The sequence below is a fragment of the Pseudomonas sp. FBCC-B1565 genome (assembly GCF_059133265.1).
Genome location: NZ_CP101438.1, coordinates 5310978 through 5368648, shown reverse-complemented (window position 1 = coordinate 5368648; position 57671 = coordinate 5310978). Strand labels below are relative to the sequence as shown.

Here is a 57671-nt window from a genome sequence, read left to right as displayed (position 1 = left end):
GCCGCCGTATTGGTCGGGCATCTGGTTGCCCATCGGCAAGTAGAGCATGCCGAGTTTTTCATCCACGGCGAACATGGACCACATGTTCGGCGAGTTGCGGGTGTAAGTCTTGCCCTCTGCCAACGGGGTGGTGTCGTCCGGGTTGCCGCTGTCCCAGTTCCACACCAGCTTGCCGGTGTGCACGTCGAACGCGCGGATCACGCCGCTTGGCTCGTCGGTGGAGACGTTGTCGGTCACGTGGCCGCCGATCACCACCAGATTCTTGGTCACGGCCGGTGGCGAGGTGGAGTAGTAACCGCCTGGGGCGAAGCTGCCGATGTTGGCACGCAGGTCGACCTGGCCTTTGTCACCGAAGTCTTCGCACATCTTGCCGGTGTCGGCGTTGAGGGCGATCAGACGGGTGTCGGCGGTCGGCACGAAGATGCGTTTCGGGCAGGTGTTCGGTGCGGCAGCCGGGCTGGCGCTGCCGGTGGGGCTCTGCTCGGAAGCGTAGGCGGCGTCATCGTGATACGACACACCACGGCAAGTCATGTGCGCCCAGCCTTTGAAGTTCTCGGCACCCTGGCTGCTGATCTTCGGATCGAAGCGCCAGATTTCCTTGCCGGTGTCCGGGTCGAGGGCAATCACCTGGCTGTGCGGGGTGCACACGTAGAGCATACCGTTGACTTTCAGCGGTGTGTTTTCCGCGGTGGTCTCGCCTGGATCATTCGGGCCAGGGATGTCACCGGTGCGGTAGGTCCACGCCGGCACCAGCTTGTGGGCGTTTTCCGGGGTGATCTGCGCCAGCGGTGAGTAGCGGTCACCGTAGGCCGAACGGCCGTAGGAGTTCCAGTCGCCATCGGCCTGGGACGGCGCAGCGCTGGCCATGCCTGGCACCGCATCGCGGTCCAGTTGGCCGGTCTTGACCATCTCACCCGGGTTGGTGAACTGGCTGGCCAGGGCGGTAGCACCCGCCAGCACCACAGCCACGCTCAGCGCGCCAGTGCCCAGCGGGGCAGGCTGGCCACGCAGCAACGGACGGCGAAACCACGGGAGCAGCATGACGATACCCAGGGCGAACAGCAGCGCCAGGCGCGGCACCAACTGCCACCAGTCCAGGCCGACTTCCCACAGGGCCCACAGGGTACTGGCGAACAGCACCAGCGCGTAAAGGCCCAGCGCAGCGCGGCGGGTGGCCAGCAGCAGGACGCCGGTGAGGGTGATGCCGATACCGGCCAGCAGGTAGTACAACGACCCGCCGAGCATCGTCAGCTTGATACCCCCGGCCAGCAAGGCCAGGCCCATGATCAGCAGCAAGACGCCTAGCAACCTGGGCAGCAGGCGGCTTGGGCTCGAAGCACCATCAGTGCTCATAGTGTGTTTCTCCGTGACGTTGGAATTATGTAACCCCGTGCTTCACTGTAGATGACGATTCGGCGCGGGCTTGGTTCAGCGTTAATTCGGTTTTTCTGGGGATAAGTGGGGTTATCCACAGGCGGGCGATTTATTCCCAGGCGCAGGCCGGGGTAAGACAGCGCTGTCTTTGCAGGTGGGAATAATCAGCAAGATGAGGTCGACCGAGGGCGTGAAACGTTTCAGTTTGTTGCGGCAAGGATAAAGGGAGCGGGCGTCGAGAGAAAGCGTAAATCGCAAGATGCATCATTTCAGATTTGGTAACAGTGACAGATAGTCGCTGCAACGTTGGCTTCATGAAACCCTGCCCTGTGGCGAGCGGGCTTGTTGTGGCGAGCGGGCTTGCCCCGCGTAGGGCTGCGAAGCAGCCCCCTGTCAATTCACCGCATTCTTTGAGAAAGACTCAGTGACTGGTTTTGGGGCTGCTGCGCAGCCCAACGCGGGGCAAGCCCGCTCGCCACAACAAGCCCGCTCGCCACAACAAGCCCGCTCGCCACAGCAGACCAACAGAGTGGCTTTGCGGGGTTTTTAGAAGGTGGTGCGTACGCCGAACTGCACGCTGCGCCCCGGTGCCGGCGCAATATCGCGCAGGATCGAGCTGGCATAGCGCACGGTCTGGTTGGTCAGGTTCTCGCCGTTCACGAACGCCAGCCACTGGCTGCCACCCATATTGAAGTGATAACCCATGCTGGCGCCGAGGGTTGTATAGCCATCGGTGCCGCTTTCGTTATCCGGCACGCGACCCTGGCCTGCCGCGTGTTCCACATCGATACGCGCCTGCCAGCGGTCCAGTTCCCATAGCAAGCCGCTGCTCAAGCGCAACGGTGCGATACGCGGGAGGGCTTCGCCGGTGTCGAGGTTGGTCGCACGGGTGTAGTCGCCCGACAGTTCCAGCGCGAACTTACCGTAGGCGCTTTCGCCAAGCTTCCAGTGATCCTGGGCTTCAAAGCCGGCGAAGCGTGCACGCACACCCGAGTACTCGTATTCCGGGATGCCTGCTGCGTCTGCTTCACCTTCGTCGTTCAACGTACGCCCTGTGCCCAGCAAGCCGATGTAGTTGGAGAAGCGGCTGTAGAACACCCCGAAGCTGCCCTTGTGGGTGCCATTGTCAAAGCGCAGCGCCAGGTCGCTGGACACGGCCTTTTCTTTCTTCAGGTTGGCATCGCCCAGCTCATAGGTGCCGGTGGCGACGTGGGCGCCGTTGGCATACAGCTCGTAGAAGGTCGGTGCGCGCTCGGTGTAGCCCAGGGTGGCGGCGACGGACCACACGGGTGTGAGGGTGTAGACCGCACCCGAAGACACGCTGCCGGCGGTGAAGTCATTGGACTTGTCGGCATTGGCAAAACGCGCATTGCCCTTGGCATCCGGGTCGACGCTGGTGTGTTCCAAGCGCCCGCCGAGGCTCAGTTTGAGGCGCTCGGTGGCCTGCATTTCTTCGAGGATAAACAGCGCGCCGGCGTTGGTGTCGGTCTGCGGCACGAAGGCTTCTTCGCCGAGGGCCGAGAACTCGTTGCGGGTCACTTGCGCGCCCACCACGCCATCGAGCGGGCCGATCGGCTGGTGGCGCGCTTCCACGCGGGCTTCATAACCCTTGTTCTTGAAGATCGTACCGGTCTGGCCGCCTTCGATTTCGCGGTGCTCGTAGTCGGTGTAGCCCGCGTCGAGTTTCACCGAGGTGAATGGGCCCTGCAGGTTGCGGATCTCCGAGGCGAAGGCGTAGTGATCCTGCTTCATGCGGATACGCACATCCTGCTCGGCAGGGGAGCCGTAGTTGGCGTCGTAGTTGCTGTAGGACAACCCGGCATAACCGTCGTCCCAGGTGTAGGAACCGCCCACGGCACCGCCGTCCTGGCGTCCGTCGCTGTTGCCCAGGCGGCCGTTCTTGCCGGGGGCGTCGTCGGTTGCCGGGGCGTGGCGGCTGCGCGCCTGGCCGGGGATTTTCAGGTCGTTGAATTCCCGCGCGTTGGCGTCCAGGTGCAAGGCGAACGTGCCGTTGCCGGCTTCCAGCTTGCCGGCGCTGCTGCGCGTGGTGTCGGCGCCGCCGTAGCGCAATTCACCGGCACCGTGGATGCCTTCGATGGCTTCGGTGGGGATGCGGTTGTCGAAGGTGTTGACCACGCCACCGATGGCGCTGCCGCCGTACAACAGCGCCGCCGGGCCGCGCACGATTTCAATGCGATCCACGTTGACCGGGTCCAGCGGCACCGCGTGGTCGTAGGACAGCGACGACGCATCCAGCGCGCCCACGCCATTGCGCAGGATACGAATGCGGTCGCCATCCTGCCCGCGAATGATCGGCCGGCTGGCGCCTGGGCCAAAGTACGACGACGACACGCCGGGCTGCTTGTTCAGGGTTTCGCCGAGGCTGCCTTTTTGTTGCAGGGTCAGGTCATCGCCTTCCAGTACGGTGGTCGGCGAGGCGAGTTGCTCGCTGCCCAGCGGGTTGCCGGTGATGACTTGGGGTTGCAGTTCAAGGGCATGGGCTTCGGAGCAGATCAGCAGGGCGGCGGCAAGCGGGGTCAAGCGCCACAGAGAAGAACGGGACATCGGACATTCCTTGGTAAAACGGCGAAATGATTAGAGATTTATAGTTACAATATAACATCTCTTTTTCGATGCAAACGGGAACTTTTTTGATCGTGCTAAAGTGCGCAGCTGTGTGATCTCTTTTTAAAGGCCTGGCATGACCGCGACAAGCAACGACCCTCTCCACGGCGTGACTCTGCAACACGTCCTCACCACCCTGGTGGAACATTACGAATGGGCAGGCCTGGCCGAACGCATTGATGTGCGCTGCTTCAAGAGCGACCCGAGCATCAAGTCGAGCCTCACGTTCTTGCGCAAAACCCCGTGGGCGCGGGAAAAAGTCGAAGGGTTGTATGTGAAACTGATGCGCACCAAACGCCCGCTGGATTGATCCCATGAAGCGGTTCGTTGCAGCGGCGGCGCTGGCCGGTTGGGTCGGGTTGGTGATTCAGCAATACCTGATTTTCTATTCGCGCTGGACGTCCGGCGCCAGCCTGCTGGGTGGGCTGGTCAACTTTTTCAGTTTCTTCACCGTGCTCACCAACACTCTCGCCGTGGTGGTGTTGAGCTATGCGCTGGTGAAGCGCGATTCACCCGCCAAGCGGTTTTTCCTCGCGCCTGGCATCAGCAGTGGGATCACCGTGAGCATCGTGGTGGTGGGCCTGGCGTACAGCCTGTTGTTGCGGCATTTGTGGCAACCCGAAGGCTTCCAGTTCATCGCCGACGAGTTGCTGCACGACGTGATGCCCGTGCTGTTTTTTATCTACTGGTGGCGGTGTGTGCCCAAGGGCAACCTGCACCTCAAGCACATCGGCGGCTGGGTGAGTTACCCGCTGGTGTACTTCGCCTATGTGCTGCTGCGGGGGGATTTGCTCGGGCAGTATCAGTACCCGTTCATTGATGTGGGCACCCTCGGTTATCCACAGGTATTCGTGAACGCGGGGGGCATTCTGGCGGGGTTTATCGCGATTGCACTGGCAGTGGTGGGGCTGGACAAGCTCATCAAGCCCCAGCCCTGATTCACTCTTCTTCGCTGCCTTCGGCGCGCCAGTAACCGACGGCCTTGAGGAACGCCTCATTGATCTGGTGCGTGTCCAGCAACACGCGGCGTACCTGGCGTGACAGCTTGGTTTCGGTCGCCACGAAGCTGTACAGCGAGCCACTGGGCAGCGTCAGTTTGCGCACGGTGTCGAGCAGGTCATCCTGGCCACGAATCACCCAGATCACCTCGACCTCGGCAGCACTTTGCAGCGCCTGCTTTTCGCCCGCGTTGGCGATCTCGATCACGGCCAGCACGCTGCGCCCGGCCGGCAACTCTTCCAGGCGACGCGCGATGGCCGGGGTGGCTGTTTCATCGCCGATCAGCAGGTAGCTGTCGAAGATATCCGGCACGATCATCGAGCCCCGTGGCCCACCGATATACAGGTGTTGGCCGACCTTGGCCTGCTCGGCCCAGGTCGACGCAGGGCCGTCGCCGTGCAGTACGAAGTCGATATCCAGTTCACCGATGTCCAGGTCGAAACGCCGCGGCGTGTAGTCGCGCATGGCCGGTTGCGGCCCGTCGCCCTTGATGGCGAACGTCGGGCTTTCCAGGGCGGCCTGTTCGGCGGCGTTCTGGGGGAACAGCAGCTTGATGTGATCGTCACTGCCCAGGCTGACAAACCCGGCCAGTTCCGGCCCGCCCAGGGTGATGCGGCGCATGCGTGGGGTGATGTCCACCACCCGCAGTACTTGCAGGCGGCGACGTTTGATTTCGTGGGTAACGCGATGGATGGTTTGTGTATTCATGGGTTTTTCCCGTCGACAATGGCTTGGGCGGTGCTATTGAGCAGCGCCGCGACACGCACGATTTCTTCCGGGCTCCAGCGCCCGTGGTGCGAATGCAAGGCATGGCGCAGGTTGTGCACCGCCTCGTGGATTTCCGGCGGGCGGTCCTGGCCGCGCAGTGCGCGCTTGCTCACGTCCATGCGCAGGCGAATACCGTCGAGGGCAACCGTCTGCTCACTTAAGAAGAGACGACCGGCGTCGGTGATTGTGTAGCGTTTTTTTCCGCCTTCGGTGTCGCCGCTGATCAGTTCGCTTTCTTCGAGAAAGGTCAGCGTGGGGTAGATCACCCCGGGACTTGGGGTGTAGGCGCCGTCGAACAGGCTTTCGATCTGGCGGATCAGGTCATAGCCATGGCATGGCTGCTCGGCGATGAGCGCCGGCAGCAGCAATTTGAGGTCCCCGGGGGCAAAGACCCGCGGGCCACGGCCACCGCGTTCGCGGCCGCCGTGTTTTTCGAAGCCTTCGTGGCGTTCGTGGCGTTCGTGGCGAGGGTGATGTTCTCTCATTTCTGTGTTCTCCTGTCTTACTAAGATACAACTTAAGATATATCTTATAAGCCGGGCAAGCACAGCAGACCAACGGTCATCCGCGGAACGTTTCTCTAAGGGATGTAACTCTATTCAGCCGCGAGGCCTGTACTCGGTATGCACAAGGTCTGGCTGCCGGGCTGCAAGTAAGGCATGAGCAACGGCGCCATGCCCTTGAGTACCTGCACCGGCAGGGCCGAAGTGAAGGTGAAATGTTCGGCGGACTGGCCGGGGACAAACGCGGTCAAGGTGCCGAAATGGTGCTCGCCCAGATAGAACACAAACGTGGCGGTGCGGTTGATCGACTTGGAACTCAGGATCCGCCCACCAGCGCCGATGGCTTCGATGCGGTTATCGCCGGTGCCGGTCTTGCCACCCATGGCCAGCGGCGTGCCGTCGGCCAGCTTGAAACTGCCGGCGACGCGTTTGGCGGTGCCGGCATCCACCACCTGGGACAAAGCGGCGCGCAGGGCTCTGGCGACCTCGACCGGGATCACCTGCTTGCCGGGGGCCGGGTCGTTGACCAGGTGCGTTTCGTACGGGGTGTCGGCAGCAAATAGCAGGCTGTCGATACGCAACACCTTGGGGCGCACGCCGTCGTTGAGGATGATCCCCATCAGCTCGGCCAGGGCTGCCGGGCGATCCCCGGAGCTGCCGATGGCGGTCGCCAGGGACGGCACCAGGTGATCGAAGGGGTAACCCAGGGCCTGCCAGCGCTGATGGATGTCGAGGAAGGCCTCGATCTCCAGCATGGTGCGAATGCGGCTGTCGCGCGCACTCTGGTGGCGGCTCTTGAACAGCCAGCTGTAGACCTCCTGGCGTTCGAACTGGCTGGCCTTGACCACCTCGCTGAATGTCGCCTCGGGGTGGTTGAGCAAGTAACCGAGCAACCACAGGTCCAGCGGATGCACCTTGGCGATGTAGCCTTGGTCGGGCAAATCGTAGGTGCCGGGGCCGTAGTCCTTGTAGAGTTTTTGCAGGCGTTCGTCGGTGAGCTTTTCGTTGCTTTTGACGCCGGTCAGGTGTGAGCGCACAAACAGGTTGAAGCTCTCCTGGCTGGCGGCGGGCAACAGGTAGCGGTGCACGGCGGCCAGGCGGATCGGCGTGGGGCGCAGGCTGTCGAGGAAGGTGTCGAGGCGGGCCTGGGTGTCTTTTTTCTGGTATTTCTTCCAGAACTTGCGCAGGAACGTGGTGCCTTCGCGGTCGGCGAACCCGGCGAGGTATTCCTGGCGGCGCGGGTCGCTGTCGTCCTTGAGCAACTCGGCGCTGTTGTTCTCGCCCGCATAGGTGACGTAGCGCACCACGTCGCGCATCAGCCGAATGAACGGCAGGTTGATCGATTCGCGCAAGGCGTCGCGCAGGGTCGGGCTGCGTCCGTTGTCCTGGCTGCGAAAGTTATGGAAGCTGTGCAAGCCGCCGCCGGTGAAGAAGCGCTCGCCGGGGCTGGCCGAGTAGGTGCGATCCAGTGCCGCGTCGAGCATCACGGCTAGGGATTTGTCCGGGGCCTGGATCAGGTAGTCGAGGGCCCAGCGACTCAGGCGGTCCTGGTCGTCGACGGTGATTTTTTTCAGCGCGGCGGGGGCTTGTGCGGCGTATTTGGCGTGCAGCTCGGCGATGATTTGCAGGTAGGTGGTGAGTACCCGCAGCTTGGCGGTGGAGCCCAGCTCCAGCTTGCTGCCTTCGTTGATATCGAAGGGTTGGTCGGTGTTGTCGGTCTGCACCCGCACCCGCGAACCGTCCGGGGTCAGTTCGAACAGGGTGAAGCTGTAGCGCACCTGGGCGGTACTGGCGGGGGTGAGCAGGCGCTCGCCGAGCAGGCCGATCTGGCGGGCATACTCGGGGTCGGCCAGGTGCCGGAGGTAATCGCTGACCTGGCTTTGCAACTGCGCGTGCAGGGTGCTGGTGGCCGAGAGGTCAAGGCGATCGAGGTCGTACAGCGGTCGGTCGAGCAGGGCGGCCAGACGGCCACGGGCGACGCTGATACCTTTGTTGGTCTCGATGGGTTGCACCGTGGGTTGTTGCAGCCAGTCGCGGTAGGTAACTTTTGCGCTGAGCGCCGCCTGCAACAACGCCGGTTCGATCACACCGTTCTGGGCCAGGAGGCGCAGGTGGCTGTCGGTGAGTTGTGCCAGTTCTTCACGGCCCTTGGCCAGGTAATGCGACGGGCGCCGCTGGGCGATGATCAGTGACAACACCTCACGCAGGGCCAGGCCTTGCTGGGCGCTGACGGGGCCGACCAGCGCCTGGTTGACCTGGTTGAAATCCGCGCCGTACCACACCCGCAACCCCTCGGCCATGCCGTGCACTTCACCGTGCCCCGGCACCGCCGACAGCGGCACGCTGTTGAGGTAGTCACGCACAATGTCCTGCCGCGCCGGCAAGGTCTCAGGCCCGTCGTGGTAAGCGCGTACGGCGGCGGAAAACATCTGCCGCAGTTTCTCCCCGCCGGACAGGGTCAGACCATCCGGCGAGTGGCGATATTTCTCCAGTTGAGTGGCCAAAGTACTGCCGCCGGCGCTCTGGCCGGGCAGGTGCAACAGCTTGGCGACTTGCGACCAGGCCGCCTTGGCGAAACGCGGCCAGTCCACGGCGGGGTTGGCCTGGGGTTGGGCGGGGTCGAGCAGCTCGCGGTTTTCGATGAACAGCAGGCTGTTCACGATCAGTGGCGGGATGGCGGTGAAGCTGGAGTACAACTGTTGCGGGTAGTCGTATTGGTACAGCGGCACGGCGCGGCAATCGGTGATGGACAACCCGGCCTGGATTTTCTCGGCGTAGGGCACAAACAGGCCCTTGGCGCTGTAATCCATCAATGCCGGGGAAAAACGCGCCTGGGCCTCGATCACATACCCGCGCTTGAGCAAGCGCGGCAAAAAGGTGTCGAGGTCACTGTAGCCCAGGCGCCGATCGAACGGGCCGGCACCGGGATAGACGATTGCATCGCTGGGGCCGGACTTGACCTCGTAGGTCAGGTCGCGGGCCAGGCGGCTCAGTTCCTGGGCCTGCAAGCGCGCGGTGCGCATCTCCCTGGCGGCGGCAAACCCCAGGGCGATCAACGCCATCAATACGATCAACCCGAACAGGCGACGCCCATGGCGTGGCCTGGGTTTATTTTCGGGTAAAGGCGCTGTGTCCGAACTGCCTTGTACTTTCGCAGCCTTGGTCGATTCGGTTTGCCACAGTGCGCCCATAGTCGATTGATCCATTCACGCAGATTGATCGGACTTGCTTGAAGCGTAGTCGCTGGGCGCTGTTTGTGAGGGAAATGTGATTTTCGAGTAAGAATCCTCTGATGCTTGCGTAGTACGCTGCCCGACGCGACGTTTTGTCGCTCAATGCAGGTCAGATGCTCCTGTTAAATTGCAATCCGGCGGGCACTTCCACTAAATTGCCTCGCTTTTATAGTGAAAGACCCTGCTCCTGGCTTTTTATACTGCACGCCCCGCTGATCTTGCCTGGCAAGAAGGGCCCGTCCATGAGGCGGCCCCGGTCTCGGCAAGGACACAGGCTTACCGGCCCGCGTCCTGGAGACTCGACGGACAATCCAATAACAAAATGAGGTTGTACCCCTATGCCAGTCGGCAACCCACTGCCCCATGGCGAGACCGCTCAAGGCGGCCCGCTCAAACGCGAACTCGGTGAACGGCATATCCGTCTGATGGCGCTGGGCGCCTGTATCGGTGTCGGCCTGTTCCTCGGCTCGGCCAAGGCCATCGAAATGGCCGGCCCGGCGATCATGCTGTCGTACATCATCGGTGGCCTGGCGATCCTGGTGATCATGCGCGCCCTCGGCGAGATGGCCGTGCACAACCCGGTCGCCGGTTCGTTCAGCCGTTATGCCCAAGACTATCTCGGCCCATTGGCAGGGTTTCTCACCGGTTGGAACTACTGGTTTTTGTGGCTGGTGACGTGCGTCGCGGAAATTACCGCCGTGGCGGTGTACATGGGCGTCTGGTTCCCGGATACGCCGCGCTGGATCTGGGCCTTGGCTGCACTGATCAGCATGGGCACCATCAACCTGATTGCGGTCAAGGCGTTCGGTGAGTTCGAATTCTGGTTCGCCCTGATCAAGATCGTCACCATCATTGCCATGGTCATCGGCGGCGTCGGCATCATCGCCTTCGGCTTCGGCAATGACGGCGTGGCCCTGGGGATTTCCAACCTGTGGGCCCACGGCGGCTTCATGCCCAATGGCGTGCAGGGCGTGTTGATGTCGTTGCAGATGGTGATGTTCGCCTACCTGGGCGTGGAGATGATCGGCCTCACCGCCGGTGAGGCGAAGAACCCGCAGAAGACCATTCCCAGCGCCATCGGCTCGGTGTTCTGGCGCATCCTGTTGTTCTACGTGGGCGCGCTGTTCGTGATCCTGTCGATATACCCGTGGAACGAGATCGGCACCCAGGGCAGCCCGTTCGTGATGACCTTTGAACGCCTGGGCATCAAGACCGCCGCCGGCATCATCAACTTCGTGGTGATCACCGCGGCGCTGTCGTCATGCAACGGCGGCATCTTCAGCACCGGGCGCATGCTCTACAGCCTGGCGCAGAATGGCCAGGCGCCGGCCACGTTCGGGCAGACCTCCAGCAACGGTGTGCCGCGCAAGGCGCTGCTGCTGTCGATTTTCGCCTTGCTGTTGGGCGTGTTGCTCAACTACCTGGTGCCGGAAAAAGTCTTTGTGTGGGTCACCTCCATCGCCACGTTCGGCGCGATCTGGACCTGGCTGATGATCCTGCTGGCCCAGCTCAAATTCCGCAAAGGCCTGAGCCCCGCCGAACGGGCAGGGCTCAAGTACCGCATGTGGTTGTACCCGGTCAGTTCCTACCTGGCCCTGGCGTTCCTGGTGCTGGTGGTGGGCCTGATGGCGTACTTCCCGGATACCCGCGTGGCGCTGTATGTGGGCCCGGCGTTCCTGGTGTTGCTGACCGTGTTGTTCTACGTGTTCAAGTTGCAGCCGTTGAACACTGCCCAGGGCGCCACGCGCTCGGCGTGATGCTCAATTGACCTGCTGTTGTGCCAGTTGCGCCGCTTCGGTCAACTGGCGCACCAGGCGATTGCGTTCGGCAATCTCCAGATCCACCAGGGATTGCCGACGTTCCAGATAGGCCTCCGAGCGCTTGTCCGCGATCTCCTGGTTCAGGCTGTTCAATTGGTGACTGACCACGTTCTCAATGGTCGAGAAGGGCTCCGGGTAACTGCGGGCCAGGTACTCGATCCAGAATTCCTCCATCAATAATGAGTTCTGCGCCGCCTGGGTGTTGCTCAGGGCCTCCAGGGTACGACGGGCAGCAGCGATGTCGTGTTCATCGACCCATTCCTCCACCGCATACAGCATTTCTTCACGACGGATCGGCAGTTGGAATTGCGCGCGAAAACGCAGCCGGTAGTACAGCTTCACTTCCGCATCGTCCGGTTCCACCCCTGCTTCGCGCAGAGTCTGGATGTGTCTCTCGGCCAATTGGTCCACCTGGCGCAGGTAGAACAGCTGCCTGGCCAACTTCAGCAGTTCACGGTCGGCCTGGTTGCTGCCGGCGTGGGACCGGGCCTGGTGGACGAGGTGTTCGATCTCCATATTGATAAAAGCCAGGATGGCGCCGTCGCCGCAGGTGCCGTCGAGGTAGGTGTTGAGAAACACCCGCTCGCGCAGCTCGGTGGATTGCCCCATGGCATCGAGCAGGTGCCAGACCCGTTCGGTCAGGGCCTGCTGGCTGGCCGGGCTGTGGGTGTAGGCATACGACTGGGGCAGGTCGCGCAGCACCCGGAACGTGTCATCCGGGCTGGCACCCTCGTTGTTGCGCAACTGCTCCCACAAGGTCTGTCGTGCAGCGTGCTGCTCGACAGGCACGCCGGCCAGCCAGCGGCTGAAGTCAATCGACATGGCCTGCTGGTGCAAGATGCCCGGTAACGTTCCACCGATGACAATCCCGGTGCGATGGCGATAGTCGCGGATCCTCGCCAGGGTGGTCTCGCTCAAGGGATTGTCATGCAGGACTGTGTTGCGGTTGGTCGGCCCCATGCGCACATCGGAAAATACGGCGTCGGGAATCGTGGTCAAGCGGTTTTCCTGCAATAGCAGGTGGCGCAGGCTGCTGCGGCTTTCGGCGCCGATGGGCCAGTGTTCAATGTTGGTCTGGCGCAGCGCCAGTACTCGCAGGCGGCTCATGCGCGAGACATCCGGCGTCAGCCCCAGGGGGTTGCCATCCAGATGGAGTTCGTTCAGTCGGGTCATGTTGGCCAATCGCTGACGCGACTCGCCTGTCAGTACGATCGCGTTGTCACGCAAGTCCAGGTGCTCAAGCTGGGTCATCTGAGTCAGGCTGGTGGGCAGCTCACTGAGCATGCAGTCGATCTTCAAGTGGGTCAGGCCGGTGAATTTACCGAGGAACGCGTTGCCTGTCGGCGGGAAGGTATCGCCGTCGATCCGCAGGTATTCAATGTGTTCGAAGCCCTGGGTGCTCAAGATGAAGTCAGGGTCGGGCAGGCTGTTGCCGTTCAGGCGCAGTTGCAGTTGATGCGTGTCGAACAAGCCTGAGTCATTGTCATAGGCAACACGGCTTTCCTGGCGCCAGGCGCGCAGGATGCGGTCGGCGAGTTGGCGGCGTACACCGTAGTTCCAACCCACCGGGTCGGTGGCTGGGTCGTCGACGGCCTGGGGTGTTTCGATCCAGCGCTGCAATTCGAATTGCAGGGACTGATATTCGGCCTTGCGCCGTTGCAACTCGATCAACGCCGCCGGCTCGCTCATGTCCAGGCCGTCAATCAGTTCCCGGGCGCGGAACTGGCTGAAGCTGGGATAGAGTTCGCGCACCTTGCCCACCAGGTCCACAGGTTGATTCCCACTGAACGGCCAGAGCCCCCGCAGCGAGAACGGATAGGCGATGAATGAACTGTCGACCCGCATCGGCGGTTGCAGCCAATACGGGATATGGGGCAGGCCGAGCAGTTCCTTGATGGCGATGCGCTGGTTCAGCGCCAGTTCGGCGATGGTGTGTTGCACCGGGGACAGGTCGCCGCCATCGACGATCCCCAATGCCTTGCACTCGGCGTCTGACAGCAACAGGCTGATGGCGTTGAGCAAGTCGCTGCCGACCTCGGCAGGCTCATTGAGCAAGCGGCCCTGCTTGTCGTAGGCGTGGAACCCACCGTTGAACCGGGCGAGTGTGCGCCGGTCGATGCCAGCAGGCTGGCCCGCGCTTTCCAGCAGGCGACCGTTGGCGTTGCCGTCGTGGATGTCCAGGCGCAGTTGCGGCGGCCAGCCGGGCAGATCCTTGAGCAGGTGCAAGGTGATTTTTTCGCTGTCGGGGTTGGCCAGGGTCTTGAGGTAGAGGCCCTCGAAGGCGCGGTTCAGGCGCACGTCATGGGCGGTGAGCCGAGCCTGTTCGGCCAGGCGCAGGCCGACTTGGCTGTGATCCTGCAGTTGCTTGAGCTCCTGTGGGCTGGCCTGTTCGAGGATGGCCGTGACCGCACTGCGGGGCATGTGTGGAAAACGCGATTTGAAGCGCTGTTCGAGCACGTTGCCGCCTTGCTCGCTTTGGGCATACAGGTTGTCGAACAATTGCGCGCGTTCATGGTAGGCATGCTCGGCAATTTTCTTCGCCAGTTTGAACAGACGCTCCTCCTCGGAGGCCGGCAGTTCACTGAGCAGTGCGCGGATCAGCGCATCGTTGCGTACCAGCTTTTTCAATGGTTCGCGGCTGCGGCTTTCGGCCTCGGTGAGGCGTATGGTATCGGCCGAAGGGTTGCGCGTTGCGGGGTATTGGCGAATCACCGTGCCTTCGCTGTCGACGATCTCCAGGCGGTGGCTGCCAGGCCAATTGGGCAGGCGGCTGGCGAGCAGCAACTGCAGGGAAGGCCGGGCATTCTGTGTGGCGGAGTAGGTGCTCATGGCCTCGATAAAGTGCAGGATGTCGCGCTCGATGCGAAAGCGTTTGCACGTGTCTTCCAGTAACGGCGGCGGTGCCCGGTGGGTGCTGTGCACCTCGCGCAGCGCGCGAGCAGGCGTACCCGTGATTCTGAGGATGCGCGCGGCGGTGCGCTCGTCGACGTTGTAGTCCTGGGCGCCCAGGCGATAGAGCAGGCGATGGTCGCTCCAGGCCATCGGGTTTTCGCTGGACAGGCGCCACGCGCCACGCCCGTTGTGTTCCAGCAGGGGCGTATCGACGCCGACCTTGCTGGGATGCTTGAGTCGCCACTTCAACACGCGGGTGTCAAACTCGATCGGGTACAGCGAGCCGTAGAGCGGCAGCAGGTGTTGCCCGTCCAGATCGTAGAGACCCTTGGCGTTGGGCTGCGCCCCCGTTGGCAGTACCCCATCGTATTCGTACTGGCGCAGCGAAAGGTCGAGCAGGCTGACATAGCCGCGCGGGCTGCGTTGGGCACTCATCAGATTGCCGAGTGTATTTCGCAACCCCTGTGCATCAGAGGCTGATTGCATGCCCAGCTTCAGCCGCTCGTGGGGTTGCAGCACCGAGCCGATCGCCAGGTAGAAACTGTCGACGGCCGGCGACACCGGGATCGGCCCGCCGTTGCGCATGTCGTAGGCTTCATAGCGGCCCTCGCCGTAATGCAGCAGCTCGACCGTGGTGTCGTCGGGGCCCGTGGATACATAGCGTGGGGTGGCCTTGCTGGTGGCAAGCTCGGTGACGACGAACTGTCGATCCAGGACTTCGCGCAGCAGGCTGGTGGCAAACTCCCGGGCCCATTGATCGTTGTCGGCATGGAACACGCGCGGGTGGTACAGGCTGTCGAGGGCCACATCGATGCGCAGCGCGGCGCGGTGGTGGTCCAAGTGGTCACGTACCGACTGCGGCAACGTACCACTTTGCAGGAACGTGGCCTGCTGGCTCGCGTTCAAGGGCACGTCTTCCAGCAGCTGTGCCAGGTTGGCCGGGGTCAATGGCGCAAACCTGTCGCGCAGTTTGCGCAGCACGGGCGTGATGGGCACCAGCGGTGGGGCGACCTTCAACGGGATAAACGCGCGCGCGGTGTCCGCGGCGGGCAGTTCGTGCCGGGCATGTCCGGCATACCGGTACAAGGCGCTGAACAGTGCCAGCCGGTGAGCCTGGGCCAACTCGCTGATTTGCAGCCGCACACGCGCAATGCGTTGGGCCGGCGTCAAGTTCGGGCTGCCTTCCCTGCCCAGTAGCGAATTTGCAGGCTGTTGGTCGATGATCAGCTCGAACAGTTGCTCCTGGGAGGTGACCGTCGTGTCGGCGCCGTCGAGGGCGATGTAGGTGCCATCGTCGCGGCGTTTGAGCTTGGTGATGCTGCCTGTGGCCGCTGGAGTGTCCGTGGCGGCATAGGTTTCGATGAGCGCGCCTTGGGCGTCATACACCTGGATGGATACCTCGCTGGGCCACCCAGGCACTTGCGTCAACAGGCACAGCACGGCGCCATCGGCATGGGGCGGCATGTAGCCGCGTCGGTGGAAGTCGCTGATCAACTGGTCGATCACCCGGTCGACCTGCAAGCGCCTGACCCCTTCGATCAGGTTGATGGGCGCCAGTTCTCCGGCCCATACGCTGTCCAGGGTGCTGCGGCTGGGCGCGATGCTGCGCAGCATGTGGTCCATGTCCACCCTGGGCACCGGGCTTGAACCATTGGGCAGCATGCGCTCGATCAGTTGGATGTCCGACAGGGCGTGGGCGTTCTTCAGGTCCAGGGTCCAGGCTTGCAGGGCCGGGTTGAACACGATTGGTGGGGCGGCATTGCTGCCGTTTTCCTGTTTGAGCACAAACCCCAGGGCCTTCGGGTCATGGTCGACTTCAACGACCCGTTGCTGTTCGCCATGTTTCAACCACGCGTATTGCCTGCCATTGATCTGGTAGACGCCCTGCGCGTTCGGCGTCTGCCCGTTGAGCAGGTTTTGATCAAGGATCGCGTACGTACCGATGTCGGGTTTCCAGAGGACAGCGGTGCCGTCGCTGCGGGTCAGCTTCTGCGGATTGCCCAAGCGTTGCAACAAACCCTGGATGCGCTGCTGGTGCACCCGGCCGGCCGTGGAGATCAGCAGGCCGTTGATCGCCAGGTCCGCTACATCCGCCATGGCGGCAGCAAAATCACTGGCCTGGCCTCTGGCAACTTCGTTGAAACCGATGATGACGCTGTAGGTGAGGCTGCCAAATACCACCGCCTGCATCACCCGGTTCAAACCGGTGACGCCGCCGGGCATGGGTGTCAGCAATAGTTGCAGGATTTCGTCGGCGATCGCCGCAGCACCTGCCATGACCGCTTGCAGGTCACGGGTCGAGCGACGGGTTGCCAACGTCGCGAGATTCGCCTGGTAGTGCTGGATGTGACGGTAGGTGAGGGCTTGCGCCAGGCTTTCGGTGCGCCCGTGTTTCGGGTCTGGCGTGAAGCGCAGGCCGTCCAGGGTCTTGGCCGGGAACAGGCGGTGGAAGGTGTCGTACAGGAAGCCCGCGGCGGCACTCAGGTTTTCCGGGCGCTGCTCACTGGCGTCCAGGCGTTTGAACCCCTGCATTTCGGTCATCGGCAGTTGCCGTGAAAACCAGCCCAGGTCGTGCCTGCGATGGCCGTCCTTGAGTTGTTGCATGAAGTGGGCGTTGGCGGCGTTGGCGTCCGCGTGATAGTGCATCGCGCCGCCGGGACGGAACGGGAAATAAGACACCACCCCGAGGCTGCCCACGCGAATCAGCAGCAGGGGCACCGGGATGGTCTCGCCGGACGGCACGAACGGCACCGCCGGCAGCAGCGTGACGCCGGTGCTCATCCCGAGTGTTTCAAATTCCAGTGCCGGGCCACTGCCATCAATGGCTTGGGTCAGGCGGTCGTAGAGTTCCCGGGTGAGCCCGGTGACGGCACGGTTTCGGTAGGCTTCCAAGGCTTCGAACCTGAGGTTTGCGAGTGTGCTCTCGTGCAGCAGCCGTTGCAGTTTTCCGTCCTTGCCCAAGGTCGCCCTGAGGGTGGTATCCAGTTGCCCACCGAGGTCCAGGTCGCGGGCGATGTCGACAAAGGCTTTGACGGTCAGCCTGGGGTTTTCATTGCCCGTCAGGTAGGCGGCATCGATGAAGGTGGTCCCCGAGCGCTGCGGTGTGCTGGTGGCGAAGTCGAAATTCAGGCAGGCCGCCTCCCACAACGACAGGCTGGACACGTGCGAGCGATATTTCCATTCGTCGTAGGCGCGGCGAAAGCGCCGCAGGTTCGGCGAGAGACTGGTGGTGCTGGTGCGCGGTTCCCAGGGCAGTGGCGCCTGCACTTCCTCCAGATAGCGGGTGTGCAGGAACACTTGCAGAGGGTCCTGATTGCCGATGCGCTCGCGCAATCGGGCCAGCCCCTGGGTCTTGAACGTGTTGATCAGGTTGTGGTTTTCGGACTCCACTGCGGTAAGCGCCTGGAGCGCTTCGCGTTGCAGCCGTACATAAGTGCGCTGTTGGTCCGGGGTGAGGCTGTCGAGTGTAAGTGTGAGCGTGCGCTGGATCTGTTCCAGGGCTTGTTGTTGGCCCCAGGCGTCACTCGATTGCAGGTTGCCCGACAGACCGTTGAGCAGTTGATGGGTTGGCATGGACCATTTCCTTTCACCGTTGAAGTGGAAGGAAATGGAATCACCCTGCCGGTTTTACCGGGCGCTACCTATGTAGCGCGGGCTTGGCGACCGCGTCCAGGCGCTTGAGCATGTCCAGCCAGACGGCGAGGCCCACCATCAACAGCGCACCGGCCACGGCGGTGGTCAGTTGCATGGCCACTGCATCGTTGGCCAAGGCGTTGAGCATGTCTGCCAAGGGCGCCAGCACCACCCCCAGGCAGAACACTTCCAGGGAATAGCGGCCCATGCGGCATACCTCAGTGGCAACACGGTTCTGCGTCCAGCCGTGGTGGGGCAACAGCTTCGCCGTGACGTAGGCCAGGGCGAGGAAATGCAAGAGCCGCACCGGTGACAAATCGGTCTTGCTGATCGGGTACAGCCCGTCACTGAGCCACGCCGGCATCCACGCGTCGTGCACTTCGGGCCAGCGCCACGACAGGGTGATCACCGCTGCCAGCAACACATACAGGGCGCACGCGACAAACAGCGGCTGGCGCGACAAGGGGCGTACCTGCGCCGTTTTCGGCCGCTGGCTGTACACTGCCGCCGCGCCGCCGAGCACGAACAGCAACTGCCAGGTGACCGGGTTGAAGTACCACACGCCGTCGGCAATCGCGCGCAGGTTCCAGCCCATCCAAGGCGCCATCAAGTAGATCGCCAGCGACACGGCCACCACGGCCTCTACCTTGCGCATCATCATCGGCAGCACCAGCGGCAGGCCGCCCAACAGCACGATATACAGCGGCAGCGGGTCCATCAGGTTGGGCTTGAAGCGCAGCAGCAGTTCGTCGGTCAGCGCCTGCTGCGGGTGGGTGACGAAGTGTGTCAGGCCCATTTCCTCGACCAGGTCGCGGGTTTCCACATGGCTGTTGGCAAAGAACACGATGCCCATCAGCAGCGCCAGCAAAAAGATATGCACCACGTACAGCACCCAGGTGCGTCGCAGGATTTTCAAACTGGCCAGCCAGTAGCCGTCGCGCCGCAGGATCTTGCCGTAGGCGAGCACGGCGGCAAAGCCGGCGAGGAACACGAACACCTCCGCAGCGTCGCTGAAACCGACGTTGCGCAAGGTGATCTGGCCGAGAGGGTTGTGGGGGACGTGATCCCAGAAAATGAAGATCAACGCCAGGCCCCGAAAAAAATCGATGCGTGGGTCGCGTCCGTCAGGCATGGCTACGGGCTCTTGAATATCAGGTTTAACAAGGACAGGTGAGCGTGGGCGTTGTCGTACGCCGCACGTCGGGCGGGCGCAGGTTGGCGGTATTTGTAAGCAATTGCAAAGGTTGGGTATTACTGAATGTCTCTAGACATCAATGATGACACGCGTGCCATGGCGGCCGCCGAGCAAGGCGTGAGCGATACCCGCTTCCACCCGGCCCAGCTGCGTCGATCTCCAACTGTCCGGCAGTTGCTCGGCGATGGCAGCGAAGTCTAGTAACGGCATGTGAATCTCCTTGTTTCAACGATGCCGTCGATGGTCCGGTTCAGCGGTGAAGGTCGTTATCTTGATGTCACGCGGCGCTGGCTTCGTGGGGTTCAAAGCTGTCCGCCCGCGCCATCTGCCACATCCGCGAATAAAACTCTCCGTTCACTTCCCCTGTGAGCAGTTCGCCAGGCTTGAGGAACACATGCAACTGCGAGAACAACTTGATCTCGGTCGCCGACATACGCCGCACCAAATGCTTGGCCGACAGTTGCGATGGATGCTCCAGGCCCGCCGCCGCGAGCATTTCCGCCAGGGCCTTGAGGGTGTTGCGGTGGAAGTTGAACACGCGCTGGGCCTTGTCCGGCACCACCAGGGCGCGCTGGCGCAGCGGGTCTTGAGTCGCCACGCCGGTCGGGCATTTGTTGGTGTGGCAGCTTTGCGACTGAATGCAGCCGATGGCAAACATGAAGCCGCGTGCCGAGTTGGCCCAGTCGGCGCCGATGGCCAGTACGCTGGCGATATCGAAGGCGCTAACGATCTTGCCGCTGGCGCCGAGCTTGATCTTGTCGCGCAGGTTCAGCCCCACCAGGGTGTTATGCACGAACAGCAGGCCTTCGCGCAGCGGCACGCCGATGTGGTCGGTGAACTCCACCGGCGCGGCGCCGGTGCCGCCCTCCTTGCCGTCGACCACGATAAAGTCCGGGAGGATGCCGGTTTCGAGCATGGCCTTGGCGATGCCCATGAATTCCCACGGGTGGCCCAGACAGAACTTGAAGCCCACCGGTTTGCCGCCGGACAGTTCACGCAGTTGGGCGATGAACTGCATCAGTTCGATCGGTGTGGAGAACGCGCTGTGACGCGACGGCGAGATGCAGTCTTCGCCCATCAGGATGCCGCGGGTGTCGGCGATTTCCTGGGTGACCTTGTGCTTGGGCAGGATCCCGCCGTGGCCGGGTTTGGCGCCCTGGCTCATCTTGATTTCGATCATGCGCACTTGCGGGTTCTGCGCCTGTACGGCGAAGCGCTCCGGGTCGAAACGGCCATCGCTGGTGCGACAGCCGAAATAACCGCTGCCCAGTTCCCAGGTCAGGTCGCCACCGTTTTCGCGGTGGTAGGGGCTGATGCTGCCTTCGCCGGTGTCGTGGGCGAAGTTGCCAAGCTTGGCGCCCTGGTTCAGCGCGCGAATCGCGTTGGCGCTCAATGAACCAAAGCTCATCGCCGAGATATTGAACACCGATGCCGAGTACGGCTGCGTGCACTGCGGGCCGCCGACCATTACGCGAAATGCGCTGGGGTCGCTGAGCGGTGCCGGGCGCATGGAGTGGCCGATGAATTCGAAGCCCGACTGGTACACGTCGATCAGGGTGCCGAAGGGTTTGTCGGCGCTTTCGTTCTTCGCCCGCGAGTAGACCAGCGAGCGCTGGGCGCGGGAGAAGGGCAGGGCATCGCTGTCGGATTCGAGCAGGTACTGGCGGATTTCCGGGCGGATGGCTTCCACCAGGTAACGGATATTGCCCAGGATCGGGTAATTGCGGCGCACGGCGTGGGGGCTTTGCAGCAGATCGAAGAGGCCGATCAGGCTCAACACGCCGGTGACCACCGTGATGGGCCACAGCCATTCGTGTTCGATAAAGGGGAGGCTGGCGAGGGTGAAGATGACGCACACGGCAAAGAAGGCGTAACGGCTTAGCAAGGACAGGCTCATACGGTTTCCTTGGGTTCAGACTCTTTTGGTCGGTCCGGCATTCTGCGCCTGTAAGGAAACCCTAGACAACCTGTGGGAATGTTCAATTTGACCTGCTGGATGAGACGGACTGGCCTGATATAGAGAGCTTGCGGCTATCAGTGACTTCGAAGTGGGCCTGGTTGTCGGTGGTTGAATCACCCCCAACGAACAGGGTGAAGGTGCCGGCTTCCACCCTTGACTCAAAATCCGCATCCAGCACTGCAAAGTCATTAGCATCGAGGGTGAAAACCACCTCCTGCGTTTGGCCGGGTCTTAAATGCACTTTGCGAAAGCCGCGTAACTGGCGCACAGGGCGGGTGACGCTGGCGACAGTGTCACGCAGGTACAACTGAACAATTTCATCGCCTGCGCGTGAGCCGGTATTGGTGACGTTGGTCCGTACAGTCAAGGTTTGGCTGGAGCTGAGGCGCGTGCTGCTCAATTGAGGCATGCCATAGCTGAACGTGGTGTAACTCAGACCGAAACCGAAAGGGTATAACGGGGTCGAGGGTTGATCGATGTAACGCGATCTCCAACTGTCGTCCTCGCCTACAATCGGGCGTCCGGTGTTTTTGTGCGCATAGTAGATGGGAACCTGCCCCACGCTGCGGGGGAAGGTCATGGGCAGTTTGCCGCTTGGGTTTGTGTCGCCGAACAGTACATCGGCCACGGCGTTACCTGCTTCAGTACCCAGAAACCAGGATTCGATGATCGCCGGTGCTCGCTCAACGGTGCCGGTCAATGCCAATGGGCGCCCATTCATCAGGATAACGACCACGGGCTTCCCGGTTTTCAAGAGAGCCCGCAAGAGGGAATTCTGGGCGCCGGGCAGATCCAGGCTGGCGCGGCTGTTGGCTTCGCCGCTCATGTCTGAGGTTTCACCCAATACCGCGACGATCACATCGGCCTCTTGGGCAGCGTTTTGTGCCGCTGCAATACCCTGGGTGTCCTGGCTTGACGGTGAAGCGCCGGGCACATAGATCACTCGACTGGCGGGGGAGGCGGCGTTCTGTATGCCTTGCAGAATTGAGACCGCCCCAATGGGTTGCTCCACAGCCATACAGTTTTTCAGGCTGGCAGCGACATCCGTTGCGAGGCTGCCGACGACCAGAATCTTTTGAAGATCTTTCGACAAGGGCAGCAATGAATCGGCATTTTTCAGCAGCACGATGGACTTTTGTGCGGCTTCTCGGGCAAGTGCGCGGGCTTGCGGGGTTTGAGACAGCAAGCGTTGCCGGGTTACATCACTGTAGCGATAGGGATCATCGAACAGGCCCAGCCGCTGCTTGGCCTTGAGTACGCGGCGTACGGCGTTGTCCACGGTCGCCATGGGCACTTGGCCGCTCCTCACCAGATAGGGGAGGTTCTGCCTGAAAAACTGGTTGGCCATTTCTATATCCAGGCCAGCTTCTATCGCTTGACGTGACGCGTCCAAGGGCGTCGCTGCAACGCCATGGGTGATCAATTCAGACAGTGCGTCATGGTCCGAGACGATCATTCCCGAAAACCCCCATCGCCGACGCAGCACACCGTCAAGCAGTGCCTGGTTGCTGACCATCGGCAGCCCCTCAAGTTCGTTGAAAGCCGGCATGATGGCATCGACGCTTGCCTGAACGGCGGCCTGAAAGGGTGGCAGGTAGACTTCCCACAGCATGCGTTGCGACAGGTTTACGGTGTTGTAGTCGCGTCCTGCTTCGGCAGCGCCGTACGCCACGAAATGTTTCGCGGTGGCCAACATGAACGCCGTACTGGTCGGCCCGTCCCCATGAAAACCCATTATTCGCGCCCTTGTCATAGCCGCGCCCAAAAACGGGTCTTCTCCCGAGCCCTCCACCACGCGTCCCCAGCGTGGGTCGCGAGTGATATCGATCATCGGCGCGAACGTCCAATGCACGCCACTGGCCGTCGCCTCCACTGCGGCGGCATGCGCGGTGCGCTGGGTGAGATCAGGCTCCCAGGCACTGGCTTCGGCAAGGGGTACCGGGAACATCGTGCAAAAACCGTGAATGACGTCTAGAGAAAACAGCAAAGGAATATGCAGTCGCGAGCCTTCCACCACCAGACGCTGCAATTGACGGGTTTTTTCTGCACCGCTGGCGCCTATCACTGCGCCAACATCAGTCATCGCCAGGTGTTTCTGGCTTTGCAGATCAATGATGGCCCCGTCAGGGGTGTCCACTATGTGCAACATCGTCAGTTGGCCCACCTTTTCTTCAAGGGTCATCTGCGCCAGTAGGTGCTCGACCCCATCATCCTGTGCCATCGCCACCAACGGCAGGTAAGACAGCAGCAGGATCAGCAGTCGACGCTCCATGCGTGCGTTCCGAGGCAGTGGGCTTACGTGGAGTGTCTGGCTAGCAGCTAACAACGTCTACTGTGAGTTCTGACAGGTCTATGCTTATTGCAATCGGTTCTCGTTTGGCTGCATTATTTGTGTTACTGTATAACGCTAGTTTCGCACTCAGACGCCCCGGAGGCCTTATGAAAGCTGGTATCCATCCTGACTACCGCACCGTGCTGTTCCACGACACCGCCGCCGATGTGTTCTTCCTGATCGGCTCCACGGCCGACAGCGACCGCACCCATAAACACAGCGACGGCAACACCTACCCGTACATCCCGTTGGACGTGTCCAGCGCCTCGCACCCGATCTACACCGGACAACAGCGCAAGACCCAGGCCGAAGGGCGGATCGCCGGGTTCAACAAGCGTTTCGCGTCGTTTGGTTCGAGCCCGAAAAAAGCCGAGGCGTGAGCACATTACGGCGGCGTGTCCTACGCCGCCGTCTGCCGGATCGGCAACACCACCCGAAACGTCGTACCTTTGCCCAGTTCGCTGCTGACGGAAATATCGCCTCGGTGTTTTTTGACGATGCCGTAGGAAAGCGATAACCCTAACCCCGTGCCTTCACCCACCGGCTTGGTGGTGAAGAACGGATCGAAGATTTTCTGCACAGTCTCAGGCGCAATCCCACAGCCGTTGTCGGCCACTTCCAGCCACACATGCTCGCCTTCCACACCATTGCTGATGGTAATGGTGCCGCGCTCTGGCCCCATGGCCTGCGCGGCATTGATTACCAGGTTCATCACCACCTGGTTGAGCTGAGACGCCAGGCACTCGATTTCCGGTAAGGGGCCATAGCGCTTGACCACATCGGCCTTGTATTTGAGTTCGCTGGCAACAATGTTCAGCGTCGAATCGATGCCCTGCAGCAAGTTGGCGAATTGCCAGGTCTGGTCATTGTCCACCCGCGAGAAGTTCTTCAGGTCCTTGACGATCTGTATCACCCGGCCGATACCTTCCTTGGATTCACTGATCAGGATCGGAATATCTTCCTTGAGAAAATCCAGTTCCATGTCTTCACGCATTGCCTTGAGTTGATCGCGCTGCTCTGCGGGTACAAGGGCGTCTTCGGCCTGTCGGTAGGCATCCAGCATCTGTTGCAACTGCTTGAAGTAGCCGTCCAGGGTGCTGAGGTTGGAGGAGATGAAACCCACCGGGTTGTTGATTTCATGGGCCACACCAGCCGCCAGTTGCCCCAGGGATGCGAGCTTTTCCGACTGCACCAGTTGGCTTTCCAGGTGCTTGCGCTCGTCGATCTCCAGTTGTAGGGCTTGGGTGCGTTGTTCCACCAGCTGTTCCAGGTGTGCGGTTTGCAGGGAGGCGCGCCGGGCCATGTCCCATTTGTTGGCCAGGGTGTTGGCCATTTGCTGCACTTCAATATTGTCGAAGGGCTTTTTCAGGATCAGCAGGCGATCATGGGCGTGCAGGCGTTCCAGCAGATCTTCCCAGGAATAGTCCGAGTACGCGGTACACACCACCACCTGCAGGTCTGGGGCGACTTTCCACAGTTCCTCTATGGTTTTTGCGCCGTCCCAGCCCTGGGGCATGCGCATGTCGACGAAGGCCAGGGCGTAGGGTTGTTTGTTCGCCATGGCCGTGACGAGTAGTTGCAGGCCTTCCTCTCCACCGTATGCCGAATGCAACTCGAACACCTGGGCCTGGGCTTTGGCCGTGTCGCCGAACAGGGCCGACTCCATGTCATCCAGCGCCTGGTTGGATTCAACGGCAGGCATCAGGATTTTGCGAAAGTCGTCATGAATCGACGGCGTGTCGTCGATCAACAAAATGCGCCGGTTGGGCGGTTGGTTCATGGGGAGTTTCCGACAAGTGTGAGAGGAATCGTCAAGGTAAACACCGCACCCAGGCCTGGCCCATCGCTGTGGGCGCTGAGCTGGCCGTTCATTTCCACGGCAGCCAGGGCGCAGCTGTGCAAGCCAAAGCCGTGGCCGTCCTTGCGGGTGGTGAAGCCGTGGGTGAAGATCCGTGTCATGTTTTCCGCCGGAATACCTTCACCCTCGTCTTTCACGCTGATCTGCAAGGTGTCATCGGCACCCGGCTGCACGACCAGGGTCATTTGTCGTGGTCGGTCGGTGAGGTTGGACATGGCGTACTTGGCGTTGCTGATCAGGTTGACCATGATCAGCAACAACCGGTGTTTATCCCCGAGGATTTCCGGCACTTGCGCGTACTCCTTGACCACCGTGACGTGGTGGCGGCTCAAGGCACCTGCGTTCATGCGCAAGGCATCTTCCATCAAGGCACCGATGTTGACCGGCTCCAGTAGCGTGGACACACCGGCGTAGGATTGTTGGGTGGCGACGATGTCCTTGATGTGGTCGACGCTTTTGCTCAGTTGCGCCAGCTCATCGGTCATACCCTGTTGTTCGACAGCGATGGCGTCCACCAACTGATTCAAGTAGCCGGGCAGCAATTTGCCTTTTTCATCTTCGGTGAGAAACGTGCCCAGGTCAGCCTGGCGTTCGTTGATCAACTGCATGGCTTTGCCCAGGCCCAGCGCCTTGCTGCTGCGCAATTTGCGGCTGACCAGATCGGCGGAGATGTTCACGCTGTTGAGTACGTTGCCGACGTTGTGCAGCACGTTGGTGGCGATCTCGGCCATGCCGGCCTGGCGGGCGCTGTCCATCAGTTCGCTCTGGGCATCCTTGAGTTGCTGGGTGCGCCGCTCCACCCGTTGCTCCAGGGTTTCATTGGCCGCCTGCAAGGCGCGGTTGACCCGGTTGATCTCCGTGAAACTGCGCAACAGGCGTACGGCAAGGTAGAGCAACAGCAACACCAGCAAGGTGGAGAAAATCAGCAAGTAGCGATGGTATTGACGGTCGATCAGGTCGGCCGTCTGCTGGTCCTGGTTGAGGTGGGTGGTCAGGTCATCCAGGCGTTCGGCCACGGGCACCGCCGCGATCCGTTCGAGCAGGCTGTTAACCAATGGCTGCTCGCGCAGGATCAGCGAAATGTGATTGCTGAGAATATCGACAGGCGCCTGGAACTGACTGGGCAGCAGTTCCTTGTTGACGGCCAGCTTGCCCAGGCCGACGAGGATGTCGGCGGCTCGATCATCACTGGTGACCTGGGCGAACTCGAGGCTGCTGAGCAGCAGGTCGTAGGTGTCGGTGGCCACGCTTTGCAGTTGCTGCTTACCCTCATCGTCAACCTGATTGAACTGCGCCTGGATATCGTCTTCGGCCGTCGGCAGGAAGGCCAGCGAGTTGCGCAGCACCGCGTTGTGGGATTTGAACTGGTCCACCAACCGGGCTTTTTCTTGGATAGCCGCTTCATAGGCCTGCTGATCGGCCTGCCATTGCGGCAGGTCGATGGCCTCATGGTGGGAGCCGCGGCTTTTCAGCTCGGACCACAGCCGGGTCATTTCCAGCAGGGGAGCGACCAGGGGGTCGTAGTTGTGGGTAATCGAAATCCGGGCCTTGAGCACCTCACTGTCCCATTGCGCATTGAGCTGCTGGAGTTGCCGGATCAGGTCCCGCGACTGGGTGTAGGTGGCGGTCTGGTCACGGGCTGACTTGAGGTACAGAAAGACCAGCGTCGAGGCCAGCAGCACGGTGATCAGGCCGAGCAGGAGCTGGCTGGTGCGGCGGGTGGACAGGGTCATAGCGGTTTACCTGCCCATTCGCCCGTCAGGGTCTTGAGAAATTGAATGATCAGGTCTTTGTCTTCCTGGGATGGGTTGCGCCCCAGTTGATACTTGAACATCACATCAACTGCTTCCTCCAGGGTCTTGGCGCTAGCGTCGTGGAAATACGGCGCGGTGACGGCCACATTGCGCAGGCTGGGCACCTTGAACACATGGCGATCCTCTTCATCCTTGGTCAGCAGGTAGCGGCCAAGGTCCGATTCCACCGGATTGCCACGGGCCTTGAAGTAATCGCCCATCACGCCGAACTTCTGGAACATGTTGCCGCCGATATTGACCCCCTGGTGGCAGGCAATGCAGCCATAGTCCTTGAAGCGCTGGTAGCCGTACTTTTCCTGGAGCGTAAGGATCTCGGTGTTGCCCAGCAGGTACTGGTCGAATCGTGAGTTGGGCGTTAGCAGGGTGCGTTCATAGGTCGCCAGGGCGTTTTGCACATTGGCGGCGGTGACGCCATCGGGGTAGGCCTGGCTGAACGCGGCCTGGTAGGCGGGCATGGCGGACAGGTTCTGCACCACGGTTTTCCAGTCACTGCCCATTTCCACGGGGCTGATCACCACCTGTTCGACCTGGGCTTCCAGGGTATCCACCCGGCCATTCCAGAACTGCTTGAAGTTCAGGCTGGCGTTGAATACCGACGGCGTGTTGATCGCGACCGGCTTGCCGTCGAAGCCAAGGGAAAACGGCTTGTCGTCGGCACCGCCGGACGCCAGTCGATGGCAGCTGGCGCAGGACAGCGTGTTGTTGACCGACAGACGCGGTTCGTTGAACAACTGGCGACCCAGCTCGACCTTGGCCGGGTCCAGCGCCGCAACCGCAGGCAGCGGCTTGAGTGCCTCATCCAGTGGTGCTGCCATCAATCGCGTCGACAGGCACAGGATGAGCATCAGGCCAAGACGGTAAGTTGAGACATCGCTCAAGCGAGCACTCCTTGCAAGCATAGGGCTATGGGACGGGCATCAATGTTGCGCAGCCCACTTGCAGCAACTGGGCGAAGTCCTTCGCGGGCACGGCCTTGCTGAATAAAAAGCCTTGGCCCTCTTCACACAACTGGGTTCGCAGGAAATTCAGTTGATCGAGGGTTTCTACCCCTTCGGCGATGATACTCAGCTCCAGGCTCTTGCCCATACCGATGATAGCGCTGATCAGTTGCTCGTCCTGGTTATTTACGTTCACGCCGCGCACGAAGGACTGGTCGATCTTCAACACGTCGATAGGAAAGCGTCGCAGGTAGCTTAGGCTGGAGTAACCGGTGCCGAAGTCGTCCAGCGCCAGGCGCACACCCATGGCCTTGATGGTGTGCAGGGTTTTGACGGTTTCGTCGACATTTTGCATCAGCACGCTTTCGGTGATTTCCAGCTCAAGCAAATGCGGCGGCACGCCGGTTTGTTTCAGCACGGCGACGAGGTTGTCGACAAAGTCGCGTTGGCGAAAGTCGATGGCCGAGATGTTCACCGAGATGCACAGCGGCGGCAGGCCCATCGCACGCCAGGCCTGCACTTGCTCGCAGGCTTGGCGCAGCACCCATTGGGTCAGGCGCACAATCAACCCGCTGTCTTCGGCCACGGGGATGAAATCGCCTGGGCTGACCCAGCCCGAGTGTGGCTGGAACCAGCGGATCAACGCTTCGGCGCCGACGATCTTGCCGGATTTCAGGTCCAGCTTCGGCTGGTAGTGCAGCACAAACTCTTGGCGGTCCAGCGCCTGGCGAATCGCGCTTTCCAGGTTTTGCTGGTGTCGGGCGCGCCGGTTCATGTCTTCGGTGTAAAAGCTGAAACCATCCGGGCCCAGTTCCTTGCGGGTGCGCATGGCTGTCTCGGCGTGTTTGATCAGTTCCACGGCATTGCCGCTGTCATCGGGGTAGATGGCGATGCCCAGGCTGGCGGTGACGCTCAGGTCGTGCCCTGCGACATGTCGGGTGGCACTCACGGTCGTGAGTATTTTTTGCGCAATATGCTGGGTTTGCAGGGGATGCTGCACATCGTTGAGCACCACCACAAACTCGTCCGCGCCGTAGCGAAACACCGAATCCGATGCACGCACGGCCGCCACCAGGCTGTGGCTGACCTGTTGCAGCACCTCATCGCCCACCGGATAGCCCAAGGCATTGTTGATGCGCTTGAAGCGGTCCAGCCCGATAAACATCACCGCCAGTTGCGTGTCATGCCGGTGGCCCAACGCAATCGCCTGCGTCAGCCGGTCGCCCAGCAGCGTGCTGTTGGGGAGCCCGGTGAGGACGTCGTATTGCAGCAAGTGGGAAACCTTGAGCAGTTCCTGCACACGTTCTTCGATGGTGCGCTCCAGGCCAACGACTTTCAGCGCCATGTCCTGTGCAAGCTGCCACTTCCAGGTCAGGGCACTGGCCATCTGGCGGATTTCCAGGTGATCGAAGGGTTTTTTCAGGATCAGCAACTGGTCGTTGTACTTCAACCGGGCCTCGATGGCTTCAAAGGAGTAGTCGGAATAAGCCGTGCACAGGGCGATCTGCAGGTTGGGGTCGACGTTCCACAGCTGTTCGATGGTCTGCAGGCCATCCCAGCCCGGCGGCATGCGCATGTCGATGAACGCCATGGCGTAGGGCGCGTTGGCGGTCAGGGCCCGGTTGACCAGGTCCAGGGCTTCCTCACCCTGGTAGGCGGAGTCCAGTTCGAAGGTCTGGCGCGCTTTAGGGGCGGTGCCGAACAGCGTTTCCTCAAGGTTCTCCAATGAAGCCTCGCCATTGGCATCGGCGCAGAGAATCTTGCGGAAGTCCTGGTGGATCGAAGCCGTGTCATCGACGATCAGAATGCGCCGGTTGGCCCTTATGGAGTCAGCAGTCATGGCGTGCTCCGTGACCACAAAAGGATTGACTGCATAACGATTCCTTCCCTGATTTAGCTTCGGAGCGGGGCGCCAACCTGTTCTGTCAGCATAGTCGAGGTCCCTTGATATCGACGGCCAGTTGGCGTCAAATCAACCCCGCGCCTCAGGCGAAGGAAGCTGGCCGGGCACAAGGGTTCAATTTAGCTCAATTTTGTTTGATTTGAAGGCGCGGTCACCATGGATGAAAAAACCACTGTTTTGCTGGTCGATGATGAAGAGTCGATTCTCAATAGCCTGCGCCGGCTGTTGCGCAGTCAAGCCTTCGATGTGGTGCTGGCCGGCAGCGGCGCCCAGGCCCTGGAGATCATGGCGGCACAGCCCATCGACCTGATCATGAGCGATGCGCGCATGCCCGGCATGGATGGGGCCCAGTTACTGGCCGAAGTCCACCGGCTGTACCCGGCCACCAGTCGTATCCTGCTGACCGGCTACGCTGACGTGCCGACCATCATCAAGGCGATCAACGAAGGGCAGATCCACCGTTATATCGCCAAGCCGTGGAATGACGATGAACTCAAGCTGATCCTGCAGCAGGCGCTTGAACATCAGCAGCTTGAACGGCTGACCCAGGTGCAGAACGACCAGCTCAAGGCGCTCAATGCCACCCTGGAAAAGCGCGTCGCGTCGCGCACCGCCGAGTTGCAGCAAACGGCCGACATGCTCGACCTGGCCTACGAAGAACTCAAGCGCAGCTACGTGACCGGCACCGAAGTGTTTTCGCTGTTGGCCAACCTGCGCCTGCCCAGGGACAAACAGACCAACCGCGCGCTGATCGAACTGATCCGCGTGTACTGCGCCGCACAGGCCATGGATGAAGCCAGCACGCGCGACCTGACCATGGCTGCGGCGTTGTACAACATCGGCAAACTGAGCTGGAGCGATAGCATGCTGGTGGAGCCGGCCGACAAGTTGCACAGCACCGACCGCGAACGTTACCGAGGCTACCCCGGCCAGAGCGAATCACTGTTGATGACCCTGGAGCCGATGAAGGATGCGGCGCGGATCATTCGCCATCACCAGGAACGCTGGGACGGTACGGGGTTCCCCGACCATCTCAAGGGCGAGGCGATTCCTTTCGGTTCTCGCCTGCTCAAGCTGGCGGTGGATTTCATCGAATTGCAAAAGGGCCTGATCCTTGAGCGGCAGATGAACAGCGATGAAGCGCTGCTGTACATCCGCAAGTACGCCGGGCGTCTCTATGATCCGGAGCTGGTTGAAGATTTTGTGCTGGCCTGCGCGGCGTTTCTCAGTGACGTGACGCTGGGCGATCCAACGGTCAAGGTGTTCACCACCCGCGAGCTGGAGGCCGGCATGGTCCTGGCCCGCAACCTCAACGCCGACAACGGCATGCTGCTGCTCAACGCCGGCAAGGTGCTGAACCTGCCGCTGGTGGACAAGCTGATCGCGTTCGAGGCGATGGAAGGGGCCAAGTACAGCGTGTTTATCAAGGTTCCCGATGGTGCGCCGTTATTGACGTAGCGTCTTCTAAACGCCCCAGACTCTTCGCCGGCTGGCGTGATAGTCATAGATGCCTTTGAGCAGATAGACATCTCTCTCGCCTTCCTTGCCGGTTTTCTCAAACGCTACGCGCCATGAACCGCGGCCCGAGCCTGGTTCCAGCTGGGGTAAGTCGACATAGGTATTGGCACCAATTTTTTTCCGACTGATACGGCCGCCCTGGATATCCTGGATGATCTCCTCAAGTTTGTTTTTGGCATTGGTGGGTAACAGGGGTAGCTGCGTTTCTGCCAGTTCGTCCAGCTTGACGATGTTGGTGGCCGCCTCGCTGGGTGGTACGGGGGCAGGCGGTCGGGAAATGTCGGGTCGCCCCGATGGCTTTTCAACTTTGTGCGTGCGTGGGCGTGCCGGGGTCAGTTCCAAGGGGGTTGAAAACTTCGGAATGGTTTTTTCAAATTCAGCGACAGTGACACTGTCGATTACTTTTAAGCCGGAGGCTGTGCCGGTGCGTTCGCCGTAAGACAATGCAATGTAAGGAACCCCATATTTCTTGAAGTCATCGGAAATGGAGTCGACGCCGAGTTTGTTGAGGAGTTCGTGACGTTTTTCGATCCTGAACGCTTCCAGCGCTTGTTTACTTTCGGGAGTGGACAGTAATTGTTGCAGTGCATCATTGAAGGTGATTTTGTGATTGGCGGCTATATTCTCGACGATTTCAGTTCGTCCTTTTTCACTTAGAAAAGCCTTGATAGTGTCGTTGTTCCACGTGGACAGTTGGTACTTTTTGTCAAATTTATCAAGGTTTTTAAACTGTTTGTAGGTGAACGCGTACCCCACGAGCTTAGCGCCGGTTTCGTGGTCAGCAATACTAATTGACGCTCTGATTTGTTTTGCGAAGTCATCATTTTTTCCGATGAGTCTTTTTATTTTTAAAAAAAGATTCTCCAGTTCGATAGGTGAGAGCGTCAGGTATTCGGATAAAAAGTGGGTTGTTTTATTCAGGTGCTCATAAAGGTGCGCGTCGAATTCAATCGTTAACAATGCCTGGCGTAGTTGGGGCGGGCGTGCTGACCCCTGCTGCCCCCAGACGATGCGCCGAAAGGTGCTTTCATCGACATTCAACTGTTGCAGTGCGTTATCCCAAAGCCGACGTTTCTGAAGGACAGTCAGTTCCTTGAGCAGCGCTTCGCCGTGCTCGGCGGGTGAAAACATGCGCAATGCGGCGAGCAAGTCATCATCCACTTGCTGTTCAGGCGTACGCGTTCTCAGCACACCCAACACAGACCCACCGCCCCGTGTGGTTCGTTCAAAACGTGGCTTCCAGCTTTTCGCGTCTCCCGGAACCACCATGAAGTCTGCCTTGTTCCCCGCAGGGTCTTTGACATACCGGGCGCCGTCTTCCACGTAGGACGCATACAGATGGTAGCGACCGTCGTCAGCCCGCATGGCGATAACGTGTTGGTTGCGACCGTCAATGAAGCTGGGCGCGCCCAATGTGCGCGACAGCCTGTACTGATTGGCCTGGGCAAATTCGTCGACGTCGAAGAGCGCATCGATCTGTTTTGGCAGTCGGTAGCTCGCCACATCGACCCAGGCCGGGTCCAGCGGTCGGATCGAGGGCTTGGCGATGTCAATGTAGGGTGTTTTGTCTTGACCGATTTTCCGGATCAGCCCCGGGATTTTTCGGCCCAATTTCTGTGCGTTGTTCACCCCTCTGACGATGTAGCGATGGGCCACGCGCCGTATAGTCTTGAACAGCGACAGTCCCAGCAGGAAGTCGGCGACTTCGACGGAAAACAGAAAACCATTCACGGCTGATTCAAGGGCAATTTCCGCGTTGGTCCGTGAACGGTAGTCGGCATGGGCGAGCTGAAAGCCCAGCTGCGCCGAATACAGGTACGCATGCAGATCACCGGTAATTGGCGTCACGGCATAGCGGTGCGCGCTACGGGTATCGCTGAAAATCCGCGCCAGTTCCCGTGCATCGCCAGTGGCCATGCGCTGAGTGAAATAGGCGCGCCATTCAGGTTTGGCCTTCAGTGCGTCGAGTTCCACCAGCCCCAGCACCAGTTCCCGGAAAGGCGCGTTGTCGGGAGCCTGCGGGGTGTAAAGGACACAGACGCCGCCCGGCTTGGTGCCTTTGCGCTGGATGACCAGTACGCCATTGATGACCTGGCCGCCCTGGCCACCTTCCAATCCGCCCCCCATGACCAGTGTGTTGACCTCGATATCGGATCGGCCGACAGGCGGGCGGGTGGTCGATTCGGGAGACTCGGTGATCGCTTTTATCCAGTCCATTCCACCGCCGGGCGTCTTGAAGCTGAACAATTCGTAGACCGCCGGGTTCAATCGGCTCTCCAGCGCATCCTTGCGCAATGCCGCCGCGCTCGCCCGCTGCCAGGCGCTGGCAAAGGCGCGTCCCTCGCCATGGGGCAAGAAGGCCGACCTGAGGTACGCCTCGTACTGTTTGCCAACATCCGCCTGCCGGGCGAGTGCACGTAAATCGGCATCCTCGAGCCTGCCGCGTTTTTGCCCTGAGGCGTCGACAATGTCGGCGCTGGCGCTGATCGTCCGGTGCAGCTCATGGGCGGACCACGGGTCGATATTGCGCCGGGCATAACTGCCGAGTGTGCGCAGGTCCACCACGACTTTTGCGTTCCAGGTGCCGAAGGTCAGCGTGCGCTCTGGCAGCACCTGCGGGATGTCGATTTGCGGGTCTTCGCTGATATACACGACGTCGGAGGTCGCATCGCGATAGCCCGTGACCTTGACCTCCATCGAGGCGCTCACGCGCAGCCTGACCAGGCTTTTGTAGGGCGCCAGGTCGACAGCGGCATATTCCGGTTTTTGCAGTTTCAGCACCTTGCCGGTTTCCTGTTCGGCAAACACGGCAAATGGCGCGATGTTCTCCAGCAGGGGGGCGAGCACTTCATGGCTGTCAATCAGGGCGGTTTCGAGTTGCTGGTACTGTTGCCGGTCGGCCGGGCTGGCCGCTGTCAGCCAGTCGGGGTCACGCGGCGCCACCAGGCGCAGGTTGCGGCTCGCCAGGACCGCGGATACATCCAGTTGGGGCGCCAGGTCGGCGGCCCTGTCGAGGTCGCCGGCCAGTGGCAATGGATCCTTGCGCAGGGTCGCTTGGGTATTGAAGTACTGCCGCACACGCAGTGAGTGGACCTGGTCTGCAATCACATCCGCCTCGATCAGCGGCGGGTTGGTGGTCAGGATGGGCAGGCTGCCAACGGTGGCCTGATCGGCCAATGACAGGCTTGCGACCAGCTTCTGGCCAGCCGCTTCGCCGACACGCACGCGTGCCACCACGGTTTCATTCAACTGCCCCAAGTGCTCAAATTCCTCGAACCCTTCGCTTGGGCTATAGAGCATCACTCGCCCCAGTGGCGGTGTGCCGCCCGTGGCATTGAGGATGAGCGCGCCGGCGAAGGCGCTGCCATTCTCCAGTGCCAGCCTGTAGGCGTCGGGTCGCTGGCCGGCGGGGAACAGCGTTTCCCGTGCCGCCGCCGTCGGGTATTTCAAGACGCTGTCCGCCAGCGACCGTGCCTGCGCGGATAAGGTGCCGTCCGCCGTGCGCAAGGCCAATTGATGGGCCAGTACCTGGCGACGCAAGGCGACCAACTGTGCCTCGGTGGTGGGTTGATCGCTTTCGCGGAATGTCCAGAACTCATTGAGCTTGATCGTCAAGGCTATTTCCAGCACGCCGGCCAGTGTCGCGGTCGGGCTGGCGGGGGACAGGCGTTTGTCTTCCTCCACCGTATCGCTTTCCCGGTAGAAGGCCCCGCTTTCTTGTGCCAGATAGGCGTCTGCGTCGGGGCTTCTTAATCGGGTCAGGAGTGAGCCAAGGGACTCGCTGCCCAGCAGTTGTTTTTGGCCGTCGGCGTCTTCGCGGTAGCGGTTGTAGAAAATCCGATCTGGATGGATGGGCCGAGGCAAGTCGGGAAACACCGCGGCCAATTGCTGCTGATACACCGTCTCCAGGCTCGGCTGCTCCTGGAGCAGCGCGTCGGTCTGGGCATTGAGCCTGGCGAGGGCCTGGATGAGCTGCGTCTGCTGTTGGTCGATGGGTTGATGGGCCGCTGGCACCACCGGCATGGTCACGGGTTGCAAGGGGTCGACAGGTGCGCTGTCGGGAGGGGAGGGGGGTAATGAACTGTGCATGTGTGAACTCGTATGAAGGGCGCGTGCGGCGCACGGCTGAATCTGAGTTCGGAGTCTAGGGTTGGCGCTCAAGGGCGTTGCGGTGCATGTGTGTCGGTGCGGCGGCGACCGGGAGCGATCAATTGCCTGGTGCGCAGGCGCGTGTAATGCTTGCCGGCTTTTCTCCTCAGGTGTTTATTCCATGCCCATGACTATCCGCATCGCCGCTGCCCTCCTGATCGGCAGCGACGGCCAGACCCTGCTGGTGCGCAAGCGCGGCACCCAGGCGTTCATGCAGCCCGGCGGCAAGATCGACGCGGGCGAACAACCCGCGCAAGCCTTGGCCCGTGAGCTTCACGAAGAACTGAACCTGCGCATTGAGCCCAGTGTCGCGCAGTACCTCGGCCAGTTCTCGGCACCGGCGGTCAACGAACCAGGCTTTACCGTGCAGGCCGAGTTGTTCCAGGTACATATCGACGTGCCGGTGACTCCCGCCGCGGAAATCGAAGAAGTCCGCTGGATCGATCCGATGGGAGATGGCGGCCTGCACCTGGCACCGCTGACACGCGACGTTATCCTGCCGTTTTACCGAGAATTGAAAACCCGGTGATCTCCGTTCAGCGCACCGCACTGACCCCATCCAGGGTGGAGAATGAGGTGTCCTTGGCCGTCAGCAGGAAGTCGCGCATGTACGGCGCATCCAGCATGTCGGCGCGAATGCCGGCGTACAGCGTCGCAAACAGACCCTTTTCGCCCAGGCGCTTGGCCTTCACGTAGCCGCGCGAACTGTACTCATGCAATGCCCAATGGGGCATGCCGCACACGCCACGGCCGCTGGCCACCAATTGCATCATCATCACCGTCAGTTCCGAGGTGCGCACCTGGGCGGGTTCCACATCCGCTGGCTCCAGGAAGCGGGTGAAGATGTCCAGGCGGTCGCGCTCCACCGGGTAGGTGATGAGGGTTTCGGTCAGCAGGTCCTGCGGCACGATGTACGCCTTGTTCGCCAGCGGGTGTTGGTTGGCCACCGCGAGCATGGCTTCATAGGTGAACAGCGGCACATAGGTGATGCCGGGCAACTCAAGCGGGTCGGAGGTCACCACCAGGTCCAGGTCACCACGGGCCAGGGCCGGCAGTGGGGCGAAGGCGAAGCCTGAGGCCAGGTCCAGCTCGACTTCCGGCCACGCGTCGCGGAACTGGTCGATGGTCGGCATCAACCACTGGAAGCAACTGTGGCACTCGATCGCCATGTGCAAGCGCCCGGCGGTGCCACCGGCCAAGCGCGCGATGTCGCGTTCGGCGCCGCGCAGCAGCGGCAGGGTGGCGTCGGCCAGTTGCAGCAGGCGCAGGCCGGCGCTGGTGAAGCGCAACGGTTTGGTCTTGCGCACGAACAGCGGCATGCCCAGGCGTTCTTCCAGCTCTTTGAACTGGTGGGACAGCGCCGACTGCGTCAGGTGCAGGCGTTCGGCGGCTTCCACCAGGCTGTCGGCTTCGCGCAGGGCGTGCAGGGTCTTGAGGTGGCGGATCTCGAGCACGGGTTCTCCATGAACATAATTTGTGACGAATCGGAATGGCGTGAGTTTGTCTCATGTTGCAGGCCGTGTCGACCATGACCGTTGAGCACTCTTCATCAAACTGTCACGCAACTGTGGCAGCGCGCTTGAACAAACTTCATCAGACTCGCGCTCTACTGGGGTTCTGCGTTTCGGTGTTTTTCATGCGCGTGTTGTTTTTACTGGCCGCCTTAGTGTTCGGCCTGCCGTCTTTTGCGGCTTCTCGATGTGATGTCAATGTCCCGACCCAAACGGTCGACCTGGCTCAGGTGAGCATCGCCTACCAGAGTATCGGCCGTGCGTCCGACCCTGCCTTGCTGCTGGTGATGGGCCTGGGTGGGCAGTTGATCCACTGGCCCGACGAGGTGGTTGTTGCCTTGTGCCAGCAAGGTTTCCGGGTGATTCGCTATGACAATCGAGACGTCGGTCTGTCCACTTGGCGCCAGGCCCCGGCCAACGCCAACCTGACCTTCGAAGTGCTGCGCTATAAGCTCGGCCTGCCGGTGTCGGCGCCTTACACGCTGACCGACATGGCCGATGACGCCATCGGCCTGATGGACGCGTTGCAGATCCAGCAATTCCACGTGCTGGGCGCGAGCATGGGCGGGATGATCGCCCAGCACCTGGCCGCCATGGCGCCGCAACGGGTGGAGAGCCTCACGCTGATCATGACCAGTTCCGGCGCCGAAGGCCTGCCCGCACCGAATGCCGCGCTGGTGCAACTGTTGTCGCGACGCAGCGCGCCGAATCGTGAAGTGGCGCTGGAGCAGCAGGCCGATTTGCTCGCCGCACTGGGCAGCCCGAACGTCAAGGATGATCGCCAGGCGCTGTTGCACCAGGCGGCGCTGTCCTACGACCGCGCCTTCAACCCGGACGGCGTGAAGCGCCAGATCATGGCGATACTCGCCGAACCGAGCCGCGTGCCGTTGCTCAACCAACTGCGCGTGCCGACCCTGGTGGTGCACGGCACTGCCGACCCGTTGCTGCCGGTGATGCACGGCGTGCACCTGGCGGCGCATATCCAGGGCAGCCAGTTGAAGCTGATTCCCGGCATGGCCCATCGGTTCCAGGAGGCGTTCAAGGCGCCACTGTTGACGGCCGTGTTGCCGTACCTGCAAGCCCATCGCGAAGATGCGGCGCACTGGGCGCAGATTGACCTGGGCGAGCCTTCGAAGGTGTTGTGACATTGGTGTATCGTGCAACCTTTACGGCGCATTACTGCCAGCGAGGTTGCCTGCCATGAGTACTCCCCTGAAAATCGATTTCGTCAGCGATGTGTCCTGCCCCTGGTGCATTATCGGCCTGCGCGGCCTGACCGAAGCCCTCGACCAGCTTGGCGCCGACGTGCAAGCCGAGATCCACTTCCAACCGTTCGAACTGAACCCGAACATGCCCGCCGAAGGGCAAAACATCGTCGAGCACATCACCGAGAAATATGGCTCCACCGCCGAACAATCCCAGGCCAACCGCGAACGCATCCGCGACATGGGCGCCGGGTTGGGCTTTGCGTTCCGCACCGACGGCCAGAGCCGCATCTACAATACCTTCGACGCGCACCGCCTGTTGCATTGGGCCGGGCTGGAAGGCTTGCAGTACAACCTCAAGGAAGCGCTGTTCAAGGCGTACTTCTCCGATGGGCAGGACCCGTCCGACCACGCGACGCTGGCGATCATTGCCGAGAGCGTCGGGCTGGATATCCAGCGTGCGGCCGAGATTCTGGCCAGCGACGAGTACGCCGCCGAAGTCCGCGAACAGGAACAACTGTGGATCTCCCGTGGCGTGACCTCGGTGCCGACCATCGTGTTCAACGATCAGTACGCCGTGAGTGGTGGGCAGCCGGCGGAAGCCTTTGTGGGCGCGATCCGGCAGATCATCAGCGAATCCAAGAACTAACGCCGAACGCAGGTCAAAATGTGGGAGGGGGCAAGCCCCCTCCCACATTGTTCTCCATTGGTCTTGAGACAGGTGCTGGCCCGTCCCTTGCATTGACCCTTTAAAGCCTTAAGGGACACTGCCTTGAACATTCTTGACCTCGACCACAGCCTCACCGGCCAGGCACCGATTGCCCGGCGCCTGGCCAGTGGCCGCGCCCACCGTATCGACCTGCTGGACCTGGGCCCCAAGCTGCGCCTGTGGTCCACTGAAAAAACCTGGAAGCGCTTCGCCGAACGCCTGGCCCAACGGCCCCGGCCCATCGACGCACGGCCGGAAATCCTGTTTGTCGGCTCCGGCGATTATCACCACCTCACGCCGGCATTCCTGGCTGATTTAAAAGAGCCCATCAGCCTGATCCACTTCGACAACCACCCCGACTGGGTGCGCTTTGCGCCCAAGCGCCACTGTGGTTCGTGGGTCAACCGTGCGCTGAAGATGCCGGCGATCAAACGCATCGTCACCCTCGGCCCGTGCAGCGACGACCTGCACAACCCGCAACTGCGCGGCGGCAACCTCGGGGCGCTCAAGCGCGGGCAATTGCAGTTGTTTCCCTGGCAGCATGCGCCCTCCAAAGTCTGGGGGCGGGTAGGGGACGGTGCCGGCCACCAGCAGCAGGAAAACCACCTGCATTGGCGCAATCTGGCCGAGTTGGACTGGGTGGCATTCCTGGAGCAGATGATCGGTAGCCTGCCCACCGAGGCGATCTGGATCACCATCGACAAAGACGTACTCGCCAGCGAAGACGCCGCCACCAACTGGGACCAGGGCGGCATGCGCCTGACTCACCTGCTGCAAGCCTTGCGCGCGTTGGCGGCGCGCAAGCGCATCATCGGTATCGACGTGTGCGGCGAGTTCGCCACGCCGGCGTTCAGCAACGCCTTCAAGCGTTGGGAAGCCAAGTCCGACCAGCCGCCGCCCGAGCGCTGGAGTGCGCAAGACTTGCAGCGCAATGCCGCGACCAATGAAGCCCTGATCGATCTCTTTGAGGAGCTGTTCCCGTGACCTTGACCGTGGTGTTGCTGGTGGCGTTTTCCATCGTGCTCGATGTGATTGGCCAGCTGTGTTTCAAGATCGGCCTGGACCGTTTGCCGGAGTTGGACGGTGGTTTTCGCCTGAATGCGTTCTGGGGCCAGGTGTTCAATGCGCCATTGCTGTGGGCGGGGATCGGCGCCTATGCCATCGAGTTTTTCGTGTGGCTCGAAGCCCTCTCGCGCGCGCCGTTGAGCCTGCTGTTTCCGGCGGCCGCGCTGGCGTATTGCGGGGTGGTGCTGGCGGGCAAGGTGGTGCTGGGCGAAACCGTCAGCCGGCGCCGTTGGCTCGGCACGCTGGTGATTACCTTGGGTGTGATGTTGGTGGCGATTGCAGGGAGTCAGGCATGAGTACGCAAACGATGAATAGCGGATGGTTGCATGGGCGTTTGGGCACGGTGGTGCTGTGGGCCTTGCTGATCTGCACGGAAAGCGCCGGCCAGTTGTTTACCAAAGTGGCTGGCGACCAGTTGGGGCAGATGGATTTCAACTGGCAGTGGCTGGGTGAGGTGGCGCGCAACCCTGGGATCCTGGCGGCGATTGCCAGTTACATCGGCGCGTTTTTCGTGTGGATGCTGATCCTGCGGCGCAGCAGCCTGTCCCTGGCGTTTCCGCTGAGTTCACTGGTGTTCGTGGTGGTGTTGCTGGGTTCGTGGCTGGGGCTGGGGGAACATATCAGCCCGCTGCACTGGGTGGGGGTGGCGGTGATTATTGGTGGTATCGCCCTCCTGGCAGAGGGCGAAGAAAACTGAGTGCCTAGGGTTTGCGGTGTGCCACCAAAAACCCTAGACCATGGGACACCGGAAGTGTTTTGACCCCGGCCTCCCGCTGCTGCTCGGCAATCTCCCGATGAAACGCCTTCACTTTGGTCCAGTGCATCTTCGGCCGGTAGTGGTGCTCGGCGTGGTAGCCGTTGTTCATCCAGATCAGGTTGTACAGCACGCTGTAGGAACTCACGCCCCAGGCGATCGGCAGGTCCGGGTTGCCACCGAAGTGCTCGTAGTAACCATTGAGCGATGACAGGCATTGGCCCAGGTACCAGAACGGCAGCAGCCACAGCACTGCCTGCCAGTTGTAGAACGCCAGCGCGATGTAGAACGCCACGGTCACGCCGATCTCGACCTTGACCCAGCGCGCATCGGCCGGGCGTTTGCGCTTCATCTCGTCATAGAAGGGCTTGGGGTCGTCGCGGAAAAAACTCAGGAAGGTATAGGCCCACGGGTTTTCCGGCTGGCCATCGTGACCACGCTGGTAGATCGACAGCGGGTCGATGGTCTTGCCATCCGGCCCCGGCAGGTCGGCGTTGCCACGGTGGTGGCGGTTGTGGATGTCGCGGTAGAGCGTCTGGGAGAAACCGATGGTCACCGACAGCAGCAGGTCGAAGGCCCGGTTCATGGCGCGATGGGTGAAGTAGGCGTTGTGGATCTGGTTGTGGGAGATGCTGTTGATGCTCCACGACAGGCTCACCGCGTAGAGCAGCGCCAGCGGCACCAGGGCCCACCAGCTAAGGTGATGGAACGCGGCAACCAGCCAGACGACAAACGCGAAATGTGCCAGGCCCAGGGCGATGGGCACCAGGTCCCAGAGCGAGTGGTGCAGCAGGCGGTAAGCGGGGCGAGCCATGAAAAGTGTCCTGGGAAAATGGATTCCAGGCCTTCATTGCAAACCCCAGACCAACCTAATCGAACGTGTAGCTGATCGCTGTTTGCACCTGGCCCTGGTTCACGTCGCCGGTCTGCCGGACGATGCTGCTGTCCGCTGCCGAACCCACCAGATGTACCCAGCTCGCGCTGGTCAACAACGACCATTTGGCAGCCAGGGGAAACTCGAAGCTCTGCGTCAGCGTCACGTTCTGGAAGCCGCCGCTGGCGTTATAGGGACGAAAACCGGTGGCGGCGGCCTCGTTGTCATCCACGCCAAAAAACGTGTTGGTCTGGCGTGCATCGGCAAAATGCGCCACCAGCCCGCTGCTGCCGATGATCCCGCCACCCAGCGGGTAGCCCAGTTCGCCGCCCAGTTTGCCGAGGGCGCCACTCTGCGAATGCCCACCGCCCACGGCTTGCCCCAATTGCGCGTAGACCCGCCAGAAATCAGCTGGGGCGTACTGGACGAAGCCACCTACCTCCGCCATGTCCGACACATTGCGCAGGCCCTGCAGATCGCCATTGGACGTGCGCCCCGACAGGTAATTGATATAGGGGCCGGCGGTAAGGCCGTTGGTGTTGAGCGCACTCCAGGTCAAACCGTCATCGGTGCTCAGGCTGACGCTGCCCCAGTCCAGATCCAGGTAGGGCACGGGTCGGGTTTCGTAGCGGCTGGCGGTGGGGTCATGGGGCTGGTAACTGAGGCCTGCACCCACTTCACCGGTGATGCCTTCGGCCAGTGCAGCGTTTGAAAAGCTCCACAGGCCAAGCAAACCGGCGAATGCAGCGCATGTGATCCTGTACATGGTCACGGTTCCTTGATTGATTACGTGCGCATGAACGCGCGAAGGGCCAGCTTCACGCAAGCACTCATCTTGTTTGTAGCAAGCTACAAAAATTGTAGCTTGGAAGACACATTTTGCCTTCGATACGCGCCAAAGCCCCGGCCCTGCTGGGTGATGGCCAGTTGGCACAGTCCCTGCTCTACCTCTGGTGCAAGCGCACACAGCGCGCTCCTCCAAGGTAAACAACGATGATCCAGTGGCATATCGTGTGTGACTTCGACGGGACCATTACCCCCACCGATGTCATCGACAACGTCCTCCAACGCTTCGCCGGCCCCGAATGGGAAACCATCGAACAGGAATGGCTGGATGGGCATATCGGTTCACGCGAATGCCTGAGCCGCCAACTGGCGCTGATCAAGGCCACACCTTCCGAATTGCTCGCGTACTTCGACAGCGTCGAGATCGACCCGGACTTCCCCGACTTCGTCGACCACGTCATGGGCCTGGGCGCGAGCATCGAAGTGGTCAGCGACGGTATCGAGCAGGGCATCGCCCGCATCCTGTCGCGCAACTACGTGACCTTGCTGCCGATCCTGGCCAACCGCCTGCGTCAGGTCGACCAGAACAGCTGGCGCATCGACTTCCCGTATTCCAGCGACGCCTGCCGCGCCGCTTCCGGCAACTGCAAGTGCAAGTCCACCCCGCGCAACAAGCGGGTGCTGGTGATCGGCGACGGCAAGTCCGACATGTGCGTGGCCTCCACCGCTGACTTCGTGTTCGCCAAGGGCAGCCTCGCCAAGTACTGCGAAGCCAACAACATTCCTCACGCACGCTTCGACACCTTTGCCGAGCTGCCTGCATTGCTGGCCCGACTGCCTCAGGGCATCGCCGCCAACGCCACCACCTTTACTGCTGCTGACAACCAGGAACTCTTCCACCATGTCTGATATCCGTATCGCTACCGCCGAAGACCAGATCCTTCTGGACAAAGAAGCCAAGTATTGCTCCTACGGCGACACCGTTCACTACATCGAGCCGCCGCGTATTTTCAGCCGTTGCGAAGGCTCCTACGTGTGGGACACCGAAGACCAGGCCTACCTCGACCTGCAAATGTGGTACTCGGCGGTCAACTTCGGCTATGCCAACCCGCGCCTGAACAATGCGTTGAAACAGCAGATTGATACGCTGCCGCAAATCGCCAGCCAGTACCTGCACAAGGGCAAGATCGAGCTGTCGGAAATGATCGCGGTCGACGCCAAGAAGAAATTCGGCCTCGACGGTCGCGTGCACTTCAACGTGGGCGGTTCGCAGTCCATCGAAGACTCCCTGAAAGTGGTGCGTAACGCCACCAACGGCAAGAGCCTGATGTTCGCCTTCGAGGGCGGCTACCACGGGCGAACCCTGGGTGCTTCGTCGATCACCTCCAGCTACCGCTACCGTCGTCGCTACGGCCACTTCGGCGAGCGCGCGCAGTTCATCCCGTTCCCGTACCACTTCCGTGGCCCTAAAGGCATGACCAAGGAAGAATACGGCAGCCACTGCGTGCAGCAATTCGCCCGCCTGTTCGAGACTGAATACAACGGCGTGTGGGACCCGAAAGTCGGCTCCAGCGAATACGCTGCGTTCTACGTCGAGCCGATCCAGGGCACCGGCGGCTACGTGATCCCGCCGATGAACTTCTATCGCGAATTGAAGCACGTGCTGGATCAGCACGGCATCCTGATGGTCTCCGACGAGATCCAGATGGGCTTCTACCGCACCGGCAAACTGTGGTCGATCGAACACTTCGACGTACAGCCGGACGTGATCGTGTTCGGCAAGGCGCTGACCAACGGCCTCAACCCCCTGGGCGGCATCTGGGCCCGTGAAGAGTTGATCAACCCGAAGATCTTCCCGCCAGGTTCGACCCACTCCACCTTCGCCTCCAACCCATTGGGTACGGCGGTGGGCCTGGAAATGTTCAAGATGACCAACGAAGTCGACTACGGCGCGATGGTCATGGCCAAGGGCAAGTTCTTCCTCGAAGGCCTGCAGGACCTGCAGAAGCGTTTCCCGATCATCGGCGACGTCGACGGCCTGGGCCTGGCCCTGCGCTGCGAAATCTGCGGCCCGGATGGTTTCACTCCGGACAAGGCGACCCTGGACTACATGGTCGAAGAAGGCATGAAGGGTGACATGGTGGTGGACGGCCAGAAACTCGGCCTGATCCTCGACGTGGGCGGTTACTACAAGAACGTGATCACCCTGGCACCGTCCCTGGAGATCAGCTACCCGGAAATCGAGCTGGGCCTGAAGCTGCTGGAGCAACTGCTGGTGCGGGCGACCAACCGGTGAACAGCGTCGGGATCGACCTCGGTGAAGGTGATGCCGGTTTCGTTCTCGGTGACGGTCCGGTCGGGATCCTGTTGATCCACGGCCTGACCGGCACCCCGACGGAGTTGCGCCAGGTCGCCAAGGGCCTGGCCAAGGTGGGCAATTGCACGGTGTACGTGCCCACCCTGGCCGGGCACTGCGGTGACAACAGCGACCTGCAGGCCACGGGCTGGATGGACTGGTACGAAGGCGTGCGCAAGACCTTCGTGCAGGTCCGCCAGCGTCACGAGCAGGTGTTTGTCGGTGGCTTGTCGATGGGCGCGGTGATGTCGATGTATGTCGCCGCCGAACACCCGGGGCAAGTCGCCGGGCTGCTGATGTATTCCACCACCTTGAAGTACGACGGCTGGAGCATCAACAAGCTGGCGTTCCTCACGCCGTTGCTGATGAAAATCCCGTTCGGCGTGCATATCTGCCGCTTCGAAGAGAAGCCGCCGTACGGCATCAAGAACGAACGCCTGCGCGGCATCGTCGAGCGGCAGATGAAGGAAGGCGAGAGCAGCGAGGCGGGCTTGCTGACCATGGAGGGCATCACTGTGCGCGAACTGCACCGGATGAACGCCGTGGTCAAGAAACGCATGCCGAAGATCAACGTGCCGGCGCTGGTGTTGCACTCCATCGAGGACGACATCACCAGCCGCTGGAACGCGGACTATGTGGAACGCCACCTGGGCGGGCCGGTGACCAAGATCCTGCTGGACAACTGCTACCACATGATCACCGTCGACCTGCAATACCGGCGGGTGATCGAGTTGAGTGCGGAGTTCGTCGAGCAGCATGCCCAGGCCATCCCGGCCCCTCAAGATTATCGACAGCGGGCATAAGCCTTAAGGACACGATGTGATCACCGCCCAGGCTTTCCCGACCATCCGGGCTATCCAGCGCAGTGCCTGGAACGACTGTTTCCCGGGTGCGCTGGAGGATTGGGACTATTACGTCGCCGTGGAAAACGCCGCCATTGATGATTTCCAGTGGCGTTATCTCGCGGTTTATCAAGATGGAACGCTGGTGGCCGTGGCTGCCGCGTTCATCACACATTATCGCCTCGACACCACGGTGTCGGGCGCCGGCAAGCGCTTGACCGAGCGTGTCGAGCGGCTGTGGCCGGGGCTTTTGCAACTGGGGCTGTATGCCCTCGGATCACCGGTGGCCGAACGCTGCGACGTGGGTTTCGCCAGCAGCGTGCCGGATGCGCAGCGTCCGCTGTTGCTCAAGCACTTGCTGGAGGCTGCACGCCAGGATGCCGATGACTTTGGCATCGGCCTGGTGGCGGTCAAGGATGCGCCGAGCAAAGATCCGCACTGGCTCCAGAGCTGCCGCGCGGCGGGCTTCCAGAGCATGCCGAGCTTGCCCACGGGTGTGTTGCCGCTGCCGTACGGCTCGGTGGATGCCTACCTGGGGTCGCTGGGCAAATCCACGCGCAAGGACCTGCGTCGCAAGCTGCGTGCGCCAGGGCCGCGGGTGGAGTGGCGGCGCAATATCGACGACGTGCTGCCCGAGGTCATGCGCCTGTACGAAGCCACGCTCACGCGCGCCGAGTTGCAGTTCGAACGGCTGCCCGCCGGTTACTTCACCGGCGTACTCGAACGCCTGGATGAGCGCGCGGTCTGTGTTCTTTACTGGGTGGACGAGCAACTGGTGGCGTTCAACCTGATCCTGGTCGACGAACACCGGCTGGTGGACAAGTTTTTCGGGCATGACGTGGCGTTCACCCGCGACTACAACCTGTACTTTCGCAGCTGGCTGACCAATGTCGACTACTGTATTCAACACAATATTGCGTTGTATGAGTGCGGGCAGGCCGGGTATGCCAGTAAGCTGCGCCTGGGCTGCGAGTTCCAGGGCAACAGTGTGTTTTTCCGCCACCGCAACCGGCTGGTCAATGGCCTGCTCAAGCTTGTAAAACTGTTTATTCGACCGGACCGTTCCGACCCTGCCATGGCTGCTGCGATAAGCGAAACCTGATGATCACCAAGACCCGCCAGAAAGCCCGCCCCTTTGCCATTTCGCGCTGGAGCGTCCAGCGCAAGCTGGTGCTGGCGTTCTGGTTGGTCAGCGTGATCCCTACCATGATCGCGGCCGAGCTGGCCGCGACCACGCTGTCGCAGATCTTCGACAGCAACGTGCGCATCTGGCTGCAGGAGTCGACCAAGATCGTCAAGGACGAGATCGGCGACATCCTTCACGACAACGCGCGCATGGCCAAGCTGTTCCTGCGCTACACCAGCCCACCGTCAAGCCGGCGAGCCGCCAAGCACGACAGGCTGACCGCCGACATTGCCGACGCGACCGACATCGACGTGGTGGCGCTGATTCGCACCAGCGACCACAAAGTGGAATTCAGCACCGCCGCCGATGACATCGTCAAACAGATCAACCTGACCAGCAATGCGGTGTTGCAGACCGTGCAGGTGGCCGGGGTGAGTACCGGCCTGGTGGTGTCGACCTTCGAGACCAGCCGTGACGGTGTCGACTACATTCTGCTGGTCGCCACCTACCTGGACAGCAGTTTCCTCACCAGCGTGGCCGATGTGCATTCCCTCGACCTGCGCCTATACCTGGCCAACCCCGACGGTTTCTCCGAGATCTTCTCGACCCAGCGTTTTGTGGATCATCCCTCGCGCATCCCCAAGAGCGTCGAAACGGCGATGCGCAGTACCCGCCAGCCCAGCGAGCAGTTCACCAATAACTACAGCGGGCTGTACTGGCCGATCTTCAATGATGCGGGGGATTTGCAGGGCGTGATTTTCAGCGGCCTGTTGCGCCATACCAGCCTGGTCGGGTTGGTCAACCAGAGTAATTTGTTCGTGTTGATCTTCCTGCTCAGTTCTGCATTGTCACTGGCGGCGGGGGTGCTGGTGTCGCGGCGCCTGACCAAACCGTTGCGCGACCTGTCCCAAGGCGTGGACGCAGTGATTTCAGGTGACTACGAACACCGTGTGCTGGTCAGTGGCGGCGATGAGCTGGCGCAGTTGAGCAGCACCTTCAACCACATGACCGAACGCCTGGGCGAGCTGCATCACCTTGAGGCCCAGTTGCGCCGACGCGATCGCCTGCACGCCCTGGGCGAAGTCGCCATGGGCCTGGCCCATGAGATCCGCAACCCGCTGGGCATCATCAAGACGGCCACGCAACTGTTGCATCGGCGTGCCGACCTGGCGGAAACCGACAAGCGCCATTTGGAGTACGTGGTCAGTGAGGTCAGCCGCATCAACGACCTGATCACCGAGTTCCTCGACTTCGCCAAGCCCAACCCGCCGTTGCGCGTGCTGCAACCGGCGCGCGCGCTGGTGGACGAGATCCTCGGCTTTTGCGCGCCGGAACTCGCCACCCACGCGATCGATGCCCATGTCGATGACCAGGCGCCAGGAGCGACGATCTATGCCGACGCCAAGCAGCTCAAGCAGGCTTGCCTCAACCTGATTCTCAACGCCATCGACGCCATGCCCGAAGGCGGGCGCCTGACCCTGGGCATTCGCACGGTGGACAACAATACGGTGATCAGCATCGCCGACACCGGCCAGGGTATCCCGGCGGACATGATCGAACGGATCTTCACCCCGTTCGTTACCACCAAGGCCTCGGGCACCGGCCTGGGCCTGGCCAAAGTCTATTCGATCATGGAAAGTCACGACGGCAGCATCGAATGCGCCAGTGAGAAAGATGCCGGCGCCACCTTCAGCCTGTACATTCCGGCGATTGGCGAAGACGACGAGGACAGTCATGACGCATAACATTCTGGTAGTCGACGACGAACCCAAGCTCTGCGACCTGCTGGCGTCGGCCCTGGGCCAGAACGGCGTGCAGGTGTTCATCGCCGGTAACGGCCTGCACGCGCTCAAGGTGCTGGAGCAGGAAGACATCGACCTAGTGATCAGCGACTGGCGCATGCCGGGCATGGACGGCCCGGCGCTGCTGGCCGAGATCAAGGTGCGCTACCCCCACGTGCCGGTGATCGTGATGACTGCCTACAGCACCGTGAAAAACGCCGTGCAGTCGATGCGCAACGGCGCTTACGACTACATCGCCAAGCCGTTCGACATCGACGAGCTGGACATCACCGTGGCCAAGGCCCTGCAGTTTCGCGACATCATGCGCGACAACGCGCGCCTGCGTGCCGAACTGGATGAGCACGCACAGTTCGACAGCCTGGTGGGCGACAGCCCGGCGTTTCGCAAAGTGCTGCAAGCGGTGGACTCGGTGCGCGACAGCAGCGCCACCATCCTGCTCACCGGCGAAAGCGGCACCGGCAAGGAAATGGTCGCCCGCGCCATCCACAAACACGGCAGCCGTGCCGACCAACCGTTCGTGGCGGTCAACTGTGCGGCGATCCCGGAAGGCTTGCTGGAAAGCGAAATGTTCGGCCATCGCAAAGGCGCGTTTACCGGTGCCGTAGCCGACCGGGTAGGGCGCTTCCAGCAGGCTGACAAGGGCACGTTGTTTCTCGACGAAGTGGGCGACATGCCGTTGGCGTTGCAGGCGAAGATCCTGCGCGCATTGCAGGAGCGCGTGATCGAACCGGTGGGCGACCCCCGCGAGCGCAAGGTGGACGTGCGGGTGATTGCCGCCACCAACAAGAATCTGCTGGATGCGGTGGCCAACAAAGAGTTTCGCGAAGACCTGTATTACCGCCTCAACGTGTTCCCGATCCCGTTGCCGGCCTTGCGTGAGCGGGTGGAAGACATCGCGCCGTTGGCCCACCACTTTGCCCAGACCCTGAGCGCCACCGCCGGCAAACGTATCACTGGCTTCAGCCCGGAGGCCTTGCAGGCCATGGCGGCGTATCACTGGCCGGGTAATATCCGTGAACTGCAGAACTGCGTGGAACGCGCGACCATCGTAGCGGCCTCACCGGTAATCGAGGATATCGACCTGCCCGGTTACCTGTTTGCGTCCAAGCCGAGCGGGGGCGGTGTGACCGCCATCCTCAGCGACGGGCCGGGCATTCCCCAGGACCTGGATGCGGCGCTGGCGGAGGTGGAGAAGGCCTATATCCTGGCGGCGTTGCAGGAGAGCAATGGGGTGCAGGCGGCGGCAGCGGCGAAGATCGGGATTTCCGAGCGCAGCTTCTGGTATCGCCTGAAGAAGCTGGGTATTCAGGTCGACAAGATCGTCCGCTGACACACCGAGGTTCAAATGTGGGAGGGGGCTTGCCCCCGATTGCAGTGGGTCAGACAGCTTTTCTGTCTCTGATACACCGCCATCGGGGGCAAGCCCCCTCCCACAGTTTTGACCGTGTTGGGTCAGGTGTGAACGCGGACCCAGATGCTGACCAGTATCGTCGCGGCCATCAACCACGCCACCGCCGCCACGGCCAGTGACGCCTCCAACCGCATCCGATCCACCATCACATACAAGGTCGCCAGGTACACGAAGTACGGAATGACCGACCACATCCCGAACAGGATCGTGGTCTTCAAATCGTCCACCGAGCGCCCCTTGCCGACGATGTAGTGGGCGATCAACGCAAAGGTCGGAAACAGCGGCACCAGGCCTGCGATGTAATAGTTTTTGGTCTTGGCCAGCGCCGCCAGGATCAGCACCACCGCCGCGCCGAGGGCGGCCTTCAACAGTAAGTCCATCAGTGGCTCAACCCGTATTTCTTGACCTTGTCGAACAGCGTGGTCTTGGCCATTCCCAGTTCCTGGCTGGCCTGGGTCAGGTTGCCGCCGCTGCGTTGCAGTGCATCGTTGAGCAGGTTGCGTTCGAAGGCTTCCACCGCTTCGGTGAAGGCCAGGCCTTGGCCGCCGCTGCTGGCGCCGCTTTTCTTGAAGGCGGGCAGGCCGAGGGCGAAACGTTCGGCGACGTTGCGCAGTTCACGCACGTTGCCCGGCCAGTCGTGGCTCATCAGGCTGGACAGGGTCTGGTTGTCCAGCTCCGGCGCGGTGCGGTCGAAGCGCAGGGATGACTGCTGCAGGAAGTGTTCGAACAGTTGCAGGATGTCTTCGCGTCGCTCGCGCAGGGGCGGCAGTTCCAGGGTCACCACGTTGAGGCGGTAGTACAGGTCGCTGCGGAATTGGTTGGCGCGGCTCAGTTCGTCGAGGTCGGACTTGGTGGCGGCGATCACCCGGCAATCCACCGCGACGCTCTGGTTCGACCCCAGGCGTTCCAGGGTGCGTTCCTGCAATACCCGCAACAACTTGATCTGCAGGTTGATCGGCATGCTTTCCACTTCATCGAGGAACAGCGTGCCTTCGTGGGCGTGCTCGATCTTGCCGATGCGGCGCTTGCCGGCACCGGTGAAGGCGTTGGCTTCGTGGCCGAAAATCTCGCTTTCGAAGAGGTTCTCCGGCAGGCCGCCGCAGTTCAGGGCGACGAACTGGTGGGCGTGACGCCGGCTGAAATCATGCAGGCAACGCGCGACCAATTCCTTGCCGGTGCCGGTCTCGCCTTCGATCAGCACGTTGGCCGAGGTATCAGCGACGTTGGCGATCAACTCGCGCAGGTTCTGCATGGCCGGCGAACGGCCGATGATGCGACCTTCCAACGAATCGCGCTCGGCCAATTGCCGACGCAGCGACCAGACTTCCCGTGCCAGCCCGCGCTGCTCCAGGGCGCGGCGCGCCACGTCGACCAGGCGTTCGGGGGAGAAGGGTTTTTCCATGAAGTCATAGGCGCCGTTGCGCATCGCGCCGACCGCCATGGAAATATCGCCGTGCCCGGTGATCAGCACCACTGGCAGGCTTTTATCCAGGGCCTTGAGACGGGTGAGCAGCTCCAGGCCGTCGATGCCAGGCAAACGAATATCGCTGATCACGATGCCGGCGAAGTTTTCGCCGATGCGCTTCAACGCCTCTTCGGCACTGCCTACGCCGACGCTGGGAATATCTTCCAGGGCCAGGGCTTGCTGGCAGCCGAGCAGCACGTGAGGGTCGTCCTCGACGATCAACACGGTGAGGTCTTCTTTAAGGGCTGTAGCGTCTGTATTCATGTCGACTCAGCTTGTTGAGTGCCCGCCAGCGGCAGGCACAAGACAAAGGCCGTTCCACCACTGGCCGGGTGTTCCACGGCGAGGGTGCCACCGGTGGCTGCCGCCAGGCTGGCGGACAGCGTCAGGCCCAGGCCCAGGCCTTGCTCGCCGGGCTTGGTGGTGAAGAACGGTTCGAACAAATGCTTGCGCGCCTCGGGGTCGATGCCGTGGCCATTGTCGCGCACTTGCAGGCGGTATTTGCCCTCGCTGCTGCTGCCTTCCAGCCACAACTGCGGGGCCGGTTGGGCTTGCATGGCGTCAAGGGCATTGCCGATCAGGTTGACCAGGATCTGTTCCAGGCGTGTCTGGTCGATTTGCAGTTGGGCGTGGGAAAAGTCGCGGTGCAGCGTCAGCGGCAGACTGTCCAGGCGTGCGCCGAGCACCTGGAACGCGGCGTCTACCGCTTTGGCCAGGCTGGCTTCGCCCTGATCGTCTCCGCGTCGGGCGAAGGAGCGTAGGCTGGCGGTGATGCGGCCCATGCGGTCGATCAGTTCATTGATGGTCTTGAGATTGGCGCTGGCGGTGTCCAGCGCACCGCGCTCCAGGAAGCGCACAGTATTGCCGGACAAGGTGCGCAGCGCGGCCAGGGGCTGATTCAATTCGTGGGCGATGCTGGTGGACATCTGGCCGATGGCCGCCAGTTTGCCGGCCTGCACCAGTTCATCCTGGGCACGGCGCAGGGTTTCTTCGGCCTGGCGCCGTTCGCGGATCTGGCCCTTGAGCCGTTCGTTGCTGGCGCGCAGGTCGGCGGTGCGCTCGGCAATCCGTCGTTCCAACTGGCTGTTGGCTTCCTGCAAGGCTTCCCGTGCCGCGAGGCGGGTGGCGATGACTTTGCGTCGCTCGTTCCAGGCAATCAGCAAAAACGCCACCAGGCCAAACGCAACGGCCACCAGGATGCCCTGGTTGATCGCGGCGCGGCGCAGGTCGTTGAGCGGGGTGAGCAGGGTGAAATTCCACGGCGTGTCATTGAGCGGGCGGGTTTGCGCCAGGTAGCTGACTTCGTGGGCGTCGTTGACCACTTCGCTGTTGGCCGGGAAGGTCAGTTTTTCGGTGCCTTCGTTGAGGTGCTCGCGGGCCAGGGGTTCCAACTCGTTCAGTGTCGCCCAGTAATATTGCAGGCTGTGGGCCAGGCGGTCCTTGGTGTCATCGCTCAGCGGGCGCACGGCCTTGAGGCGGCGGGCCGGGTCGCTGGAGAGGATGATGATACCGTTCTCATCGCTCACGAACGCTTCGAGGCGTGCGCGCTGCCAGCGCTCTTCGAGGGCTTCGAGGCGCACCTTGACCACCGCGACGCCGATGATCTTGCCATGCTCTTCCAGGCCGTGTGCCAGGTAGTAGCCGGGTTCGCCGTTGGTGCTGCCGATGCCGTAGAAACGACCCGGCTGGCCCCGCACGGCGTTCTGGAAATAGGCGCGGAAGGACAGGTCTTCACCCTGGTAACTGTCGGCATCGCGCCAGTTACTGGTGGCCAGCACGCGGCCGGTGGTGTCCATCACGTAGATGGCCCGACTACGACTGCGTCGGTTCAGGCCTTCGAGGTAATCGTTGACGGTCTTGCGGGTTTCCTGGTTCGGGTCGGCCAGCAGCGTGGAAACGCTGGACTCCAGCTCCAGCAGGCTGGGCAGGTAGGTGTACTTGCTCAGTTCGCTTTCGACGGTGCGGGCATGCAACTCCAACTGGCGTTCGCCGGTGTCGCTGAGGGTGCGGATACCGTAGTACTCACTGACCCAGAAGCCGATGAAACCCAGGCCGATCATCAGGGCGATGATCAGGGGCGGCAGGAACAGTTGGCGGATCAGGCGTGGTTTCACGGCAAGTGATGGCGGTGCGGCGCGAAATTGGTTGGGGTCGCATTTCATCACAGATGCCTTGGGTCAACCAGAGCTGCCAGCCTGTGCGGGCCAATGTGGGAGGCGGCAAGCCCCCTGCCACATTGGCCCGGTTTCCACAGTCGGCGCTATGTAGTGCTTAGTGCTGCAGGATTTTCTCAAGGAAGTGCTGCGCGCGTTCGGAGCGGGCGCTGATGTCGCCGAAGAACTCTTCTTTCGGGCAGTCTTCGATGATCTTGCCGGCGTCCATGAAGATCACGCGGTCGGCCACTTTGCGGGCGAAGCCCATTTCGTGGGTCACGCACATCATGGTCATGCCTTCGTGGGCCAGTTGCACCATCACGTCGAGCACTTCGTTGACCATTTCCGGGTCCAGCGCCGAGGTCGGTTCGTCGAACAGCATGACGATCGGGTCCATGGCCAGGGCGCGGGCAATCGCCACACGTTGTTGCTGGCCGCCGGAGAGCTGGCCCGGGTGCTTGTGGGCATGCGCCGACAGGCCGACGCGCTCGAGCAGTTGCAGGCCTTTCTTGGTGGCTTCTTCCTTGCTGCGGCCGAGCACCTTGATCTGCGCGATGGTCAGGTTTTCGGTGATGGTCAGGTGCGGGAACAGCTCGAAGTGCTGGAACACCATGCCGACGCGCGAGCGCAGTTGCGGCAGGTTGGTCTTAGGGTCGGCGATGGAGGTGCCGTCGACCACGATGTCGCCCTTCTGGAACGGTTCCAGCGCGTTGACGCACTTGATCAGGGTGGACTTACCCGAGCCGGACGGCCCGCACACCACGATCACTTCGCCTTTTTTAACCTCGGTGCTGCAATCGGTCAGCACCTGGAAGTCGCCATACCACTTGTTGATGTTCTTGATAGAGATCATACGGCAAACCTTTTTTGCAGACGCTTGACCAGCAGCGAGGCGGAAAAGCTGATGATGAAGTAGACGACACCGGCGAAGATCAGGAACTCATTGGAGCGGCCGATGATGTCGCCGTTGGAGCGGGCGGAGTTGAGGAAGTCCACCAGGCCCACGGTGTAGACCAGCGAGGTGTCCTGGAACAGGATGATCGACTGTTGCAGCAGCAACGGGGTCATCTTGCGGAACGCCTGGGGCAGGATGATCAGGCGCATGGTCTGGCCGTAGGTCATGCCCATGGCCTGTGCCGCCGCCATCTGGCCCTTGGGGATCGACTGCACGCCGGCCCGCACGATTTCACAGAAGTACGCGGCTTCGAACATCATGAAGGCCACGACACAGGAGGTGAACGCACCGATCGGGGTATCTTCGCCGGTGATCCAGCGCAATACGAACGGCACCGCCAGGTAGAACCAGGTGATCACCAGCAGCAGCGGGATCGAGCGGAAGTAGTTCACATAAGCGCCGGCAACGCGCGACAGCAGTTTGCTGGACGACAGGCGCATCAGCGCCAGGACCGTACCCAGCGCGATACCGCCGACCACGCCCATGACCATCAACTGCAGGGTCATGACCATGCCGTTCCACAGGCCCGGGATGGCGGGGATGATGCCGCTGAAATCGAAGTCCATTATTTACCCCCCACGGAGATCAGGCCGGGCACTGCGACTTTCTTCTCGACCACGCGCATCAGCAACATCAGGCTCATGTTCAGGGTGAAGTAGATCAGCGTAGCCAGGGTGAAGGCTTCAAACAGGTTGGCCGAGAACTCGGCGGTCTGTTTGGTTTGCGCCAGCAGTTCCATCAGGCCGATCAAGGACGCCACGGAGGAGTTCTTGAAGACGTTGAGGAATTCCGAGGTAAGCGGCGGAATGATGATCCGGTAGGCCTGGGGCAGCAGCACGTTCCAGTAGATCTGCGGCAGCTTGAAGCCCATGGCGCGTGCAGCGGATTCCTGGCCACGTGGCAGCGCCTGGATGCCGGTACGCACTTGTTCGCACACACGAGCAGCGGTGAAGAGGCCCAGGCACACGACAACGCTCAGGTAGGCCGAGGTGGTCGGGTTGAGGTCCTGTTTGTACCAGTCCTGCAGGTTCTGCGGCAGCATGTCGGGTACCAGGAAGTACCAGATGAACAGCTGAACCAGCAGCGGCACGTTACGAAACAGTTCCACGTAGCAGGTCGCGATGCCCGATACGATGCGGTTTGGCACGGTGCGCATGACGCCCAGAATGGACCCCAGCAGCAAGGCGATAATCCATGCCACGACAGCGATGGCGATGGTCCAGCCCAAGCCGGCGATGTACCAGTCGAGATAAGTCTCGCTGCCCACGCCAGTGGACTTGAAGAACACGCCCCAGTCCCAGTTGTAATTCATTAGGGTCTCCCCTCGAAATCGATCGATGTACAAGCACCCGCTTGGGGAAGATCCTTTCCCGCCCGGCGGTGAACGCCAGGCACACGCGATCGGCTCGAAAACCGCCAGGTCGAGTGTTCCACAATAAAGCCAGCAGGTAGTAACAGACGCCTGAGGGAGGTTGGCTCCCTCAGGAGATAAGCTTAGTCAGGTATCAGATTTTTACGTCAGGGGCTGGTTTGTCGCTTGGGTTAGCGATCAGCTCCTTCACCTTGTCGCTCATCGGGAAGTTCAGGTTCAGGCCTTTTGGTGGGATCGGGCTCTCGAACCATTTGCTGTAGATCTTGTTGATTTCGCCGGATTTGTACAGGGCAACGATGGCGTCATCGACAGCTTTCTTGAAGTCAGGATCGCCTTTGCGAACCATGCACGCGTAGGCCTCGAAGGACTGTGGAGTACCGGTGATGACCCAGTCGTCCGGCTTCTTGGCCTTGGCTTCTTCACCGGCCAGCAGGGCGTCGTCCATCATGAATGCGACGGCACGGCCGCTTTCCAGCATCTGGAAGGATTCGCCGTGGTCTTTGGCGGAGATGACGTTCATGCCCATCTGCTTGTCGGCGTTCATCGCCTTGATGATGCGCTCGGACGTGGTGCCAGCGGTGGTCACGACGTTCTTGCCTTTCAGGTCGGCGAAGTCAGCGTAGGACGGCTTGCCATCCTTGTCTTTCTTGACCAGCAGGCGGGTGCCGATTTCGAAGATGTTGACGGTGAAATCAACTTGCTGGGCGCGTTCGGCGTTGTTGGTGGTGGAGCCGCACTCGAGGTCCGCGGTGCCGTTCTGGATCAGCGGAATACGAGTTTGCGAAGTCACCAGGTTGTACTTGGCCTTCAGGTCGGGCTTGTTCAGGTCTTTTTTCAGGGCTTCAACGATAGCCAGCTGAATGTCGTGGGAGTAGCCCACAGGTTTGCCCGAACCATCCGCGATGTAGGAAAACGGAATGGAGCTGTCGCGGTGAGCGAGGGTGATGGTGCCGGAGTCGTTGATTTTCTTCAGTGTGCCGGTGAGTTCGGCGGCGAAAACTGGAGTGCTGATCAGAGCAGCAGCGATAGCTGCGCCCAGGATATGGGGAACGATGCGCATCAATACTTCCTCGACATTTGTTTTTTTTATGAAGCCGGCTAAACGGCTCTCTTGTACAGCGAATGCCCGTGACGGCTCCTGAGGCGTCTCAGGCAATCGTCAGAGAGTGTAGAGCATGAGTCGTGCCATACCTCGAATAAAAGGTTATCTATTTGATTTATAAAGGTATTAAATTTTTCTTTCGAAGAATTTGTCACGCCGTGATCCGGCAATCCGAATAGGCTGCGGTATGGCGTTCGGAAAACCGAATAGGGGGTGTGGGATTTATCTTGTCTAGTCCTGAAATAGGTTTACACCTGTTTCACCCCAACGCCCGATGCACTGCATCGGGCGTTTTGTATTTTAAGGACAAGTGCGGGCGCTCCTGGTTGTAGATCAAGATCGCCTCCCGCACCATTTGCTCCGCTTGAACCAAGTCTGTCGGCCGGTGAAGCAAGAGTTCCGCCTTCAAGATTCCGTTGACCCGTTCTGCCAAGGCGTTTTGGTAGCAATCGTAGCCATCAGTCATCGAGCATGTGATGCCATGCTTGGCATGGATTTTTTGATAGAGCACTGAGCAGTACTGCACGCCGCGATCCGAGTGATGAACCAGTTTCTGGCCCGTTCGACGTGCCTTCAACGCCATGCGTAAGGCTTGGGCTACCGAATCGGCATGTAGACTGCCATGCACGTGATAACCAACTATTTTCCTCGAGAAGGCATCCGTCACCA

The 57671-nt window shown here is 61.3% G+C and carries 41 protein-coding genes and 4 pseudogenes (2 of these 45 cut by a window edge); 17 read left to right on the top strand and 28 right to left on the bottom strand.

What is annotated here, in order from left to right; genetic code table 11:
- Together NL123_RS24850 and NL123_RS24845 are read right to left on the bottom strand one after the other, a co-directional pair.
- Nucleotides 1-1353, bottom strand: partial view of a glucose/quinate/shikimate family membrane-bound PQQ-dependent dehydrogenase gene (locus tag NL123_RS24850; protein ID WP_494356556.1) — the 5' portion only. It extends 1065 nt beyond the left edge of the window; only the first 1353 of its 2418 coding nucleotides appear in the window; its start codon is at nt 1351-1353; the stop codon falls past the left edge of the window.
- A 567-nt stretch (nt 1354-1920) separates the two neighbouring features.
- The gene (locus NL123_RS24845; RefSeq protein ID WP_494356555.1) at nt 1921-3939 is read right to left on the bottom strand and encodes a TonB-dependent receptor; all 2019 of its coding nucleotides are present in this window, start codon (nt 3937-3939) and stop codon (nt 1921-1923) included.
- Nucleotides 3940-4075: 136 nt separating this feature from the next.
- Here NL123_RS24845 and NL123_RS24840 point away from each other — a divergent pair, with 136 nt between their 5' ends.
- On the top strand, nt 4076-4309 hold the full coding sequence (locus tag NL123_RS24840) for a VF530 family protein (RefSeq protein WP_048720273.1): 234 nt from the start codon (nt 4076-4078) through the stop codon (nt 4307-4309).
- Nucleotides 4310-4313: 4 nt separating this feature from the next.
- Complete coding sequence (locus tag NL123_RS24835) at nt 4314-4937, top strand: Pr6Pr family membrane protein (protein WP_494356554.1); 624 nt, start codon at nt 4314-4316, stop codon at nt 4935-4937.
- A 1-nt stretch (nt 4938) separates the two neighbouring features.
- Here the strand turns inward: NL123_RS24835 and NL123_RS24830 are convergent, their stop codons facing one another.
- The 3 genes from NL123_RS24830 to NL123_RS24820 all read right to left on the bottom strand — a co-directional run bounded on the left by NL123_RS24830 (nt 4939) and on the right by NL123_RS24820 (nt 9460).
- Nucleotides 4939-5706, bottom strand: coding sequence for a siderophore-interacting protein (locus NL123_RS24830; RefSeq protein ID WP_494356553.1), 768 nt, complete (start codon nt 5704-5706; stop codon nt 4939-4941).
- Nucleotides 5703-6251 carry a PadR family transcriptional regulator gene (locus tag NL123_RS24825; protein ID WP_494356552.1) on the bottom strand — a complete coding sequence of 183 codons (549 nt, stop codon included), beginning with the start codon at nt 6249-6251 and terminating at the stop codon, nt 5703-5705. Before NL123_RS24825 ends, NL123_RS24830 begins: the two co-directional genes overlap by 4 nt.
- Nucleotides 6252-6361: 110 nt before the next feature.
- Nucleotides 6362-9460, bottom strand: a complete 3099-nt coding sequence (locus tag NL123_RS24820) for a transglycosylase domain-containing protein (protein WP_494356551.1) — start codon at nt 9458-9460, stop codon at nt 6362-6364.
- A 380-nt stretch (nt 9461-9840) separates the two neighbouring features.
- On the opposite strand from NL123_RS24820, the gene NL123_RS24815 reads away from it, so the two are divergent.
- Complete coding sequence (locus NL123_RS24815) at nt 9841-11259, top strand: amino acid permease (RefSeq protein ID WP_092241013.1); 1419 nt, start codon at nt 9841-9843, stop codon at nt 11257-11259.
- Between the two features lie 3 nt (nt 11260-11262).
- On the opposite strand, the gene NL123_RS24810 is transcribed toward NL123_RS24815, so the two are convergent.
- The 5 genes from NL123_RS24810 to bglX form a co-directional block, all read right to left on the bottom strand.
- Nucleotides 11263-17787 carry an NEL-type E3 ubiquitin ligase domain-containing protein gene (locus NL123_RS24810; protein WP_494356550.1) on the bottom strand — a complete coding sequence of 2175 codons (6525 nt, stop codon included), beginning with the start codon at nt 17785-17787 and terminating at the stop codon, nt 11263-11265.
- Between the two features lie 64 nt (nt 17788-17851).
- Nucleotides 17852-18979: an OpgC family protein gene (locus tag NL123_RS24805; RefSeq protein WP_494356549.1), complete on the bottom strand. Its 1128-nt coding sequence runs from the start codon at nt 18977-18979 to the stop codon at nt 17852-17854.
- Between the two features lie 132 nt (nt 18980-19111).
- A complete protein-coding gene (locus NL123_RS24800; RefSeq protein ID WP_494356548.1) occupies nt 19112-19252 on the bottom strand; it encodes a hypothetical protein in 141 nt (46 codons plus the stop codon).
- A 67-nt stretch (nt 19253-19319) separates the two neighbouring features.
- The gene (locus tag NL123_RS24795) at nt 19320-20939 is read right to left on the bottom strand and encodes an FMN-binding glutamate synthase family protein (RefSeq protein WP_179029479.1); all 1620 of its coding nucleotides are present in this window, start codon (nt 20937-20939) and stop codon (nt 19320-19322) included.
- Between the two features lie 82 nt (nt 20940-21021).
- A complete protein-coding gene (gene bglX, locus NL123_RS24790) occupies nt 21022-23274 on the bottom strand; it encodes a beta-glucosidase BglX (protein WP_248486471.1) in 2253 nt (750 codons plus the stop codon).
- A 167-nt stretch (nt 23275-23441) separates the two neighbouring features.
- On the opposite strand from bglX, the gene NL123_RS24785 reads away from it, so the two are divergent.
- Nucleotides 23442-23714: a type B 50S ribosomal protein L31 gene (locus NL123_RS24785; RefSeq protein ID WP_071488679.1), complete on the top strand. Its 273-nt coding sequence runs from the start codon at nt 23442-23444 to the stop codon at nt 23712-23714.
- Between the two features lie 20 nt (nt 23715-23734).
- Here NL123_RS24785 and NL123_RS24780 read toward each other — a convergent pair.
- The 6 genes and pseudogenes from NL123_RS24780 to NL123_RS24755 form a co-directional block, all read right to left on the bottom strand.
- Nucleotides 23735-24055: pseudogene (locus NL123_RS24780) on the bottom strand (sensor histidine kinase); the annotation flags it as partial.
- A gap of 402 nt (nt 24056-24457) precedes the next feature.
- Nucleotides 24458-24541: pseudogene (locus tag NL123_RS24775) on the bottom strand (hypothetical protein); the annotation flags it as partial.
- 135 nt (nt 24542-24676) lie between these two features.
- Nucleotides 24677-25000: pseudogene (locus tag NL123_RS24770) on the bottom strand (response regulator); the annotation flags it as partial.
- A gap of 110 nt (nt 25001-25110) precedes the next feature.
- The gene (locus tag NL123_RS24765) at nt 25111-26925 is read right to left on the bottom strand and encodes a DAHL domain-containing protein (RefSeq protein WP_494356547.1); all 1815 of its coding nucleotides are present in this window, start codon (nt 26923-26925) and stop codon (nt 25111-25113) included.
- Nucleotides 26922-27851 (bottom strand): cytochrome-c peroxidase, encoded by a 930-nt coding sequence (locus NL123_RS24760; protein ID WP_494358340.1) that lies wholly within the window; start codon nt 27849-27851, stop codon nt 26922-26924. Before NL123_RS24760 ends, NL123_RS24765 begins: the two co-directional genes overlap by 4 nt.
- 58 nt (nt 27852-27909) lie before the next feature.
- Nucleotides 27910-29784 carry a putative bifunctional diguanylate cyclase/phosphodiesterase gene (locus tag NL123_RS24755; RefSeq protein ID WP_494356546.1) on the bottom strand — a complete coding sequence of 625 codons (1875 nt, stop codon included), beginning with the start codon at nt 29782-29784 and terminating at the stop codon, nt 27910-27912.
- 219 nt (nt 29785-30003) lie between these two features.
- Between NL123_RS24755 and nosR the strand changes: the two genes are divergently transcribed.
- Nucleotides 30004-31305 (top strand): response regulator c-di-GMP phosphodiesterase, NosR family, encoded by a 1302-nt coding sequence (nosR, locus tag NL123_RS24750; RefSeq protein WP_494356545.1) that lies wholly within the window; start codon nt 30004-30006, stop codon nt 31303-31305.
- Between the two features lie 6 nt (nt 31306-31311).
- Here the strand turns inward: nosR and NL123_RS24745 are convergent, their stop codons facing one another.
- The gene (locus NL123_RS24745) at nt 31312-35454 is read right to left on the bottom strand and encodes a hypothetical protein (RefSeq protein ID WP_494356544.1); all 4143 of its coding nucleotides are present in this window, start codon (nt 35452-35454) and stop codon (nt 31312-31314) included.
- Between the two features lie 181 nt (nt 35455-35635).
- On the opposite strand from NL123_RS24745, the gene NL123_RS24740 reads away from it, so the two are divergent.
- Nucleotides 35636-36043: an NUDIX hydrolase gene (locus NL123_RS24740; RefSeq protein ID WP_494356543.1), complete on the top strand. Its 408-nt coding sequence runs from the start codon at nt 35636-35638 to the stop codon at nt 36041-36043.
- A gap of 7 nt (nt 36044-36050) precedes the next feature.
- On the opposite strand, the gene metR is transcribed toward NL123_RS24740, so the two are convergent.
- Nucleotides 36051-36968, bottom strand: coding sequence for a transcriptional regulator MetR (gene metR / locus NL123_RS24735; RefSeq protein WP_058423802.1), 918 nt, complete (start codon nt 36966-36968; stop codon nt 36051-36053).
- 182 nt (nt 36969-37150) lie between these two features.
- Between metR and NL123_RS24730 the strand changes: the two genes are divergently transcribed.
- The 5 genes from NL123_RS24730 to NL123_RS24710 all read left to right on the top strand — a co-directional run bounded on the left by NL123_RS24730 (nt 37151) and on the right by NL123_RS24710 (nt 40701).
- The gene (locus NL123_RS24730; RefSeq protein ID WP_494356542.1) at nt 37151-38170 is read left to right on the top strand and encodes an alpha/beta fold hydrolase; all 1020 of its coding nucleotides are present in this window, start codon (nt 37151-37153) and stop codon (nt 38168-38170) included.
- A 55-nt stretch (nt 38171-38225) separates the two neighbouring features.
- On the top strand, nt 38226-38879 hold the full coding sequence (locus NL123_RS24725) for a DsbA family oxidoreductase (protein ID WP_058423800.1): 654 nt from the start codon (nt 38226-38228) through the stop codon (nt 38877-38879).
- A 123-nt stretch (nt 38880-39002) separates the two neighbouring features.
- Nucleotides 39003-39923 carry an arginase family protein gene (locus NL123_RS24720; RefSeq protein WP_494356541.1) on the top strand — a complete coding sequence of 307 codons (921 nt, stop codon included), beginning with the start codon at nt 39003-39005 and terminating at the stop codon, nt 39921-39923.
- A complete protein-coding gene (locus tag NL123_RS24715) occupies nt 39920-40300 on the top strand; it encodes a DMT family transporter (protein ID WP_010212789.1) in 381 nt (126 codons plus the stop codon). Before NL123_RS24720 ends, NL123_RS24715 begins: the two co-directional genes overlap by 4 nt.
- Nucleotides 40297-40701: a DMT family transporter gene (locus NL123_RS24710; protein WP_494356540.1), complete on the top strand. Its 405-nt coding sequence runs from the start codon at nt 40297-40299 to the stop codon at nt 40699-40701. Before NL123_RS24715 ends, NL123_RS24710 begins: the two co-directional genes overlap by 4 nt.
- A 4-nt stretch (nt 40702-40705) precedes the next feature.
- Here NL123_RS24710 and NL123_RS24705 read toward each other — a convergent pair whose 3' ends face one another.
- Both NL123_RS24705 and NL123_RS24700 read right to left on the bottom strand, forming a co-directional pair.
- The gene (locus NL123_RS24705) at nt 40706-41572 is read right to left on the bottom strand and encodes a fatty acid desaturase family protein (RefSeq protein ID WP_494356539.1); all 867 of its coding nucleotides are present in this window, start codon (nt 41570-41572) and stop codon (nt 40706-40708) included.
- 55 nt (nt 41573-41627) lie between these two features.
- Nucleotides 41628-42398, bottom strand: a complete 771-nt coding sequence (locus NL123_RS24700) for a MipA/OmpV family protein (RefSeq protein WP_494356538.1) — start codon at nt 42396-42398, stop codon at nt 41628-41630.
- Nucleotides 42399-42625: 227 nt separating this feature from the next.
- On the opposite strand from NL123_RS24700, the gene NL123_RS24695 reads away from it, so the two are divergent.
- The 6 genes from NL123_RS24695 to NL123_RS24670 are packed head-to-tail and all read left to right on the top strand — an operon-like array spanning nt 42626 to nt 49874.
- Nucleotides 42626-43327 (top strand): MtnX-like HAD-IB family phosphatase, encoded by a 702-nt coding sequence (locus NL123_RS24695; protein ID WP_248486498.1) that lies wholly within the window; start codon nt 42626-42628, stop codon nt 43325-43327.
- On the top strand, nt 43320-44714 hold the full coding sequence (locus NL123_RS24690) for an aspartate aminotransferase family protein (protein WP_016977483.1): 1395 nt from the start codon (nt 43320-43322) through the stop codon (nt 44712-44714). Before NL123_RS24695 ends, NL123_RS24690 begins: the two co-directional genes overlap by 8 nt.
- Nucleotides 44711-45577, top strand: coding sequence for an alpha/beta hydrolase (locus tag NL123_RS24685; RefSeq protein WP_058423794.1), 867 nt, complete (start codon nt 44711-44713; stop codon nt 45575-45577). Before NL123_RS24690 ends, NL123_RS24685 begins: the two co-directional genes overlap by 4 nt.
- Before the next feature lie 16 nt (nt 45578-45593).
- Nucleotides 45594-46718 carry a GNAT family N-acetyltransferase gene (locus NL123_RS24680; protein WP_248486500.1) on the top strand — a complete coding sequence of 375 codons (1125 nt, stop codon included), beginning with the start codon at nt 45594-45596 and terminating at the stop codon, nt 46716-46718.
- Nucleotides 46718-48487, top strand: coding sequence for a sensor histidine kinase (locus tag NL123_RS24675; RefSeq protein WP_494356537.1), 1770 nt, complete (start codon nt 46718-46720; stop codon nt 48485-48487). The genes NL123_RS24680 and NL123_RS24675 overlap by 1 nt, the downstream gene beginning before the upstream one ends.
- On the top strand, nt 48477-49874 hold the full coding sequence (locus NL123_RS24670; RefSeq protein ID WP_494356536.1) for a sigma-54-dependent transcriptional regulator: 1398 nt from the start codon (nt 48477-48479) through the stop codon (nt 49872-49874). The genes NL123_RS24675 and NL123_RS24670 overlap by 11 nt, the downstream gene beginning before the upstream one ends.
- Before the next feature lie 122 nt (nt 49875-49996).
- On the opposite strand, the gene NL123_RS24665 is transcribed toward NL123_RS24670, so the two are convergent.
- The 8 genes and pseudogenes from NL123_RS24665 to NL123_RS24630 all read right to left on the bottom strand — a co-directional run.
- Nucleotides 49997-50326 carry a GlpM family protein gene (locus NL123_RS24665; protein WP_494358339.1) on the bottom strand — a complete coding sequence of 110 codons (330 nt, stop codon included), beginning with the start codon at nt 50324-50326 and terminating at the stop codon, nt 49997-49999.
- 8 nt (nt 50327-50334) lie between these two features.
- A complete protein-coding gene (aauR, locus tag NL123_RS24660; RefSeq protein WP_231999547.1) occupies nt 50335-51615 on the bottom strand; it encodes a two-component response regulator AauR in 1281 nt (426 codons plus the stop codon).
- A 65-nt stretch (nt 51616-51680) separates the two neighbouring features.
- Entirely contained in the window at nt 51681-53582 is a 1902-nt protein-coding gene (gene aauS, locus NL123_RS24655; RefSeq protein WP_248486506.1) for a two-component sensor histidine kinase AauS, read from the bottom strand.
- Nucleotides 53583-53691: 109 nt separating this feature from the next.
- Nucleotides 53692-54426: an amino acid ABC transporter ATP-binding protein gene (locus NL123_RS24650; protein WP_025856887.1), complete on the bottom strand. Its 735-nt coding sequence runs from the start codon at nt 54424-54426 to the stop codon at nt 53692-53694.
- Nucleotides 54423-55094, bottom strand: a complete 672-nt coding sequence (locus tag NL123_RS24645) for an amino acid ABC transporter permease (RefSeq protein ID WP_010212763.1) — start codon at nt 55092-55094, stop codon at nt 54423-54425. Before NL123_RS24645 ends, NL123_RS24650 begins: the two co-directional genes overlap by 4 nt.
- Nucleotides 55094-55840 carry an amino acid ABC transporter permease gene (locus tag NL123_RS24640; RefSeq protein ID WP_025856885.1) on the bottom strand — a complete coding sequence of 249 codons (747 nt, stop codon included), beginning with the start codon at nt 55838-55840 and terminating at the stop codon, nt 55094-55096. The genes NL123_RS24645 and NL123_RS24640 overlap by 1 nt, the downstream gene beginning before the upstream one ends.
- A gap of 193 nt (nt 55841-56033) precedes the next feature.
- Nucleotides 56034-56960 carry a glutamate/aspartate ABC transporter substrate-binding protein gene (locus NL123_RS24635; RefSeq protein ID WP_058423787.1) on the bottom strand — a complete coding sequence of 309 codons (927 nt, stop codon included), beginning with the start codon at nt 56958-56960 and terminating at the stop codon, nt 56034-56036.
- 273 nt (nt 56961-57233) lie between these two features.
- Nucleotides 57234-57671, bottom strand: a pseudogene (locus NL123_RS24630) (IS3 family transposase); it runs 816 nt beyond the window's last position.

Coding starts and splice junctions, on each gene's coding strand:
- NL123_RS24845 (WP_494356555.1), bottom strand. CDS start 3,939: ATGTCCCGTTCTTCTCTGTGGCGCTTGACCCCGCTTGCCGCCGCCCTG.
- NL123_RS24840 (WP_048720273.1), top strand. CDS start 4,076: ATGACCGCGACAAGCAACGACCCTCTCCACGGCGTGACTCTGCAACAC.
- NL123_RS24835 (WP_494356554.1), top strand. CDS start 4,314: ATGAAGCGGTTCGTTGCAGCGGCGGCGCTGGCCGGTTGGGTCGGGTTG.
- NL123_RS24830 (WP_494356553.1), bottom strand. CDS start 5,706: ATGAATACACAAACCATCCATCGCGTTACCCACGAAATCAAACGTCGC.
- NL123_RS24825 (WP_494356552.1), bottom strand. CDS start 6,251: ATGAGAGAACATCACCCTCGCCACGAACGCCACGAACGCCACGAAGGC.
- NL123_RS24820 (WP_494356551.1), bottom strand. CDS start 9,460: ATGGGCGCACTGTGGCAAACCGAATCGACCAAGGCTGCGAAAGTACAA.
- NL123_RS24815 (WP_092241013.1), top strand. CDS start 9,841: ATGCCAGTCGGCAACCCACTGCCCCATGGCGAGACCGCTCAAGGCGGC.
- NL123_RS24810 (WP_494356550.1), bottom strand. CDS start 17,787: ATGCCAACCCATCAACTGCTCAACGGTCTGTCGGGCAACCTGCAATCG.
- NL123_RS24805 (WP_494356549.1), bottom strand. CDS start 18,979: ATGCCTGACGGACGCGACCCACGCATCGATTTTTTTCGGGGCCTGGCG.
- NL123_RS24800 (WP_494356548.1), bottom strand. CDS start 19,252: ATGCCGTTACTAGACTTCGCTGCCATCGCCGAGCAACTGCCGGACAGT.
- NL123_RS24795 (WP_179029479.1), bottom strand. CDS start 20,939: ATGAGCCTGTCCTTGCTAAGCCGTTACGCCTTCTTTGCCGTGTGCGTC.
- bglX (WP_248486471.1), bottom strand. CDS start 23,274: ATGGAGCGTCGACTGCTGATCCTGCTGCTGTCTTACCTGCCGTTGGTG.
- NL123_RS24785 (WP_071488679.1), top strand. CDS start 23,442: ATGAAAGCTGGTATCCATCCTGACTACCGCACCGTGCTGTTCCACGAC.
- NL123_RS24765 (WP_494356547.1), bottom strand. CDS start 26,925: ATGACCCTGTCCACCCGCCGCACCAGCCAGCTCCTGCTCGGCCTGATC.
- NL123_RS24760 (WP_494358340.1), bottom strand. CDS start 27,851: ATGCTCATCCTGTGCCTGTCGACGCGATTGATGGCAGCACCACTGGAT.
- NL123_RS24755 (WP_494356546.1), bottom strand. CDS start 29,784: ATGACTGCTGACTCCATAAGGGCCAACCGGCGCATTCTGATCGTCGAT.
- nosR (WP_494356545.1), top strand. CDS start 30,004: ATGGATGAAAAAACCACTGTTTTGCTGGTCGATGATGAAGAGTCGATT.
- NL123_RS24745 (WP_494356544.1), bottom strand. CDS start 35,454: ATGCACAGTTCATTACCCCCCTCCCCTCCCGACAGCGCACCTGTCGAC.
- NL123_RS24740 (WP_494356543.1), top strand. CDS start 35,636: ATGCCCATGACTATCCGCATCGCCGCTGCCCTCCTGATCGGCAGCGAC.
- NL123_RS24730 (WP_494356542.1), top strand. CDS start 37,151: ATGCGCGTGTTGTTTTTACTGGCCGCCTTAGTGTTCGGCCTGCCGTCT.
- NL123_RS24725 (WP_058423800.1), top strand. CDS start 38,226: ATGAGTACTCCCCTGAAAATCGATTTCGTCAGCGATGTGTCCTGCCCC.
- NL123_RS24710 (WP_494356540.1), top strand. CDS start 40,297: ATGAGTACGCAAACGATGAATAGCGGATGGTTGCATGGGCGTTTGGGC.
- NL123_RS24705 (WP_494356539.1), bottom strand. CDS start 41,572: ATGGCTCGCCCCGCTTACCGCCTGCTGCACCACTCGCTCTGGGACCTG.
- NL123_RS24700 (WP_494356538.1), bottom strand. CDS start 42,398: ATGTACAGGATCACATGCGCTGCATTCGCCGGTTTGCTTGGCCTGTGG.
- NL123_RS24695 (WP_248486498.1), top strand. CDS start 42,626: ATGATCCAGTGGCATATCGTGTGTGACTTCGACGGGACCATTACCCCC.
- NL123_RS24690 (WP_016977483.1), top strand. CDS start 43,320: ATGTCTGATATCCGTATCGCTACCGCCGAAGACCAGATCCTTCTGGAC.
- NL123_RS24675 (WP_494356537.1), top strand. CDS start 46,718: ATGATCACCAAGACCCGCCAGAAAGCCCGCCCCTTTGCCATTTCGCGC.
- NL123_RS24670 (WP_494356536.1), top strand. CDS start 48,477: ATGACGCATAACATTCTGGTAGTCGACGACGAACCCAAGCTCTGCGAC.
- aauS (WP_248486506.1), bottom strand. CDS start 53,582: ATGAAATGCGACCCCAACCAATTTCGCGCCGCACCGCCATCACTTGCC.
- NL123_RS24650 (WP_025856887.1), bottom strand. CDS start 54,426: ATGATCTCTATCAAGAACATCAACAAGTGGTATGGCGACTTCCAGGTG.
- NL123_RS24645 (WP_010212763.1), bottom strand. CDS start 55,094: ATGGACTTCGATTTCAGCGGCATCATCCCCGCCATCCCGGGCCTGTGG.
- NL123_RS24640 (WP_025856885.1), bottom strand. CDS start 55,840: ATGAATTACAACTGGGACTGGGGCGTGTTCTTCAAGTCCACTGGCGTG.
- NL123_RS24635 (WP_058423787.1), bottom strand. CDS start 56,960: ATGCGCATCGTTCCCCATATCCTGGGCGCAGCTATCGCTGCTGCTCTG.